The organism is Paenibacillus algorifonticola, from assembly GCF_050481745.1.
In the GTDB taxonomy this organism is placed as follows: domain Bacteria; phylum Bacillota; class Bacilli; order Paenibacillales; family Paenibacillaceae; genus Pristimantibacillus; species Pristimantibacillus algorifonticola_A.
Genome location: NZ_JBCNGR010000006.1, coordinates 634386 through 692056 on the forward strand (window position 1 = coordinate 634386; position 57671 = coordinate 692056).

48 protein-coding genes and 2 pseudogenes (2 of these 50 cut by a window edge) are annotated in these 57671 nt (G+C 49.5%); 36 read left to right on the forward strand and 14 right to left on the reverse strand.

The window, feature by feature from the left end; translation table 11 throughout:
• Positions 1-422, reverse strand: partial view of a TVP38/TMEM64 family protein gene (locus ABEW34_RS06255; protein ID WP_430156013.1) — the 5' portion only. 190 nt of this gene lie to the left of the window's left edge; only the first 422 of its 612 coding nucleotides appear in the window; it begins with the start codon at positions 420-422; its stop codon lies beyond the left edge, outside the window.
• A 179-nt stretch (positions 423-601) separates the two neighbouring features.
• Here ABEW34_RS06255 and ABEW34_RS06260 point away from each other — a divergent pair, with 179 nt between their 5' ends.
• A complete protein-coding gene (locus ABEW34_RS06260; protein ID WP_430156015.1) occupies positions 602-1777 on the forward strand; it encodes a PstS family phosphate ABC transporter substrate-binding protein in 1176 nt (391 codons plus the stop codon).
• A 425-nt stretch (positions 1778-2202) separates the two neighbouring features.
• Here the strand turns inward: ABEW34_RS06260 and ABEW34_RS06265 are convergent, their stop codons facing one another.
• On the reverse strand, positions 2203-3243 hold the full coding sequence (locus tag ABEW34_RS06265) for a LacI family DNA-binding transcriptional regulator (protein WP_430156018.1): 1041 nt from the start codon (positions 3241-3243) through the stop codon (positions 2203-2205).
• Between the two features lie 419 nt (positions 3244-3662).
• Between ABEW34_RS06265 and ABEW34_RS06270 the strand changes: the two genes are divergently transcribed.
• The 4 genes and pseudogenes from ABEW34_RS06270 to ABEW34_RS06285 form a co-directional block, all read left to right on the forward strand.
• Positions 3663-4973, forward strand: a complete 1311-nt coding sequence (locus ABEW34_RS06270) for a sugar ABC transporter substrate-binding protein (protein WP_430156020.1) — start codon at positions 3663-3665, stop codon at positions 4971-4973.
• 78 nt (positions 4974-5051) lie between these two features.
• Complete coding sequence (locus tag ABEW34_RS06275; RefSeq protein WP_430156022.1) at positions 5052-6365, forward strand: ABC transporter permease subunit; 1314 nt, start codon at positions 5052-5054, stop codon at positions 6363-6365.
• On the forward strand, positions 6362-7198 hold the full coding sequence (locus tag ABEW34_RS06280) for a sugar ABC transporter permease (RefSeq protein WP_430156025.1): 837 nt from the start codon (positions 6362-6364) through the stop codon (positions 7196-7198). Before ABEW34_RS06275 ends, ABEW34_RS06280 begins: the two co-directional genes overlap by 4 nt.
• A gap of 61 nt (positions 7199-7259) precedes the next feature.
• Positions 7260-7433 (forward strand): annotated as a pseudogene (locus ABEW34_RS06285) (hypothetical protein); the annotation flags it as partial.
• 149 nt (positions 7434-7582) lie between these two features.
• Here ABEW34_RS06285 and ABEW34_RS06290 read toward each other — a convergent pair.
• Positions 7583-9556, reverse strand: coding sequence for a glycoside hydrolase family 13 protein (locus tag ABEW34_RS06290; protein WP_430156028.1), 1974 nt, complete (start codon positions 9554-9556; stop codon positions 7583-7585).
• A 206-nt stretch (positions 9557-9762) separates the two neighbouring features.
• Entirely contained in the window at positions 9763-10707 is a 945-nt protein-coding gene (gene trxB / locus ABEW34_RS06295) for a thioredoxin-disulfide reductase (RefSeq protein WP_430156031.1), read from the reverse strand.
• Positions 10708-10850: 143 nt separating this feature from the next.
• Between trxB and ABEW34_RS06300 the strand changes: the two genes are divergently transcribed.
• The 9 genes from ABEW34_RS06300 to ABEW34_RS06340 all read left to right on the forward strand — a co-directional run bounded on the left by ABEW34_RS06300 (position 10851) and on the right by ABEW34_RS06340 (position 19736).
• On the forward strand, positions 10851-11525 hold the full coding sequence (locus tag ABEW34_RS06300; protein WP_430156034.1) for a response regulator transcription factor: 675 nt from the start codon (positions 10851-10853) through the stop codon (positions 11523-11525).
• Positions 11522-12973 carry an ATP-binding protein gene (locus ABEW34_RS06305; RefSeq protein ID WP_430156038.1) on the forward strand — a complete coding sequence of 484 codons (1452 nt, stop codon included), beginning with the start codon at positions 11522-11524 and terminating at the stop codon, positions 12971-12973. The genes ABEW34_RS06300 and ABEW34_RS06305 overlap by 4 nt, the downstream gene beginning before the upstream one ends.
• Before the next feature lie 78 nt (positions 12974-13051).
• The gene (galU, locus tag ABEW34_RS06310) at positions 13052-13927 is read left to right on the forward strand and encodes a UTP--glucose-1-phosphate uridylyltransferase GalU (RefSeq protein WP_430156041.1); all 876 of its coding nucleotides are present in this window, start codon (positions 13052-13054) and stop codon (positions 13925-13927) included.
• A gap of 136 nt (positions 13928-14063) precedes the next feature.
• Positions 14064-14474 carry a BlaI/MecI/CopY family transcriptional regulator gene (locus tag ABEW34_RS06315; RefSeq protein WP_430156044.1) on the forward strand — a complete coding sequence of 137 codons (411 nt, stop codon included), beginning with the start codon at positions 14064-14066 and terminating at the stop codon, positions 14472-14474.
• The gene (locus ABEW34_RS06320; protein WP_430156045.1) at positions 14458-15321 is read left to right on the forward strand and encodes a M56 family metallopeptidase; all 864 of its coding nucleotides are present in this window, start codon (positions 14458-14460) and stop codon (positions 15319-15321) included. Before ABEW34_RS06315 ends, ABEW34_RS06320 begins: the two co-directional genes overlap by 17 nt.
• A gap of 145 nt (positions 15322-15466) precedes the next feature.
• On the forward strand, positions 15467-16216 hold the full coding sequence (locus ABEW34_RS06325; RefSeq protein WP_430156048.1) for a YceI family protein: 750 nt from the start codon (positions 15467-15469) through the stop codon (positions 16214-16216).
• Positions 16217-16544: 328 nt separating this feature from the next.
• Positions 16545-17798 (forward strand): zinc ribbon domain-containing protein, encoded by a 1254-nt coding sequence (locus tag ABEW34_RS06330; RefSeq protein ID WP_430156051.1) that lies wholly within the window; start codon positions 16545-16547, stop codon positions 17796-17798.
• Between the two features lie 12 nt (positions 17799-17810).
• Complete coding sequence (locus tag ABEW34_RS06335) at positions 17811-18965, forward strand: S1C family serine protease (protein WP_430156054.1); 1155 nt, start codon at positions 17811-17813, stop codon at positions 18963-18965.
• A gap of 186 nt (positions 18966-19151) precedes the next feature.
• Positions 19152-19736 carry a VanZ family protein gene (locus tag ABEW34_RS06340; protein WP_430156056.1) on the forward strand — a complete coding sequence of 195 codons (585 nt, stop codon included), beginning with the start codon at positions 19152-19154 and terminating at the stop codon, positions 19734-19736.
• Positions 19737-19740: 4 nt separating this feature from the next.
• Here ABEW34_RS06340 and ABEW34_RS06345 read toward each other — a convergent pair whose 3' ends face one another.
• Both ABEW34_RS06345 and ABEW34_RS06350 read right to left on the reverse strand, forming a co-directional pair.
• Positions 19741-20529: a response regulator transcription factor gene (locus tag ABEW34_RS06345; protein WP_430156057.1), complete on the reverse strand. Its 789-nt coding sequence runs from the start codon at positions 20527-20529 to the stop codon at positions 19741-19743.
• The gene (locus ABEW34_RS06350) at positions 20501-22381 is read right to left on the reverse strand and encodes a sensor histidine kinase (protein WP_430156060.1); all 1881 of its coding nucleotides are present in this window, start codon (positions 22379-22381) and stop codon (positions 20501-20503) included. The genes ABEW34_RS06345 and ABEW34_RS06350 overlap by 29 nt, the downstream gene beginning before the upstream one ends.
• 279 nt (positions 22382-22660) lie before the next feature.
• Between ABEW34_RS06350 and ABEW34_RS06355 the strand changes: the two genes are divergently transcribed.
• The 3 genes from ABEW34_RS06355 to ABEW34_RS06365 all read left to right on the forward strand — a co-directional run bounded on the left by ABEW34_RS06355 (position 22661) and on the right by ABEW34_RS06365 (position 26312).
• Positions 22661-24310 carry a sugar ABC transporter substrate-binding protein gene (locus ABEW34_RS06355; protein WP_430156063.1) on the forward strand — a complete coding sequence of 550 codons (1650 nt, stop codon included), beginning with the start codon at positions 22661-22663 and terminating at the stop codon, positions 24308-24310.
• Positions 24311-24344: 34 nt separating this feature from the next.
• Positions 24345-25301 (forward strand): ABC transporter permease, encoded by a 957-nt coding sequence (locus ABEW34_RS06360; protein ID WP_430156066.1) that lies wholly within the window; start codon positions 24345-24347, stop codon positions 25299-25301.
• Between the two features lie 90 nt (positions 25302-25391).
• Entirely contained in the window at positions 25392-26312 is a 921-nt protein-coding gene (locus ABEW34_RS06365; protein ID WP_430156068.1) for a carbohydrate ABC transporter permease, read from the forward strand.
• Between the two features lie 102 nt (positions 26313-26414).
• On the opposite strand, the gene ABEW34_RS06370 is transcribed toward ABEW34_RS06365, so the two are convergent.
• Both ABEW34_RS06370 and ABEW34_RS06375 read right to left on the reverse strand, forming a co-directional pair.
• The gene (locus tag ABEW34_RS06370) at positions 26415-27185 is read right to left on the reverse strand and encodes a hypothetical protein (protein WP_430156071.1); all 771 of its coding nucleotides are present in this window, start codon (positions 27183-27185) and stop codon (positions 26415-26417) included.
• Between the two features lie 265 nt (positions 27186-27450).
• A complete protein-coding gene (locus tag ABEW34_RS06375; protein WP_056030892.1) occupies positions 27451-28062 on the reverse strand; it encodes a superoxide dismutase in 612 nt (203 codons plus the stop codon).
• A gap of 358 nt (positions 28063-28420) precedes the next feature.
• Between ABEW34_RS06375 and ABEW34_RS06380 the strand changes: the two genes are divergently transcribed.
• The 11 genes from ABEW34_RS06380 to ABEW34_RS06430 all read left to right on the forward strand — a co-directional run bounded on the left by ABEW34_RS06380 (position 28421) and on the right by ABEW34_RS06430 (position 41735).
• Positions 28421-28843 (forward strand): GNAT family N-acetyltransferase, encoded by a 423-nt coding sequence (locus ABEW34_RS06380; protein ID WP_046232160.1) that lies wholly within the window; start codon positions 28421-28423, stop codon positions 28841-28843.
• 234 nt (positions 28844-29077) lie between these two features.
• Positions 29078-29620 carry a DUF402 domain-containing protein gene (locus ABEW34_RS06385; protein WP_430156074.1) on the forward strand — a complete coding sequence of 181 codons (543 nt, stop codon included), beginning with the start codon at positions 29078-29080 and terminating at the stop codon, positions 29618-29620.
• A gap of 18 nt (positions 29621-29638) precedes the next feature.
• A complete protein-coding gene (gene lepB / locus ABEW34_RS06390; protein WP_430156077.1) occupies positions 29639-30241 on the forward strand; it encodes a signal peptidase I in 603 nt (200 codons plus the stop codon).
• A gap of 87 nt (positions 30242-30328) precedes the next feature.
• The gene (gene queG, locus ABEW34_RS06395; protein WP_430156079.1) at positions 30329-31495 is read left to right on the forward strand and encodes a tRNA epoxyqueuosine(34) reductase QueG; all 1167 of its coding nucleotides are present in this window, start codon (positions 30329-30331) and stop codon (positions 31493-31495) included.
• A gap of 145 nt (positions 31496-31640) precedes the next feature.
• Positions 31641-31880, forward strand: coding sequence for a YneF family protein (locus ABEW34_RS06400; RefSeq protein ID WP_430156082.1), 240 nt, complete (start codon positions 31641-31643; stop codon positions 31878-31880).
• 39 nt (positions 31881-31919) lie between these two features.
• Entirely contained in the window at positions 31920-32513 is a 594-nt protein-coding gene (folE, locus tag ABEW34_RS06405) for a GTP cyclohydrolase I FolE (RefSeq protein ID WP_430156084.1), read from the forward strand.
• Between the two features lie 221 nt (positions 32514-32734).
• Positions 32735-33061, forward strand: a complete 327-nt coding sequence (locus tag ABEW34_RS06410; protein WP_430156207.1) for a PadR family transcriptional regulator — start codon at positions 32735-32737, stop codon at positions 33059-33061.
• A gap of 51 nt (positions 33062-33112) precedes the next feature.
• Positions 33113-33511, forward strand: a complete 399-nt coding sequence (locus tag ABEW34_RS06415) for a hypothetical protein (RefSeq protein WP_430156086.1) — start codon at positions 33113-33115, stop codon at positions 33509-33511.
• A 441-nt stretch (positions 33512-33952) separates the two neighbouring features.
• Positions 33953-36526, forward strand: coding sequence for a glycoside hydrolase family 9 protein (locus tag ABEW34_RS06420; protein WP_430156210.1), 2574 nt, complete (start codon positions 33953-33955; stop codon positions 36524-36526).
• 44 nt (positions 36527-36570) lie between these two features.
• Positions 36571-39843, forward strand: coding sequence for a glycoside hydrolase family 48 protein (locus ABEW34_RS06425; RefSeq protein ID WP_430156088.1), 3273 nt, complete (start codon positions 36571-36573; stop codon positions 39841-39843).
• Positions 39844-40100: 257 nt separating this feature from the next.
• Positions 40101-41735, forward strand: coding sequence for a response regulator (locus tag ABEW34_RS06430; protein ID WP_430156091.1), 1635 nt, complete (start codon positions 40101-40103; stop codon positions 41733-41735).
• Positions 41736-41836: 101 nt separating this feature from the next.
• Here the strand turns inward: ABEW34_RS06430 and ABEW34_RS06435 are convergent, their stop codons facing one another.
• Positions 41837-42787 (reverse strand): alpha/beta hydrolase, encoded by a 951-nt coding sequence (locus ABEW34_RS06435; protein ID WP_235533052.1) that lies wholly within the window; start codon positions 42785-42787, stop codon positions 41837-41839.
• 342 nt (positions 42788-43129) lie between these two features.
• On the opposite strand from ABEW34_RS06435, the gene ABEW34_RS06440 reads away from it, so the two are divergent.
• Together ABEW34_RS06440 and ABEW34_RS06445 are read left to right on the forward strand one after the other, a co-directional pair.
• The gene (locus ABEW34_RS06440; RefSeq protein WP_430156094.1) at positions 43130-43876 is read left to right on the forward strand and encodes an IclR family transcriptional regulator; all 747 of its coding nucleotides are present in this window, start codon (positions 43130-43132) and stop codon (positions 43874-43876) included.
• Positions 43877-44479: 603 nt separating this feature from the next.
• A complete protein-coding gene (locus tag ABEW34_RS06445) occupies positions 44480-45190 on the forward strand; it encodes a DUF421 domain-containing protein (protein ID WP_430156095.1) in 711 nt (236 codons plus the stop codon).
• Positions 45191-45332: 142 nt separating this feature from the next.
• On the opposite strand, the gene acnA is transcribed toward ABEW34_RS06445, so the two are convergent.
• On the reverse strand, positions 45333-48044 hold the full coding sequence (gene acnA, locus ABEW34_RS06450; RefSeq protein ID WP_430156097.1) for an aconitate hydratase AcnA: 2712 nt from the start codon (positions 48042-48044) through the stop codon (positions 45333-45335).
• Between the two features lie 482 nt (positions 48045-48526).
• On the opposite strand from acnA, the gene ABEW34_RS06455 reads away from it, so the two are divergent.
• The 6 genes from ABEW34_RS06455 to ABEW34_RS06480 all read left to right on the forward strand — a co-directional run bounded on the left by ABEW34_RS06455 (position 48527) and on the right by ABEW34_RS06480 (position 54318).
• Entirely contained in the window at positions 48527-49864 is a 1338-nt protein-coding gene (locus tag ABEW34_RS06455; RefSeq protein ID WP_430156098.1) for an amidase domain-containing protein, read from the forward strand.
• A gap of 33 nt (positions 49865-49897) precedes the next feature.
• Positions 49898-51007, forward strand: a complete 1110-nt coding sequence (locus ABEW34_RS06460) for a D-alanine--D-alanine ligase (protein ID WP_430156101.1) — start codon at positions 49898-49900, stop codon at positions 51005-51007.
• Between the two features lie 41 nt (positions 51008-51048).
• The gene (locus tag ABEW34_RS06465; protein WP_046232147.1) at positions 51049-51366 is read left to right on the forward strand and encodes a hypothetical protein; all 318 of its coding nucleotides are present in this window, start codon (positions 51049-51051) and stop codon (positions 51364-51366) included.
• Between the two features lie 3 nt (positions 51367-51369).
• Positions 51370-52416: a UV DNA damage repair endonuclease UvsE gene (gene uvsE, locus ABEW34_RS06470; RefSeq protein WP_430156104.1), complete on the forward strand. Its 1047-nt coding sequence runs from the start codon at positions 51370-51372 to the stop codon at positions 52414-52416.
• 119 nt (positions 52417-52535) lie between these two features.
• On the forward strand, positions 52536-53357 hold the full coding sequence (locus ABEW34_RS06475) for a sulfite exporter TauE/SafE family protein (RefSeq protein ID WP_430156106.1): 822 nt from the start codon (positions 52536-52538) through the stop codon (positions 53355-53357).
• A gap of 106 nt (positions 53358-53463) precedes the next feature.
• Complete coding sequence (locus ABEW34_RS06480) at positions 53464-54318, forward strand: inositol monophosphatase family protein (RefSeq protein ID WP_430156108.1); 855 nt, start codon at positions 53464-53466, stop codon at positions 54316-54318.
• Positions 54319-54496: 178 nt separating this feature from the next.
• On the opposite strand, the pseudogene ABEW34_RS06485 reads toward ABEW34_RS06480, so the two are convergent.
• The 4 genes and pseudogenes from ABEW34_RS06485 to ABEW34_RS06500 form a co-directional block, all read right to left on the reverse strand.
• A pseudogene (locus ABEW34_RS06485) lies at positions 54497-55234 on the reverse strand (Rpn family recombination-promoting nuclease/putative transposase); the annotation flags it as partial.
• A gap of 244 nt (positions 55235-55478) precedes the next feature.
• Positions 55479-55811: a hypothetical protein gene (locus tag ABEW34_RS06490; protein WP_430156111.1), complete on the reverse strand. Its 333-nt coding sequence runs from the start codon at positions 55809-55811 to the stop codon at positions 55479-55481.
• Positions 55812-55922: 111 nt separating this feature from the next.
• Positions 55923-56864: a type I pantothenate kinase gene (coaA, locus tag ABEW34_RS06495; protein ID WP_430156112.1), complete on the reverse strand. Its 942-nt coding sequence runs from the start codon at positions 56862-56864 to the stop codon at positions 55923-55925.
• Positions 56865-56878: 14 nt separating this feature from the next.
• A protein-coding gene (locus ABEW34_RS06500) for a glutamate-1-semialdehyde 2,1-aminomutase (RefSeq protein WP_430156114.1) crosses the window boundary here: on the reverse strand, positions 56879-57671 show its 3' portion. It continues 518 nt past the right edge of the window; 793 of the gene's 1311 nt are visible here — the last part of the coding sequence; its start codon lies beyond the right edge, outside the window; it ends in the stop codon at positions 56879-56881.

The window sequence follows — 57671 nt, forward strand, 5'->3', positions numbered from 1 at the left end:
ACCGCGGGATAAATATTGACGACCATATGCGGAATGATTGGAATTAGACGCGCTGTCAAAATCGTCAGAAACGGCCGTTTTTCCATCGTGGCCTGAAGCTTGTCCAGTTGGCTGAATTTATGGAGGAAAGCTTGTCCTTGCTCACGGAAGAGATAGCGAGCCAGCAAAAATACGATGATGGCAGCAAGTGAAGCAGCCAGCCAGCTAATCAATGCGCCGAGCAGCGGTCCATACATAAACCCGAGTAGGGCAATCATGATCTTAAATGGCACGACAGGAACAAGCACGAGAAACAGAGCGACAAGAAAGACGATAAATACAGGTGGCGTGTCATTTTGCAGCCAATCGAGCAGATTGTTTTTGTATATAAAAACGGTGGCGAGCAGTAAACCATAAATAATGGCGGAAACCCATTTCAGCATAACTATCTCCTTTAGCATGTCCTTAGCGGTACTTCTTTAATCTTAGCGGTTTCATGCTGGCCGGTGCAACAAGGGATAGTATGCAAATGACAGTACCACATAAACTTGGTACTAGCTGAATGCTGGCCTTTCGCTAAAATAAGGGAAAAAGCCTATGGGCATAAAAGGGGAAGCATTCGTTGAAAGAGAGAGATTGGAGCACGATTATTTTAGCTACTATACTTATTAGCTTTCCGATTATGTTCTTCACTTGGATCATATATGCTATTGTGATGCTGTCAACAGGCACAAAATTATATGGGGTATTAATCATCACGACTTCTGCGCTTATAAGTATCTTTTATTTTCTAGCTTATATTGATGTGCTAAAGAAAAAAGTTTTCTGGTCATTGTGCGGTTCAACAATTTTAATCATTTCAATATCCTTTTTGTTCGGATGGCGTTATGAACAATACGTAGAGAAGCTGAAAATCATTGATGATCAGGCGGTAAATATGAGGGATTATGAGCCATTCCGAGAGGGAACGAAGGTGGTATCCCTGCTAGAGCCGGCATCACTCAAAATCCGCAGTCAGCTGCCGCATCTGGACGGCTCAACCGCCTTATATCCGATGTATGCGGCATTCGTTCAGGCTGTGTATAAGCAAAAGGAATATCCCTACTATGGGAAGGACAGCGAGGTTCAGGTGAACGGCACAGAGGATGCCTATAATCGTCTAATTAAAGGAGATGTCGACCTTATTTTTGCACCTGCACCGTCCAAGGAGCAGGAAGCGCAGGCGAAAGCGGCGGGTGTGGAGCTCGCGCTGACACCGATTGGCTATGAGGCATTTATCTTTTTCGTAAACAGCCGCAATGAGGTGCAGAACTTGACGCTGGAGCAGATTCAAGGCATTTATGCCGGAGAAGTGACGAACTGGAAGCAGGTTGGGGGAGAGAAGGGGAAAATCCGACCTTTCCAGCGCCGAGAAAACAGCGGCAGCCAGACGATGCTGCAAAAAATCATGAAGGAAAAGCAATTGATGGAGCCTGCGAAAGAGGATGTTAATTCCGGAATGGGCGATATCATTAAACAAACCGCAAACTACCGCAATTATAAAAATGCGATTGGCTTTTCATTCCTGTTCTACGCCACCGAAATGGTGCACGAGCAGCAAATCCATTTGCTGAAAATAAATGGCGTGGAGGCGAATCGCACGAACATTAGCAACGGTACATATCCGCTTACGGCGCCGTTTTATGCCATTACAGCAGGCAGTGACAACCCCAAAGTACAGCCTTTTATAAATTGGATTTTATCGCCGCAGGGCCAATATTTGATTGAGAAAACGGGGTACACGCCGCTTAAGTCTTAGGAAGTTTTTTGTTACGAACGGGTATTACTTGGGCGTGTATGCGAACATGAGCGAGCCAGATGATAGACTTTGGTGGACACAGCAGCCGCTCTTTCAACAGAATCACGGGTTCAGGATATTACGCGGACTCAGAAGCCGCTAATGCGCTGTCCATCCCTATTTTGACTGGTTTTTAGGGTGATAACGGATCTCCTGTCCGTATAAACCCTGAAATCGAATAAAAAGCCAGAATAGCGGAATCTCTGTCCTTCAAAAATAAAGTGTGCGCCCCAAGCTCAGCTATCAGCACTTAAATCATGATGAAACCTGCTTAATTTTTAATGGAATTAACCATTTTGGAAAAACTAGTTTCACTACGCATGTTCAAATAAGCTGGCTTCTGTTGCAACCATAAGACAGTGCCAGCTTCTGGTCATCATGCTTTTTTATCTTTCATTCAGCCCTTTTACAGGAACGTACATCGAGGATTCGCGGACGATCAACCGATGCGGAATAATGGTGCTGGACTGGTGAATCGGCTCGTCTTGGATGAGGCGGACAAGCTTCTGCGAGGCGGTGTAGCCAAGCTGATAAGTGCCGATATCGGTGGAGCTGATCGGAGGCGTGGCAAGCTCTGAGAGCGCGATATTGTTAAAGCTTACGATGCAGATGTCGTCCGGAACGGAATAGCCCAGTTCGGTAAGTCCACGCAGTACGCCGAAGGCGACTACATCATCAATGACGATGAGCGCGGTAGGCCGATCAGGCATTTCCATCAGAAAAGACATCGCTCGAAAACCGCTTTCCTGCAAAAATTCCCCCTCAACGACCCATTCCGAGTTCAGCTTCAACCCAGCGTTAGCTAAAGCTTGGCGATACCCCTCCATTCGGTCGTAAGAAACGGTCAAATTCCGCGGTCCACTGACAAAGCCGATTCGCTCATGACCCTGCAAAATCAAATGCTGGGCCGCATCATAAGCCGCCTGCACATTATTGTTGTTGACCGTTAAAATATGCGGATTCGAATCGTCTGTACGCCCAATCAGGACGCTCGGAAATCGCTGCTCATTCAAATATTGAATAAGCGGATCTTTCACGCGGGCGGATAAAAGAATGACGCCATCAACCCGGCGTCCAAGGACGAGCCGGGATACCGTTTCAATTTCATCATGCTCGCCTGTGGCGGTGGTAAGCAGCATGTCATAGCCGGCTCTGGTGGAATGGGTCAGTATGCCCCGCAGCAGCTCTCCGAAGAAAAAGTCCTGGAATAGCTCCTCCGCAGGCCTTGGCAGCATAATAGCCAGTGTATTGGTTGTTTTGGAGACGAGGCTTTTAGCCATTGCATTCGGATGATAGCCCATTTCCGCCATAATGCGTTTTACTTTATCTGCGGTTTCTTTACTGATGCGAGGGTGCTTGGAGACGACTCTTGAAACGGTCGAAGGAGACACGCCTGCCGCTTTTGCAATATCTTTTATCGTTACCATCGTTTAATCGGGCTCCTGTCACTTGAACTATGCAATCGTTTGAACACTACAGTTACATGTTAATGCAAGCGCTATCGAAAAGTAAATACGTCTGCATCACAAAAGTGGAAAAATGATGAAATTATAAGCAAATGGAAGGAAAATGTAGTGAACAAGCGAAACGAATGGATAATTCCAGTAATTTGAGCTGTGCAAACGTTTTAACAAACCTTTGTTCATATTGTATGATGTATTCATTAATCAAGCGCTTACATCGCAATTATCGAATAGAATCAAGCTATTATCCCGATTTTAAGCTGCTTGAATACTTTTCGCACGGTCATTTGTACAAACGTTTGCACAAAACAGAGGGAAACGTTTGAAGCATCGGTATCGGTAGGCGTGCAACAGAGGCAACACATTATGAAGGGGGATTTTTAATGATGAAAAAGTGGTTGGGAGTATTAATCGTCTGTGTGCTCGTATTTACTTTGGCGGCATGCGGCAATGCGGGAAAAGGCAGCAATAATGCAATTACGCCGGAAGCATCTTCGACGCCTGCAGAGTCTGGTGGCAATAATGCGGTCACTGAGGAAGAAGGCGAGCTGCTGCCGGAGGATGGAGCAAGTCTCATCATCTGGGAAGGCAAATCTCAGCGCAATTTTGTAGAAGCGTTGGCGCAAGAGTTTACAGAGCAATACGGCGTTCCAGTCAAGCTGGAGGAGGTCGAAAATCCCGATCAGGTGACGAAGTTGACGACGGATGGGCCGGCAGGGCTGGGAGCGGACATCGTTGTATTCCCGCATGATCAGATTGGGCGCGCCGCTTCTGCGGGTCTCGTGCTGCCCAATGATTGGTTCGGGGAAGAAACGGCAAGCGAAAATGACCCTAATGCGGTAAGCGCGGTAACTTTTGAGGACATCCTATATGGCTATCCCCGTTCTGTTGAAACGTATGCGCTGCTTTACAACAAGAAGCTCGTTACAACCCCTCCGAAAACGTTCGACGAGGTCATCGCTTTCAGCAAAACATTTAATGATCCGAAAAAAAATAAATATACGATTATGTGGGAGCTTCAGCAATTTTATTATGATTATGCTTTCCTTGCTACAACGGGGGGGTATATGTTCGGCAGCAATAATACAGATAAAGAGGACATTGGCCTAAACAGTGACGGTGCTGTCGAAGGCGCCAAGTTCCTTGCGTCGTTGAAGGAGAGCCTGCTGCCGCTCAATACAGGAGATATTACATTTGATATAAAAAAGGGACTGTTCATCGAGGGTTCCTTGGCGATGGATATTAATGGACCATGGTCACTTGCGGATTACAGGGCGGCCGGAATGGATATTGGCGTAGCGCCGCTGCCATCGATTGCTGGGAAGCCGATGAGCTCTTTCTCTGGCGTTCAAGGCTATTATGTAAACGCATTTACGAAATATCCGAATGCGTCGAAGCTGTTTGCGCGATTCCTGTCTACGAAAGAGTCGCAGCTTCGCAACTTTGAAATGAACGGCACGATTCCGGCAAATTTAGAAGCTGTTCAGGATCCGAAAATTCAAAACGATGAAATTACGAAAGCCTTCTATGAGCAATTTTCGCATTCTACGCCAATGCCAGCTATCCCGCAAATGGCAAGTGTATGGGGGCCGATTACCGCAGGCATCGCTGATATTTGGGATGGGGAAAAAGATGTGAAAGCGACTCTCGACAACTCGGTAGCGCAAATTAAAGATGCTATTGCCAATCAATAGAACGATAGCGACAGCTTGTTTTCACCCGCCGGAGGAGCAGCGGCGGGTGATTTTTATTCGGGAGGGAGCCGGAGCGCAATGAAGCAGCATCGCACAATTGCTGTACTATTATCGATCGTGCTGCAAGGTTTAGGACAAATTTATAACCGGCAGTGGTTAAAGGGCATTCTTTTTATGCTGATAGAAGTGGCGGGCTTCATCTATATTGCTCCACGACTCGGTGGGGCGATCTGGGGCCTTGTTACATTAGGAGAGAAGACGCAGAAATTCGTAAAGGTTGGCAAAGTGGCGCAAATGGTCAAGGGCGACCACTCGATTTTTTTAATATTGGACGGGTTGATTATTTTATTTCTCGTATTTGTGCTGCTGGGCGTGTACGTGTGGAACATCACGGATGCTTATCGGAGCGGCAAGCTGCGGGATGAGAAGAAGGCTGTAAACACGTTCAGGCAATCGTATGAGCATGCAACGACCTTTTATTTCCCTTATTTTATGCTTGCGCTTCCGGCGCTGGGCGTGCTTTTTTTCACGATTATGCCTATCGTATTTACAGTCATGCTCGCTTTTACAAACTATTCTGCTCCAGATCATATTCCGCCAGCGAAGCTTGTCGATTGGGTAGGCTTCAAGACGTTTGTCGATCTTGTGAAAATGAAGTCATGGAGCCACACGTTTGTTGGCGTGCTGATCTGGACGATTATTTGGGCCGTACTGGCGACGGTGACGACTTATTTTGGCGGAATTCTCGTTGCCCTGCTGATTGAGCAGAAGGGTATTCGCTTCAAGAAGCTGTGGCGCACGATTTTTATCATTCCGTATGCGATTCCGCAGCTGATTTCATTACTGGTCATGAAAAATTTATTTAACGGCCAATTCGGGCCAATAAATCAATATTTAGGCTACTTTGGGCTCGGCGGCCTGCCGTGGCTCACCGATCCTTTCTGGGCCAAGGTGACGGTCATTACCGTCAATATGTGGATTGGCATACCTGTCAGCATGGTGCTTATACTTGGCATTTTGACCTCGATTCCCCGTGATTTGTACGAGGCTGCTGATGTGGATGGGGCGTCGACGCTGCAAAAATTCCGCATTATTACGATGCCGTTTATTTTGTTTTCGACGATGCCGATCTTGATTATGCAGTTTGCAGGCAATATTAATAACTTTAATGTGATTTTCCTCCTGACGGGCGGCAATCCGGCGAAGGGCGATTATCAGTTTGCTGGTGCGACCGACCTGCTGATTACTTGGCTCTATAAACTGACGCTCGATAACAATAAATATAATGTGGCTTCGGCCGTTGGCATTATTATCTTTTTAATCGTGGCTATTTTCTCGATCTGGAATTTCCGGCGCTCGAAATCGTTTAAAGAGGAGGATATGATCCAATGAGAAAATGGAAAAATAATGCCCGTCTGACCTTGAGCTACGCGCTGCTGCTGTTGATTTCGGTAGTCGCGATCTATCCGGCGCTGTGGGTTGTTTTGTCTTCGCTGCGCCCGGGGGGCTCGCTGTACAGTGAACATTTTTGGCCTAGGCAATTTACGTTCGTTCATTATGCGGAGCTGTTTACCAGCAAGGCCTATCTATATGGTACGTGGTATTTGAATACGCTGAAAATTGCCGTCGTCACAATGATTTTATCGACGATACTCGTAACGCTCAGTATGTACGCCTTATCGCGTTTCCGCTTTCGCGGACGCAAGACAGCCTTGACAGTTATGCTCGTGCTAGGAATGTTTCCGAGCTTTATGAGCCTGATTGCGATCTATATTATATTGCTGCAATTAAATTTGCTTGATACGCATATGGCGCTTATTCTGGTCTATTCTGCTGGGGCTGCGCTGGGCGGGTTTATTGTAAAGGGCTTCTTTGACACGATTCCCCGCAGCTTGGATGAAGCGGCCAGAATCGACGGAGCCTCGCATTTGCAGGTGTTTGCGAAAATCATGCTGCCATTGTCAAAGCCAATGCTGACCTACGTGGCGCTGACCTCGTTTACTGGCGTATGGGGCGATTTTATTTTTGCAAGGCTGGTGCTGCGTACGAAAGAAAACTGGACAGTGGCCGTGGGAATGTGGGATTTGGTCAATTCGCTGCAAAATAGCAATTTCACGATGTTCGCTGCTGGCTCCGTGCTGATTGCGATACCGATTACGCTGCTCTTCATCTTTCTCCAGCGGTTTCTCGTACAAGGACTCACATCTGGCGCTTCGAAGGGGTAAGACGATGGGGATTAGAGCAGATGAAGGAAAGTACGCCAATGTAATTTGAAGGACAACTGCTAAGGAACGGGTGCTCGTGCTTATTAACTTGTCCAATGAGCAGCAGATTGCCAAGCTGCATGAGCAGGAATCGTTCGGCTTATTCGATAAGGTGATACGTGCAAGCCATAAAGAGGTGGAGATTCAAAAAGGGCTCATAAGCTTGCCGCCCTACAGTGTGATTATTGTAAAATGAGGCAATTGAACGGGGCTTGGTTTAAAGGCAGCCTCGCTTGAAGCGTAATAGCGCTTGTAACGAAACTGTGAAAAAGAAGAAAGACAGGCGGGTTTGCTGCCTGTCTTTTTTCTATTTAAGGTTAAAAATAAAGCTTCCGCCCGCTGCTATTACAGCTTTTGTTGCAGCAGCACCTCATAGCCATAGGCTGGCAGCTGCAGGGTGATGCTGCCGGACTCTGTATATCGTGTTTGTTCCGTATGATGAAGCAGAGACACCCACTCATAACGCCCGCTTAGTGCTTGGGCTCCTGTTGTGGCTTCTGCTGAAGCTCCTGCTGCAGGCAAATCGCCAATCCTGTTCGTTAATCCGTCGGCTAATCCGTCCGCTAATGGGCGGGCTAATATGCTGCTGGCCTTATCACTCCGCGTGCTGCCCGCCCTCAGGTCCAAGCTGCTTTCGTCTGCACTTGCGGCGACCTCTCGTGAAGCTTCCTCGACCGCGTTATCGTCTAAGCGAATGCTGACCTCAGCGGGCTCGGCCCCGGCATTCATCGCAATAACGATTCGCTCGTCGCCTGAACGGCGCTCATAAACGATAATGCGTCCTGTTTCATCGGCATGAATGAAGCGAATGTCCGCACCGCGCAGAGCAGCATGACTGCGCCGCAAAGCAATCGCTTGCTTAAAGAAATCCAGCAACGAAGCGTTCTGTCCCTCTGGCTCCCACACCATGCATTTGCGGCATTCGGGATCGCCTCCGCCATTCAAGCCGATTTCATCGCCATAATAAATGCAGGGAACGCCAGGATAGGTCAGCTTGAACAGGGTAGCCAGCTTCATCGCGCCAAGCTCGTCTCCGCAAACCGTCAATAGTCTTGGCGTATCGTGGCTGCCTAGCAAATTGAAGGCTGTTTCGGTTACCTGCTGCGGATAAGCAGCGAGCTGCGCGCCAAGCGCATTAGCGAAGGTGGAAGCATCCATGGTCTGATAAGCAAAAAAGTCGAGTACAGCATTCGTAAACGGGTAATTCATGACAGCATCGAATTGATCGCCTTGCAGCCACATAATCGAATCATGCCAAATTTCACCGAGGATGTAGGCTTCGGGGTTCGCTTTTTTCACAATGGCTCGGAACTCGCGCCAAAACTGATGATCCACCTCATTGGCGACATCGAGCCGCCAGCCGTCGATTCCGATTTCTTCAATCCAGTAGCGAGCGGCCTTAAACAGGTATTCCTTAACATCGGGATGCTCAGTATTGAGCTTTGGCATCAGCGGCTCGAAGGCGAACGTCTCGTAGGTGGGTATGCGGTCAACTACACGCAAAGGCCATTCCCGCACATGAAACCAATCAGCGTAAGGTGATGCCGCGCCGTGCTCAAGCGCATCTACAAATGGTGGGAATGTTCGTCCGGAATGATTGAAGACCGCATCAAGCAGCACGCGTATGCCCCGCTGATGGCACGCGTCCACTAGTTCCTTGAGCTTCTCATTCGTACCGAAATGCGCATCTACCTTCATATAATCCGCAGTATCGTATTTATGGTTAGTCGTAGCTTCAAATAAAGGATTGAAATAAATAGCGTTTATGCCAAGCTCGCCGAGGTAGTCCAGATGGTCTATGACCCCTTGAAGATCGCCTCCGAAAAAATTGCGTGGCGTCGGATCGCCGCCCCAAGCTTCGATCGCTTCGGGATTTAAAGCGGCATCGCCGTTTGCGAACCGTTCGGGGAAAATTTGATAAAATACGGCATCCTTCACCCATGCAGGAGGAGTAAACACATCAATGGGATTAATAAACGGATAATCAAAGAAGCTGTTCGAGTTTTCCGGCAGCGCTCCGTGAAAGCCCGTTTCCGTCATAATAAGCTGCTCCAAGCCGCTAGTCAGCTGGAAAGCGTATCGCAGCCTGCGAAAAGGCGGGATTACCGCAGCTTCCCAATAGTCAAACAAAGCGTCAGACGACAGCAGCGACATCTCAATCAGTTGCTGGGTTTCCTTCCAGGCATATTTGTCGCCAACGATGGCATGGACGTGGTCCATATCGCCTTTTTTGGTGCGCAGGCGGATATGCAGCGTCTTCCCGTCGTAGGCATACGCCCAGTTTTGCTTTGGCCGATGATAAATAGCTTCCAATAACATCTTTCCACTCTCCTCAAGTTTAATGGCTTAAACAATCAAGAAGAACGCAAAAAAGGTACAACCCGCACCTTTTCAGCGAGGTTGTACCTTCTCCATAATCGATCCGTATTCGATCGTAATGTGTTGGGTAGCATTGCCTTTATCTTCAGCTTTGATTATACATCTAAAAGGGAAATCATGCCATCATTTATTTAGGGAAAAAAAGCTTAAGCATGGACCGAAGCGGCATGAGCCTGGGCTTCCAGGAAACGCTCGGCGTCGAGCGCCGCCATACAGCCGCTCCCAGCTGCAGTAATCGCTTGGCGATACTGGCGATCCTGTACATCGCCACAGGCGAATACGCCAGGGATGTTCGTCTCGGCAGTTCCGGGCTTCACAATAATGTAGCCTTGATCATCGGTGTCGATTTGACCGCCTAGGAAGCCTGTGTTCGGCGTATGCCCGATCGTAATGAACACGCCGTCCGCCTCAATCAGCTCTTCTTCGCCTGTTTCATTGTTGCGGACTTTCAGGCCCTGAAGCCCGGTATCTCCGGCTGCCACCTCAAGCGGGGTGCGATCGAGGCTCCAGGAGATTTTGTCATTGTCGCGAGCGCGGTCTTGCATGATTTTCGAAGCGCGCAGCTCGGAGCGGCGGTTAACGACTGTTACTTCCGATGCGAAGCGAGTCAGGAACACCGATTCCTCCATGGCGGAGTCGCCGCCGCCGACAACGAGAATCTTTTTGCCGCGGAAAAAGAAACCATCGCAGGTTGCGCATGTGCTGACACCGCGTCCAATGTTCTCCTGCTCGCCGGGAATGCCGAGGTATTTCGCCGAAGCGCCAGTTGAAATAATGACCGATTCAGCTTGCAGCTCGCCGATTCCTTCCACATCTAGCGTATAAGGGCGTTTGCTGAAATCAACGCTTTTCACAGAGCCAGTGCGGAATGTAGCGCCGAAGCGCTGTGCTTGCTTGCGCATATTGGACATCAGCTCGCTGCCGAGAATGCCGTCAGGGAAGCCGGGAAAGTTTTCAATTTCGGTTGTTGTCGTCAGTTGGCCGCCTGGCTGCCAGCCTTCAATAACGAGTGGCTCCATGTTGGCGCGAGCCAAATAAATAGCAGCGGTTAGTCCCGCAGGTCCAGTACCGATAATAATGGTTTTATGCATAAATGATTGCCTCCATTCGATAGCCTCTGATCATAATTCTAGTTTAAAATTATTACAATTAACGGGTGCTGTCAAACATGTTCATCTTAAATTCATCTATATGTATTATGGTAGGGTAAAATCGAACAACAGGGGTGATCCGCATGCCGAAAATATTAGTCGTAGATGACGATCCAAACATTCGTGAGCTAGTCAGCATTTTGCTGCGCCGTGAAGGTTTTCAAATTATAGAAGCACAGGATGGACAAGATGCACTGGAGCGGCTGGAGACGGTGCTGCCGGATTTGGCCGTTATTGATGTCATGATGCCGCGCATGGACGGCTGGACTTTATGCGAAACGCTGCGCGCCTCGTATGATATGCCGCTGCTGCTGCTGACCGCTAAAGGCGAAACGGTGAATAAAGTAAAAGGCTTCGGCCTTGGGGCCGATGATTATATGGTTAAGCCATTCGAGCCGCTGGAGCTTGCGGTGCGCATTAAAGCTTTGCTCAAGCGCTACCGCATCGCGGCTTCACAGACCGTGGAGCTGGGTCAGCTGACGCTTAATTTGAGTGAATTTCATGTCACGATGGCTGGCAAGCGGATGCTGCTGCCGCCTAAAGAGTTTGAGCTGTTGTTCAAGCTGGCGAGCTACCCGGACAAAACCTTTTCAAGGGAGCAGTTAATTGAGCAAATATGGGGCATGAACTACGAAGGGGATGAGCGGACGGTGGATGTGCATATCAAACGGCTGCGTGAGCGCTTTACCGAGGAAGAAGCGGGCATTCGGATCGTCACGATTCGCGGCCTCGGCTACCGTATGGAGGAGCTAGAATGATTCGCAGCCTTTATGTTCGCGTGACCTTGACGTTTCTGGTCATTGTGGTCATCAGCATGGGCATCGCTTATTGGATGGCGGATCAAATTTTCACAAGGGATTTAAGCGGACAATTTCCTAACCAGCTGGATCGCTCGATTGTACGAATGGAACAGCTGTATGCCGCTTCCTCGCCAAAGTCCTTAAGCAGCTTCATTAAACAGGTTGCCGATATGCAAAACTTAGCGATTGTAGCCGTTAGCCGTGGTGGCGAAATGATTGAGGCGGGCAGGACCAGTGCGGAAATCACAAAGCTTCTAACTCCAGAGGTGATTGAAAATGTTTTTGCCGGTCAGGTGCAAATGCTGCCGAGCCAAGCTGAGGGCGAGACCAGCGGACCGTCCTCGCCACCAGCTTTAGGGCGCAAAGCTGTGCTTGGCGAAAGGGACTGGGCGTTCTTCGTTCGGCCCGACCGCGTCCCGGAAATTCGCAGCTTCCAGCGCAACACCTACACCATACTGATCACGCTGCTTGTCGTCGGCTGCATTCTAATTCCGATTGCCGCCCGTTATTTGGTCAAGCCGCTGAAAATGATGACCGAAGCGACGAAGCGCATCGCCACCGGAGATTTCTCTGTGCAGCTGCCCGTGCAGCGCCGGGATGAGCTCGGCAATTTGGCGGACAGCATCAATCGCATGACGGTAGGCTTGTCGCAGCTCGAGACGATGCGGCAGGATTTTGTATCCAACGTCTCCCACGAAATACAATCGCCGCTGACTTCAATCGGCGGGTTCGCCGAGGTGCTGCGCAGCGAGCAGCTGACCGATGAGGAACGCAATCGTTACGTCGGCATTATTAAGCAGGAGAGCAGCCGCTTGTCCCGGCTGAGCGAGAATTTGCTTAAGCTGGCTTCGCTGGACTCGAAGCAGCATCCCTTTGAGCCGCGTGCGATCAGGCTGGACCGCCAGCTGCGCGACGTTGTGCTTTCATGCGAGCCGCAGTGGATGGCGAAGCGGCTCACGGTTGAGCTGCTCATGGAGGAGACAATCATCGTCGCGGATGAGGATCAGCTGAGCCAGGTTTGGAACAATCTGCTGGCGAACAGCATGAAGTTTACACCGGATAATGGGCATATCCGCATTACACTTTCCGAGGAAAACGGCTGCGCAGTCGTGCGTATTGCCGATAACGGCAGCGGCATATCCCCCGCTGATCAAGAGCGGGTATTCGAGCGCTTTTATAAAGTGGATACGGCGCGTGACCGGATGAAAGGCGGCAGCGGGCTGGGGCTGTCGATTGTGAAGAAAATCGTCGATATTCATGAAGGTTTAATTGAAATTGAATCCAGCATCTTAGTCGGCGGGGGCAAAGGGACACCATCCGGCACAACGATTCGGGTCATGCTGCCGCTTCATTCGGCATTGCTGCAAGCGGCTCCGGCCAGCAGCGGTGAAAATGACGTTGGCTAGCTGGAAACAGGAGCCAAGACAAGGTATGATGAGGAGAGCTCTACACGAATAATTAGCGAAAGATGGAGGCGGCGAAGTATGGGACAAAAGGTACGCAAAGCGATTATCCCGGCAGGCGGGCTTGGCACAAGGTTTTTGCCAGCAACGAAGGCGCAGCCTAAAGAAATGCTGCCGATAATAGATAAACCAGCGATTCAATATATTGTAGAAGAAGCGGTGCAGTCGGGCATCGACAGCATCGTCATTGTGAGCGGCCGCCATAAACGGGCGATTGAGGACCATTTTGACAAGTCGGTTGAGCTTGAAGGCGAACTGGAGGAACGCGGCAACGAGGAAATGCTCAAAGTTGTGAAAGAAATTTCGCAGCTGGCCGACATTTATTATGTTCGCCAGAAGGAGCCGCTTGGTCTCGGACACGCGGTGCTGTGCGCGCAGCGTTTTATTGGCGACGAGCCATTTGCGGTGCTGCTCGGAGACGATATTTTGACGTCTGAGCCGCCATGCCTGAAGCAAATGATTGCTCGTTACGAGCAGTATTCATCCTCTGTCGTGGCTCTTATGGAAGTGCCATGGAATCAGACGCACAAGTATGGCATTGCCGATATTCGGGACGAGGCGGGACATATCCGTGAGCTGATAGAGAAGCCGCTGCCGGGGCAGGCGCCGTCGAATTGGGCCGTTGTAGGACGCTATGTGCTGGAGCCGGCTATTTTTGAACTCTTGTCAAAGGCCGAGCCAGGCAAAGGCGGAGAAATTCAATTAACGGACAGCCTGCAAAGGTTGAACGAGCTGTCGCCGATAATGGGGCATCGCTTTACGGGCAAACGCCATGATGTTGGAGATAAGCTGGGCTTTGTCCAGGCGACGATTGATTTTGCGCTGGAGCGCGAAGATTTGCGGGAAGACGTCCGCCGCTATGTGCTGGAACGCCTGGCTGCCTATACGCATAGCTAGTCTGCATGAGGCGAAGATGTATTTTTGTGTCATTTCAGTAAATTAATTTCCTGCTCATCTTTTTTTAAGGTTATTTTCATAAACCGGTTTTATAATAACACTACATTAAGTAGTTATAGCAAGGTGTGAGGCATTCTTGGGAACAAGTGACATTCAGACAAAAGGGCTGGAGCGGTTTTTTGGCCCGCTGGAGGCAAGGATTATGACTATCTTGTGGTCGCAGCCTGATAGCTACATCAAGGATGTGCAGCATAAGCTCGAACAGGACAAGCCATTAAATTTCAATACGGTTATGACCGTCATGAATCGGCTTGTAGACAAGGGGCTGCTCGTGAAATCATCAGGCAAGCCTTCGAAATATGCGCCTGTGCATACGCAAGAGCAGTTTCTGAGCATACAGTCCCGGGAGCTTCTTGAAGATCTTGGCCCACTCGTCGTCAATTATATGTTCGATGCGATGGAAGAGGTTGATGATGAACTGCTGGATAAGCTGGAGCAAAAAATCAAATCGCTTAAAGAGGGCAGGCGCCATGAGCTGGAGTCTTAGGTCGAAATGGATTTTTGGCTTGTGCCTGATGCTGATGGGGTTCACCCTGCTGCAAATGGGCATGTATGCGACGCATACGCTGTTCGGCTGGGAGAAGGCAGCGTTTAATGTATTTGAAATTTGCGAGAGCCTCATTAAGAGGTACAGCTTGCTGCTCCTTAACTACATGATGAAGCTTGCCGTTTTTGGGACGTTCGTGCATCTGCTGTACGTTACGGTAAAGCATTGGCTCGGCGTACGGGCTGCAAACCGTAAAATGAGCGTTTTACAGCATGGCGGTTTATCGGATGAACTGAATGCGCGTTATTTTGCAGGCAGCAAAGCGATCATGGTCGTTTCGCATCCAGAACCGATTGCGCTGACGCTTGGTTTTATTCGTCCCAAAATCATTTTATCTACTGGGCTTCTCGGTCTGCTTGATAAGGAAGAGCTTGAGGCGGTCATCGAGCATGAGCACTTTCATTACCGAAATCGCGATCCGCTGATGATTTTGATTTTGCAGGTAGGGGCAACGGTGCTGTGGTACATGCCGATTCTTCGCTTTGGAGTGGAGCAGTATAAAACGACCCGTGAGCTATTAGCGGACCATTTCGCCCTGCAGCGGCGGGTGAGCGAGCATAGCCTCGGCAGCGCACTGCTCAAGCTTGTGAAATACAGCCGTGGGGAACGGAGCAGCCGGACCTTTGTCCATGCTTCTTTCGCCGACCATTCGATAAATTATCGATTAATGAGGCTGCTGAATCCCGAGTCGCAAGAGCTAAGCATGCGTTTTCCCGTGGTGGCCTTGGTATTATCCATACTGACCTTCGGATCGATTTCCGTCATGTATCTTCCTATTATGCTGTAGAAGCTCAAGCTTGACGCGATACTAACCTTTCAAAATGCAAGCTTTATGCGAAGCGCATAGCTCCCTTCTGGGGAAGGCGCGCTTCGCCTTTATATAACTTTCAACACTACATAACGTAGTTTTAAAATCAAAGGAGGATTTTACAATGAAGAAGAAAAATGTGGTTATTGGTGCTGTCGTTGCGGTTGTTTTGCTAGGTGGAGCAGGTGCATATGCGATGTATGATTCGTTTACGGGCAACAACAAGGAAATCAAAAGTGTTATAGGCACGGAAGCGGCCGCGACAAACAGTGCAGCAGGTACGACTGGCACAGGTTCTGGCTCTACTAATAGTGCAAGTGGTACAGAGACGGCTGCTGCTGGCGCTGTAGCGGATGTAAACGGAGCATGGACCATTGATTCCACTTCCAATGTGTATTTCTCGGTTACGACTTCCCGTGAGACGGTAAACTTCGAAGTAAATGGCGTAACGGGAACATGGAATGTAGATACGGCAGATGCGGCAGCTAATGCGGCGGATGCAAGCCTCGATATGAACGTACTGGATTCTGGCAATAGCCAGCGCGACGGGCATGTGAAGGGAGAAGATTTTCTCAATGTGACCAACTTCCCGAGCTCTACGTTCAAGGCGACATCATTTGAGGCGCTGCCAACGGAAGTGAAGGACGGCGAAACGTTCCCGCTTATCATGACTGGCGACTTGACGATTAAAGGGATTACGAAGGAAGTTACTTTTACAGGACAAGCGGCATACAGCGGCGGCAAGCTGAACGTGGAGAGCGAGACGGTTGTCACGTTTGAGGAATTCGGCATGCAGAACCCACATAACGTCGTGATGGATACCGAAAATAACGTTACCGTGCAGCTGCGCCTTAATCTATCGCAAAACGCCTGACACGCGATTGGCGAGCCGCCAAACGGTATCTTCTTTAAGCAAGAGCAGGGCTTAGGCCTTGCTCTTGCTTTTTTTATGGAGAAGGAAACGTAAACCTATAGTAATAAGGTAATTATCTTATTTTGGCTAAATCAAAAGGAATGTTATGATAGGCTAGAGCTGATGAGGGTGAAGGGAGCAGGCATGCTCGCCTAATTCAACAATAAGTTTAATAAGCTTATTAAATTTTTTGAATTTCCCATCATTTAAAAATGGAGATCATTTACTATTTCATATAGAATAGAGGGAAGAACGATTAAAGCTTGATTGCGTCAGGAGATGAGCACAGGTGCATTGCCAACATTGCGGAAATAAATACGAGCCTAGTGCCGTTTACTGCAGCAAATGCGGGAAACCGCTGCTTCGGGACGCGCAGGCAAATGAGCAGACGCAGGCCATTGTCATTCAAGAGCATGAATTATTCATACGGGAGGCAAGCGCCTCATTAGTGCCAGAGCAAGCGCCAGTACGAAACAGAAGAACCCGTGCCGGGGCTGGGCGTAAGTTTATAATTGCGCTCGTGCCTGTTGTTGTGTTCATTTCGACATCTGCCGGGGTGTTTTCTTATTACATATATGAAAGCGATTTGAATGATCATGTTGCCGAATGGCACGAGCAAGCTAAGCAGAAAGCTTGGGGAGGCAAATATCACGAAGCGATGGTCCAGCTTGAGAAGGCAGCGAAGGTGCGTCCAGCCTACGGTGCTCTTCAGGAGGATATGGATATTATCAACGAGGCGGTTGCGATCGAGAATAAAATCAACCTCCTTGCCAGTGAACTGGACAATGGATCCTTGACGGAGGCCGGACCGTTAGTGAAGCAGCTGAATACGCTGCTTGCAGGCCGGGAGGAGCAGATTTTCTCTCCGCTGCGCGAGGCGTTTGCTGATTTAAATGTTAGAATGGTCGTTGTACAGGTGCAAAATGAGCTGGACCAGATAAATTCGCTCGATGCTTTGGCGGTGAAGCTTAATACCGTTAATGGTTTAGGCGGCGAAGAAGCGGTAGCTGTGCGCAAGCAGATTGTGGACAAAATCGCGATTGTATGCCAACAGCAGACGAAGGAGCTGCTTCAGAAAAAAAGCTTCTCCGAGGCGATCGCCATGGTACAGAAGGGAATGGCCTATGCCCCGGAGGATACAAACTTGACAAAGCTGCTTGAAAGCATTCATGCGGAGAAGCAGGCTTTTGAGCAGGCGGAGCAGGAAAGAATTGAGCGGGCGATGCAGAAAGCGGCGGAAGAGGATTTGCTTAACCAAACGGCGGCCGTGGAAGTGGTGAAGGTGGATACGAGCTTTGATGACACGGGCAGCTTCAAAATCCACGCCTTGCTCAAAAATGCTGCCACCCGGCCGATTTATTCCGTTGAAATTCAATATTCGGTGCGCGGCAAGGATAAACAGATTTTGAAGAAGGGCACGTCTATCGCCATGCCTAACTATATAGAGCCTAACGAATCCTTTACTTTCGACGCAACTGTGGAAGGCATTGAAGAGACCGATGCTACTGTCGTCATCGATCATGTCACATGGTATTTGGACTAGGAGAAGATATTCATGAGAAAAGGAACTTGGCTTAGCCTTATAATGTCCGTTGCTTTTCTGCTTTTCGGAGCTGGCGCGGTCGTATTTATCCGTTCCGAAATTCCCAAGCAGCTTAGTGGCAAGCCGCTGCTCGCGGTGTCAGAAACGCGCTCGGAGAAAACAGGCAAGCCGCTTAAAGATGTCATTTATGAAACGCAGAAGCTGGTCGTCATGATTGAAAGCGGCAATGGCAAGCAGGGATCAGGCTTTTTATACAATAATCAAGGTGACTTGATCACCAATGCGCATGTCGTATCCGGCGTTCATAAGGTGAAAATCCACACATCTGATGCGCGGGAGCTTGATGGCGAAGTAATTGGCATCAGCACGGAGACGGATGTCGCGGTTGTCCGCGTCCCTGGACTGGTTGGCGAGAAGCCGCTTAAGATGGTTCGCAATAAAAAAGCGGAAATCGGCGATGAAGTGATGGCGATCGGCAGTCCGCTTGGTTTTCAAAATACAGTAACGACAGGCATCATTAGCGGCTTGGGCCGTAATTTTACGATTGAACCGTATTCGTATAAGGATTTGTATCAAATTTCTGCGCCCATTGCGCCAGGAAACAGCGGTGGCCCGCTGGTCAGAAGAGAGACAGGCGAAGTGCTCGGCATTAATTCGGCAGGCATTGAGCAAGGTTCGATCGGGTTCAGCATTCCAATTGTCAATGTGCTGGCAACGGTGGAAGCATGGTCGACGAAGCCAATGGAGGTGCTGCCTGAGCAGGAGGGCACGAATAGTACGGGCATGGCAAAGCAGGAAGCGACGATGAGTGAATATGCCAGCTACCTGGTTACTCATTTTTACGACAGCTTGAACAATGCCGATTATGTTTATGCCTATTCCTTGCTGGGCGGCAGCTGGAAAGAGGGCACAAGCTATGACGCATTTCGGGAAGGCTATATGCCAACGCGCAATGTCGTCATCGACGATATGCATGTCACGGTCAACAACGATCAGCAAGCGACTGTGACGGCGATTATTTCGGTAGATGAACGGGTAAGCGGCAAAAACAAGCTGAGCAAATATCAGGTGATTTACGAGGTTGGTTATGAGAACGATCAGCTCAAGCTGATAACCGGCAGAGGCAAGGTCATTGAGCAGGCCGCACATGAGAAAGAACAACATTAACGCTAATAGATGATGGATGGGATCTTAGCGGACAAGGAACAGTGACGAATTAACCTTTTGGGAAATTACTAAAGGTGATGTAGATTCCTTTTAACGGAATCTACATCACCTTTACATTTTCATTTTCAAATTTTTTTTGTGTGTATAACTAAAAAGTATTGATATTTTTATATATGGAGGGAAATAATGATAAATGAAAATAATATATATCTTAAAGTAACCGCAATATTGGTTTTAATTATTTCGCTTTTATATTTAAAATTCAATAAAAAATCCTCGTTTGCTTATATGACTTTGTTTTTAATTTTCTATGTCTACATGATTAATGTTTTTAAATTGACGCTTCTGCCTATACCTATTGATCCGAGGGCTATTGCGGCGATGAAAGGAGAGACTGTTCAATTTTTTTACAATCTGAACTATATTCCTTTTAGAGCGTTTGATAAAAATATGCTGCTGAATATTATACTTTTAGTCCCCTATGGATTTTTTATTCGATATTTGACTCGCAAAGGAAATATTTTGATTCACGCTGTTTTTTGGGGATTGTTTTTTGAAGCAGCACAAACATTGATTTCATTAGCAACAAATTTTAATTATAGGACGATAGATATTGATGATGCTATTGCGAACTTCTTAGGTGTTTTATTAGGTTACGCTATTCATCTTATATTTAGTGTAATCTCATATAAGGTTCTGAATAAAATTTCGAATAAAAATAGCTTTTTAGAGCATATTTTTCAGGTATCCAAATTAATATTACGGAAATGACACGCTAAAGCTGGTTTTTTCGAAAATGGGAAGGGGTGCAGCCGGTAATCTTCTTGAACTGCTGCACAAAATAGTCCGGATCTGGATAGCCGACGCCAGCAGCGATGTCGGCTATTTTGCTGCTTGTTGTGGCGAGCAGCAGCTGCGCTTTATCCACGCGAATTTGATGGACGTAATCGTTGAAATAAATACCGGTTGCTTTGCGGAATAATTGCCCGAGATAGAAGGGATGGAGATAGGTTTTGCCGGCAATTTCCTTCATCGTCACCTGCTCCTGATAATGCGAGGCTACATACTCTTTGACAAAAGCGATAGGATCATCCGAAGACATCCCTGTCTCAATCCCTATCTCAATCCCTATCTCAATCCCTAACTCCGGTTCCACAGCACCATCCGAGCTGGCATTTGTGCTGGGCAAAGCCTTGAGCAGCCGTTTTTTCACCCGCAGCAGAGCGCCAATCAGCTGCTCCTCCTCCACTGGCTTCAAAATATAATCAACAGCGCCGCAGATAAGGGCCGTCTTCACATATTCAAATTCATCATAGCCAGAAATGACGATAAAGCAGGTATCCATGCGCCCCGTTACGTCCTTCATAAGCTCCAGCCCCGTAATGCCGGGCAGACGAATGTCGGTAATAACGAGCGCGGGCTGCTCGCGTTCGATTAATTCGAGCGCCTGCCGTCCATTTTCCGCATCGCCGCATAGATTAAAGCCGTACTTTTCCCAATAAATGATTCTTTTCAGCCCTTCACGCATCCGCGGCTCATCTTCCACGATCAATGTTTTCAACATCGATGATTCTCCTCTCAACTACAGATTCATCCTTAGCGAAGGCAGCGGGAATTTGCAGCTCAATCGTTGTGCCTTCTCCATAACGGGAATCAAGAGTAAAGCTGAACGCCTTCCCAAAATGCCACTTGAGCCGGTCATATACATTTTTCAGCCCCACATGCTTGCCCTGCTGATGCTGCACGCCGGAGTGCTCCAGTCGGGCAAGCCAATGTCTGAGCTTCTCCTCTTCCATGCCAATGCCATTATCCGACACACGAATGACTACGCGAGTGCTGTGAAGCTTAGCCGATACGGTAATGCTGCCGGGCTGCTCGGAATATTCAATGCCATGAATGCAGGCATTTTCGACGAGCGGAAGGATGCTCATTTTCGGCAGGGGCAGCTCCAGCACTTCATCATCAATATCGAGCTGATAGGAGAGACGGTGGCCGAAGCGGAAATGCTGAATGTCCAAATAGTCGGTGACGAATGCCATCTCCTCTTGAAGCGGAATCATATCCTCGCCCCAGCTCAGCGATCGGCGGAAGCCGCGGCCGAGCAGCTTAATGACGGATGCCGTTTCCTCTTCGCCCTTAATGACGCAATTCATTCGAATGGCATCAAGCGTATTAAACAAATAATGCGGATTAATTTGGCTTAGCAGAGCATTAAACTGCGCCTGTCTCCGGTCCAGCTCCGCCACGTACACATCTTGGATGAGGCCGTTGATCTGCTGGGTCATTCGGTTAAATTCCTCGGTCAGCTGCCCGATTTCATCGGATGCCGGTTTGGCCTGCAGCACTTCAAAGCGCTGGTTTTTCACTCGTTTAATGCCGCCTAGCAGCATGCCCAGCCTAATATTGAGCGACCTGGCTATGAGCAAAATAATAATGCTCGGAAACAGCAGATTCACGCACGTCAAATAAATAATAAATTTGCGCGAATCAAGCAGGCTTTGATTGACAACCTCATTAGGGTAAATGCCAACCATCTCCCAGTCTTTCAGATAATCAATGCCTTCAAACGGGCTGACGATGGTTGTTTTGTCCTGCTGAGAGTCGCCATAAATGAACGCTGGTGGCTCTGCTTCCGATGAATAAATGACATCGCCCTGAGGATTAAGCAAATAAATTTCACCGGGAAACGAATGATCAAACAATGTGTTTTCCAAATAATGCGGCAAAATATCTACTCTGAGAATTTTATGGTAGCTGGAATAGGCTTTGTAAAAATCAAGCTCGCGGATCACGCTCAAATAGGGAGCGCCGCATTCAGCCGAATCGCTTCCCGTGCCTGTCTCCTCGCTGGCTGCTAACGAAGCAGCTGTTGCTTCAGTTTGCCTGCAAGTCGCGGTCGGCGTGTTCGTATAAAGCAGCCATTTCCGGCTACGCGCCTGGTCGGTAGTTGCTTGATACCAGCCCTCCTGCTTCGTCTGCAAGTCTATGTATTGCAGGAGGCCCGAGTGGATCAGGCTGTCGTTGTCAGTAAACAAATACGCGTTATAAAATTGTTTATTCAGTGGCACGAAGCGGTTAATCGAGTTGTTCAACACCTCACCATAGGCTGCAATAACTTCGCTTTCGCTCGTATAAGTGCGATCCAATGCGCTATAGAGGACGCCATCATTATAGATGACCGAGGAGAAGCTGATGACGCCCTCCAGCATTTTGCGAAAGTTATCCTTGTTTCTTTCAAGCGATTGCCGAAGATCCTGGACCTTCTCCGTTCTGACATTGCCTGCGGTGATCGTATAGAAAAACGTATTCGTCAGCATGACCGGAATAAAAACAGCGGCAAAATATAAAATCATCAGCTTGTTTCGCAGCCGCAAGTCGTTCCAGCGGAAGGGACGGAGGTTTTGCATCATTTTCATTGCGTGCTGCTCCTTTGGCTAAAAGCTAACAAAACCATTTTGTTAGTATAATAGTGTTAATTAAAAGCTAATTAAGCGTTTTCATTAGTAAAATTAACACTTATTTGTTGAAAAAGCTACCCTGAATTAATGAATTATGGAAATTGCCTAGCCTATGTCTGAAGCGATAGCTGTCAATCTCATTAGATTTGCAGGGTATGATGTTAAGGTTTTTCGGGTACCTGGGCAGCTGCCTGTTTGATACAGTTAATTTATATTAAAGGGAGGGTGGCAACGATCTTGAGTAAAAAAATAGCGCTTACATGGATCGCGGGGGTATCTTTGGCCTTGTCGATGATAGTAGGAGGATGCAGCACGGAGAGTACGAATACGGCTGCTGGCACCAGCAAAAATAACAGCGGCGAGGAACTGACCACATTCAGCTATTTCATCTTTGATCCCGGCGACAATGTTCCCGAGCATACAAAAATTGGCGACATGATTGAACAGAAAACAGGAGTAAAGATCAAATATGAGCGGCTTGTCGGCGAGAAGGAGCAGAAGGTAGGCGTAATGATCGCCGGAGGAGATTATCCTGACCTCATCAATACGGATCAGACGGTTAAATTCGAGGATGCGAATGCGCTTATTCCGCTGGAGGATTTAATTGAGCAGCATGCCCCGAACATTAAACGCATCTATGAGCCCTATTGGGAACGGCTGAAAACAGCAGATGGACATATTTATGCGCTGCCGCAGGTTGCGCCTACGGGGACGCCGATTAAGGGCATTAGCGCAGCCTTCTGGATACAGAAGGAAGTGCTCAAGGACGCAGGCTATCCGAAAATTACGACGTTCGACCAATATGTCGATGTTTTGCGTGCTTATTATAAAAAATACCCGCAAATCGATGGCGCGGATACGATTCCTTTTGAAATTTTGACCTATGACAACCGCAATTTTACGTTGACGACTGCGATGCAATTTTTGGCCGGAGGTCCTAATGATTCTCGGGCTATTGTTGACCCGGTGGCAAACAAGCTGGCCTTTTATCAGACGGATGAAAACATTACGAAGCGCTATTACGCCAAGCTGCATGAGATGTACCGGGAAGGCATGATCGACAAGGAAGCCTTTGTAATGAACTATGAGCAGTATTTGGCTAAGCTGTCCAGCGGGAGGGTGCTGGGGATGTTTGACCAGAAGTGGCAGTTTCAGACGGCGCTTGACTCTTTAAAGCAGCAGGGCAAGGCGAACCGGATGTTTGTGCCGCTCCAGCTTACCTTTGATGACAGCATTCAGCCGGATTATTTGGATGTGCCTTCGATGAATTACAATATGGGCTTCTCGATTACGATAAATGCGAAGGACCCTGTAGCAGCGATCAAATATGCCGATTACATGGCAAGCGAAGAAGGGCAATTGCTGCGCAACTGGGGTGTGGCGGGCGAAGACTATACGGTCAGCGACACCGGGCGGTTTTATCGCAATCAGGAGCAGCGGGACTTTTTTGCCGATCCGAAAAACGGCTTGAAAACAACCGGCAACATCCTCTGGTACTGGCCAGGCTCGTCGGGCACGATGGCTGACGGCAACAGCTACCAGCAGTATCAGCAGCCGGAAGAGATTGCCGCCGGATATGATGAAATGGACAAGGAGCTGCTGAAGGCTTACGGCGCAACGACTTACGAGGAGCTGTTCGACGGCCCGAATCTGAACCGCAAATATTTCCCGCTCTGGAGCATTGAGCTGACGGAGAAAAACAAAGTATTCAACCAGAAGCTTAACGATATTAATAAAAAATATCCACCGCAAATGGTCGTTGCCAAAAACGCCGATGACTTCGAAAAATATTGGAATGAATATGTCGCTACCATAGAGAAGCTGGACGTTCAAGGCTGGCTCGATGAGCTGACGACGAAGGTGAAGGACCGCCAAGAGAATTGGTAAGAAGCACGCGGCGAGGAGGGAGAGAGAGCATGCCATGTCAGTAACGGTTGAGCGTGTGAAAGAGCATGCCGGAATCAAAAAAAGCCCACGCAAGTGGAGCAAGCTGCGCAGCCAGAAGGCGCTAATGGTCATGTCTATTCCTTTTGTGGTGTACGTCATTATATTTGCTTACGTACCGCTGTATGGCTGGATGATGGCTTTTCAAAATTATAAGCTTGGATCGGCGATGCTGGATAACGAATGGGTGGGGCTGGCCAACTTTCGCGAATTGTTTCAAGATGAGAATTTTATCCGCGTCATACGCAATACGCTCGCGATGAGCTTGATTAATCTTGTGTTCGGTTTCGTCAGCTCGATCGGTCTGGCGCTAATGCTCAATGAGGTGCGCAAAATCATGTTCAAGCGCGTCGTCCAGACGGTCAGCTACCTGCCGCATTTTTTATCGTGGGTTGTGGCCGCGAACTTGATTATGAACGTGCTTTCCATAGATGGGGCCGTCAACAAACTGTTAGTGAGCCTGCATATGATTAAGGAGCCGATCATGTGGCTTTCCGAGCAGCACTATTTTTGGTGGATTATTGGCGCCTCTAATGTGTGGAAGGAGATCGGCTGGAGTGCCATTATTTATTTGGCGGCGATGACGACGATTGATCCTTCGCTTTATGAGGCGGCAAGCATCGATGGGGCGGGACGGTTTCGAAAAATAAAGCATATTACGCTGCCAGGCATTCGCAGCATCATCGTTATTCTGCTTATTATGAATATTGGGCATATTTTGGATGCGGGCTTTGAACAGCAATATTTGCTGCAAACGCCTATGGTGGTGGATTATTCCGAGACGATCGATATATTCGTATTAAAATACGGCATTAATTTGTCGCGGTTCTCGTTTGCAACCGCCGCCGGCATTTTCAAGACGGTTATCAGCGTCGTGCTGCTGCTGGCCGCGAATCGCATGGCGAAGCGGATGGGGCAGGAGAGGCTGTTTTAGTCGGAGAAGCAGTGAGCCTTTGCCGCCCGGTCATGGAGGGCAAAAGCCTGTTTTACACTCATGCTAGGCGATAGGGAACAGGAGGAAACGATGACAACGACGACACTCAGCAGGTCGAAGAGGTTGGCAGCTGACTTGCTTTTTGACCTATGCAATACCGTATTTCTGCTAGCACTGCTCGTGCTTACGCTTTATCCGGTTTTGAACACGCTCGCCGTTTCCTTTAATCAGGCGCAGGATACGGTTCGGGACAGCACCTTTCTGTGGCCGCGCGAGTTCACGACGCTTAATTACAGCACGCTGTTTCAGGATGGGCTCATCTATCATGCATTCTTTATTTCCGTTGCCCGGACGCTGCTCGGTACAGTAAGCAGTGTGTTCTGCACAGCGATGCTGGCCTATACATTAAGCCGCAAGGATTATGTGCTGCGGGGGCCGATTTCTTTCATCTTCATTTTTACGATGTATTTCAGCGGTGGCTTGATTCCAACCTATATGCTCATTAAAAACCTCCATCTGTACGGGACGTTTTGGGTGTATGTCATCCCGGGACTTATTGGCGCGTTCAACCTTATTGTCATGCGCTCCTTTATGGAAGGCTTGCCTGAGAGCCTGGTAGAATCTGCGCAAATCGATGGGGCGACGCATTTCTCGATCTTTATGCGGATCATATTGCCGCTCAGCCTGCCCGTTATTGCTACGATTGCGCTGTTTGTCGCGGTGGGACAGTGGAATAGCTGGTTTGATACTTTTTTATATAATTCCTCAAATATTAACTTAAGTACGCTGCAATATGAGCTGATGAAAAAGCTGCAATCCGCCAATATGAGCGTAGGAGGCACAGCAGAGTCAGCCTTCGCCAGCAGCAAAAATATTCAGGCGAACATCGTAACGCCAGCTTCGATTCGAGCTGCAATTACAGTCGTAGCCACCGTACCGATCATTATCGTATACCCGTTTTTGCAAAAATATTTTGTAACTGGGCTGACGCTCGGCGGCGTTAAGGAATAGAGGAAAGCTTGTCCATTTGTTGCAGCGGGAGCTGAAGCTGATCAGGAATTGAAAAGAGCGAGCCTACGTTATTCGTAGGCCCGCTCTTTTTTATCAACTATTCTAGGACTGCTGCGTGACATCGGAAATGTCAGCTAAATCCTCATCGCTCTGGCGGCCAGAAGGGGAGTAAATCAGTTCCAGAGCTACGGCGTCATTGCGCTGAAGCGGGAAGCTCAGCAGCGTGGATGGGATAACTCTGCCATTCAGGCGCAGCAGATAGCTGATATTGCCACCGATTGGAATGCCGCTGATCGAAGTAATTTGTCCATTGAAGCCAAAACGGACGACTCCGGTTTCCAGCAGCGCCTGATAAATCGTCATGCCGATGCGGTGGATAACTCGGTACGCTTGAGTAACGTTAGGAAACGCCCGTCCTCCGTTAATAACGACCGTTACCGTCCCTTGTGGTCCCGGCGGGAATGGAATAGGAATCGGCAGCGGAATCGGGAATGGGAACGGCGGGAACGGTCCCGGCCCCGGAGGGAAAGGCCCTGGTCCTGGCGGGAAAGGTCCCGGCCCTGGAGGGAAAGGCCCTGGCCCCGGCGGGAACGGTCCTGGCCCCGGCGGGAACGGTCCTGGCCCTGGAGGGAACGGTCCCGGCCCTGGAGGGAACGGTCCTGGCCCCGGAGGGAAAGGTCCTGGCCCCGGAGGGAACGGCCCTGGTCCCGGCGGGAACGGCCCTGGTCCCGGCCCTGGCGGGAATAAGCCCGGGCCTCCGGGCATCAGCATGCGCGGGCCGCCGCAGCCGCAGTCTTGCCCTGCGCGGGAAGAAGGAGATGGCGGGATATAAATCTGCACTTGCCCATTGGTGTAACCGTAAGTATCGTTCATGCGATAGGTCAGACTCCTTTGCACGTCGAGTTAGGCGTTTAACTATCCTTCTTCATGTTATGCGGCGAATGCCTATTCTTGTGCATGGTTTTACACGAAAGCTGGAAAACAACCAAGCGTAAACGGCTTTCACCGTCCTCTGGCGGCAAAACTCCCGTTTCGCGGGTGAAATATAAGCCCATTATAAGGAGCGAAATTATAATCGGCTTATATTAAAAAAAGCGGAGCCTCCATATGGAGACTCCGCTTTAAACGGCAAGCTGTCTTATTTAACAGCTGCTTCGTAACGTTTGCCAACTTCAGCCCAGTTTACAACGTTCCAGAACGCTGCAATGTAATCAGGGCGTTTGTTTTGGTAGTTCAGGTAGTAAGCATGCTCCCAAACGTCCAGACCAAGAAGCGGCGTTTCGCCTTCCATGATCGGGCTGTCTTGGTTCGGCAGGCTTGCAACTTTAAGCTTGCCGTCTTTCACGGAAAGCCATGCCCAGCCGCTTCCGAAACGGGTAGCAGCAGCTTTTGCAAAGTCAGCTTTGAAAGTATCGAAGCCGCCCAGCTCGCTGTCAATCGCAGCAGCCAGTGCGCCAGTTGGAGCGCCGCCTGCGTCAGGACCGATTGTTTCCCAGAACAGGCTGTGGTTAGCATGCCCACCGCCATTGTTGCGAACCGCAGTGCGAATCGCTTCAGGTACGCTAGCCAAATCAGCAATCAAATCTTCAATAGATTTGCCTTGCAGCTCAGGAGCGGATTCCAAAGCAGCGTTCAGGTTTGTTACATAAGCATTGTGGTGACGGTCGTGATGGATTTCCATCGTCAGAGCGTCGATGTGGGGCTCAAGGGCGTTATTAGCATACGGAAGTGCTGGTAATTGATGTGCCATAATATAAACAGCCTCCTAAAATTAGAATATGTAAATTACTCTTCTTATTATCCCTTATCCAAACACATAAATCAACATTGATGTTTCAAAAGTCGAATTTTAATAGATAAGGTAGACTTAAGTAGCATGTCATATAGTTAAAGTAATTATGCATAAGCGGGAGAAAAACCAATCAAATGCTCGAAAAAAGGCCAAAACTTTATGTAAGCGCTTAATTTAAAGCGTTTTCAGTCATAATTCGCTAAATTCTTAGATTTTTTTAAACAAATTTTAAAATTTTGTGAAGGAAAACGATAGAAGATGTAGTATAATGATTAAATTGCAGCACAATGACATGGTATAGAGGTGTGTATCGATAATGAATGTTCGTTCCTTCCAATTATCAGATTACAGGTTGCTAACGGCTCTTCTTGCGGATGTATTAACTGAAGAATGTTATGAGCAAACAATGGAAGCATTTGCACGTCAATTGTCATGGGATAGCGAGCTAGTACTCGTTGCTCTCTATGAGTCGGAAGTTGTAGGTGTCATTATCGGTACGATTGATAATAACACGGGCTACTATTATCGTGTTGCGGTCCATGCGGACCATCAGCGTCAAGGAATTGGCAAAGCACTTATTGAGTCATTGCGTCTAAGATTCCAACAGCGCCAAGTAAAGAAAATTTTAATTACAGCTGATGAGCACAATGAAGCCGTTTTACCGCTTTATGAATCGCTGGGCTATGTGTCCAAAGATTTTTTCCGCTCTTTTCAACAGCTAAGTATTATAGCAGGTTAGGACAAGCCTCTGGCTGTCCAATAACCGTTTGCAGGGCATATCTGCATCGCCATTGCTTTTGGCGGTGGGATATGCTTTTCTATTTAATATATAAGAATTTATAAATTTCACACCTGTATATACGCTAATATTTCTCGGACTGAGACGCGCCGCCAGAGGATGGCGACATCCGTTTCACCTTGTTAAGAGGGCTGTTTAAGCACTGCGCTTAGCGTCTGCAAGAAGGAGAACAACATGGATCCCTATCAGCATTGCGTCATCAGGAGCTCCAAGCACGATGGCAGCATCCACCGCATTTGGCAGCATAATTGGCTTATTCCGGCACATCTGCTCACTCCGCAGCATGCTGAACTTGGTTTTAAGGTGATGATCAACTTTGAGACACCTATTGTGGAGGCCAGCGGCAAGGTTTGGATGAGCCAGGTGCCTGCGGTTTCTTTTTTTCTGCCCGGACAGTGGTATAATGTGGTTGCGCTGCTTGAGAAAGGCGGTATTCGCTATTACTGCAATCTCGCTTCTTCATTTGCTTGGAACGGCGCGCTGCTCACCTATATCGATTACGATTTGGATGTCATTCGACTGCCGGATGGCAGCCGCCAAGTGGTGGACGAGGATGAATTCGAGCTGCATAAAGCGAAGTACGACTACCCGCGAGATGTGCAGGAGCATGTGCTGCAAGGGCTAGGTGAGCTGCTTTTGCGGATGGACGAGCATGCTGCTCCTTTTGATGACGAAGTGATTATCGCTTATTATGAAGCATGGCGCACAAGCTTATAGGGCGGAGGCGGTTAAGGAATGGATAGATTTTCATTTGACGGCGGCAGCAGCGGCGAAGCTGAAGGACAGGAGCAGCTTGGAGCGCTTAAGCGCCCGGGCTGGTCAAAGGAGCTTTGGGAATGGGTGAAAACCGTTGGCATATCGTTCATTCTCGTTACAATGCTGCATCTGTTTGTGTTTAATCTTTCGACCGTAGAGGGACATTCCATGGAGCCTACCTTGCAGGAGAAGGAATGGCTGTTTGTAAATAAATTCGTTTATTTGATCGGTACGCCCAAAATCGGCGATGTCGTTATTTTGGAGGACCCGTCTGCGTTTGGCAAAGAGCAGGAACTGCTGGTAAAACGCGTCGTGGGCTTGCCGGGGGACCGAATTGAAATTTCGGACAAGCATTTGTATCGCAATGGCGAGCTTGTGGACGAACCGTATATTGATACGGAAATGGAGGATTTGGACATGATGCCGCTAACCGTTGAGGCAGGCAGTTATTATGTGATGGGCGACAACCGTCATGCGCGGGCGAGCAAGGACAGCCGGATGTTTGGAACGGTTCCTATTGCATCGATTGAGGGCAAGGCGCAGTTTATCGTATGGCCTTACAAACAAATAAAGCCGTTATAGATTTAATTAAAACGGTTATAGAACCAGGCATAGTGAATGGAGAACGGCGAATCAAACATCAGGCTTAAGCTTTGGGGAGGTGAAGGGATGGAGGAATGGGCGTATTACGCTGCATTGAAAAAAGAAATGAAAGCCGCCGCGCGCAGCCTCGGCATCGACAAAATTGGCGTTGCTTCTGCTGATCCGTTCACCACCTTGAAGCAGCGGCTTATTTCGCACCGTGAGCTTGGCTACGAGTCCGGTTTCGAAGAGCCGGACCTTGACAAGCGCACCAATCCGGCGCTGCTGTTTGACCAGCCTCAATCGATCATTGCCATCGCGATTGCCTATCCCTCCAAACTCCATCAGCCTCCTAAATCGGAGCCGGGAGCGAGAAGGGGCATTTTGTCCCGCTCAGCTTGGGGCGAGGATTATCATAAGGTGCTGAGGAACAGGCTTGGGCGGCTTGAAGCTTGGCTCGCAGAGCGCGTACCGGGCTTTCGGGCTGAAAGCATGGTCGATACTGGAGCTTTATCCGATCGGGCCGTTGCCGAGCGCGCGGGACTAGGCTGGAGCGCCAAAAACTGTTCAATATTGTCCGAGGATCTTGGCTCGTGGATCTACCTTGGCGAAATGATTACGAATTTGCCGCTGGAGCCGGATGAGTCAGTGACCGATGGCTGCGGCGAATGCACCAAATGTATTGACGCTTGCCCGACGGATGCGCTCGTGGGCCCAGGCCAGCTTCATTCGAGCCGCTGCATTTCGTTTATTACGCAGACGAAAGGTTTTGTAGAAGACGGCTACATGCGAAAAATCGGCAACCGCCTGTACGGCTGCGATACATGCCAGACAGTGTGTCCGGTAAACCGGGGCAAAAACTGGACGCATCAGCCAGAGCTTCAGCCGGATCATGAGCTGGTTAAGCCGCTGCTTACCCCACTGCTGACGATTGGCAATAAAGAATTTCAACGTCTATATGCGAGCAGCTCTTCTGCTTGGAGGGGCAAAAAGCCCATTCAGCGCAATGCTGTTATTGCGCTGGGCAATTTTAAAGATCCCAGTGCAGTTCCGGACCTCATTCAAGTGCTGCGCCAGGATGTCCGTCCGGTTATGCGGGGAACGGCGGCATGGTCGCTGGGCCGCATTGGCGGCGCAGAGGCAGAGGAAGCGATTCGGCAGGCATTGCTGCAGGAGGCGGATGATGACGCGCGGCGCTATATGGAGCAGGCGCTGCATTCGCTAGCAGAAGGAGCCGATACGGTCCCTCATTGATCCAGCCGCCGCCTGCGTTTGGCGGCTGCTGGAATAGGGTAAGCCGTTTGCGCTTCCAGCGTTTGCGAATGTCAAGCTTACATGCTATTATAGGGGTCATTATAGACAAGCTTAAGTCAGGAAAGGGTCAGGTGAATTACTTTTTATGTGGGAATACATTATTCCGATTGTGACATTAATCGTGGGGGCAGTCGGTGGATTTTTCATCGGCGTATTCTACTTGCGCAAACAGCTAGAGAAAATGCAAAGCGATCCAGAAATGATTCAAAAGATGGCGAAGCAAATGGGCTATAATCTGAACAAGCAGCAGATGACGCGTGCCCAGAACATGATGAAAAACCAGAACCAGAATATGAACAAAAATCAGAAGATGCCGCGCAGATAACGGTATAAGCTTCTGGTTAGCCGAAAGAGGGTGGTCCGCATGGCGGGAAAGAAAGATTACGTCAACTCTAAAGTCATTCAGAACCGGGAGCAGATTGAATTTCATGTGAAGGAAATTTTGAAGCTTGTTGGCGAGAATGTGGAAAGGGAAGGGCTGCTGGAGACGCCTGCACGCGTCACCCGCATGTATGAAGAGATTTTCGCAGGTTATGAGGTTGATCCGAGCGAGGTGCTAGGCGTTACGTTCGATGAACAGCATGAAGAGCTGGTTATTGTAAAAGATATTATCTATTACAGCCAGTGCGAGCATCATATGGCGCCATTTTTCGGCAAAGCACATATTGGATACATTCCAAGCGGCAAGATTGCTGGCCTCAGCAAGCTGGCTCGCCTAGTAGAAGCCGTTACAAGGCGCTTGCAAGTACAGGAGCGGATAACGAGCCAAATCGCGGATATTTTAGACAAGGAATTGCAGCCGCATGGCGTTATGGTCGTCGTTGAAGGCGAGCATTTGTGCATGTGCTCCCGCGGGGTGAAGAAGCCCGGCAGCATGACGGTGACGTCGGCGGTACGCGGAGAGTTCCGTTCCAATCCGGCGCTGCGTTCCGAATTTTTAGCTTTGCTCAGGTCCTAATTTTTTCGTAGTAGCGATTGGGTAACCAAAAACCGCTCCACAGGCCAGTGTGCATCATGCACCAGCTTGTGGAGCGGTTTTTTTGATCGAAAAATGTTGGGCTTGCAAAAAATGGGGAACCATTATAAGATTAATTCACTAACTTGCAATACAAGTTAGTTTATTTTTAATCTGCTACCTTGCTTTGCAATATAGTGGAATGGCTGCGAAATGGGGGTTTTATCGTGTCTAGTCAATTGGTTAGAGGGGTACTGGAAGGATGTCTGCTGGCTGTTATAGCTGAGGAAGAGACATATGGGTATGAAATTATGGAGAAGCTTGCCGTAAATGGCTTCGTATTTGCTAAGGAAGGCAGCATATATCCACTTTTGCTTCGATTGGAGAAAGAGCAGATTATAACGAGTACGCAGCGGCCCTCTGCATCGGGGCCAAATCGCAAATATTATCGTCTGACCCTGGAAGGGGAGCAGCAGCTTGAGCTGTTTCGGGGCAAATGGAAAGAGCTAAGTGTCGCAGTAAACCAAATTTTAGGAAATGATGGTGTTTAGGATGCTGAATCCACGAAATGAAACGTTATTAAACGAAATGAAGTTTTACGTTTGCCTAAGCCAACAAAGCGGGAGCAGCTTGAAACGTATGCTCTCTTGATTCCTTTATTGCTTTTATGGCGTTTTATACTGGGCTTTACTGGGGAATTGATTATTCCGTTATATGAAACCATCGCTTATATCATTTTATCCTCTGCATTGGCTGGTGGGCTGTTGATCGCGCTAAGAAAGGGAGCTTTCATGCCGAAGCGCCATTCCGTTTGGATTACTTACGCAATAAGTCTGGTTACTCTGGGAGCGTATTTTGGATTCTTTGTGTTTGCTAATCGTCTTCTACCCGCTCAGCCGCGGCTCGTGTTTCATGGGGGTTATGCTTATGGGATGGCCTCGGTCAGCTTGATCATTATTTTGATTTCCTTGTTTGGGCCGCTATTGAAAAAGAAGAAATAGAGCGTGCTTGCAATAATCCTCAAGTTCGCATATAGATCTGGAAGGACACACTCCATAAGACTCGAATATTTTCGCTGGCTAGGCGAAAGGCATTCGGGTCTTTTTTTGTTTTTTTAGGTATCCCAAGTGGTGGGCTGAAGCTGCTCCTAGATACTGGAACCATTTATACTATTATCCTTAAAAAAGGAAGGCCCTAAGTAGGGGTTGTACGAAAAAAATGTCAAAAAAGTCATTAAAGTGACAGTAAAGAAGTCATTTAAAGCACTAGTGCCACCTGAAATTGATCCTATAAAATGGTATTAGACCCTCGTATTAGTTTATACAGTGGGGAGGGCGACGGAATAGAAGCGGAAGGAGGAGAGAACAGAGACAAGGCCAATACGAAGCAAGTGGCAGTGAAATTGATGAGAGGAGTTGTTGGTTTTGAGTAAAAACCGCAAAATGCGGATCAAATGGGTGCTCGTTCAGGCGCTTGCAATCGCACTGCTACTTGGAAGCGTGCCATTGCAGCCAATCTCGAGCGTCCAGGCGGCAGGCAATTATAATTATGCAGAGGCATTGCAGAAAGCGATTTATTTTTATGAGACTCAGCGTTCAGGAGCGCTTCCGGACACGAACCGTGTCGAATGGCGTGGCGATTCCGGTATGCTCGACGGAGCCGATCATGGCGTCGATTTAACAGGGGGCTGGTATGATGCTGGGGATCATGTGAAATTTGGGCTTCCGATGGCTTTTTCAGCTACTATGCTGGCATGGTCGGTTTATGAATATAAGGAAGGCTATGAGCAGGCTGGCCAGTTGAACGAGATTTTGGACAATTTGAAGTGGGCTACCGATTATTTTGTGAGAGCGCATACAGCGCCTAATGAGCTTTGGGGGCAGGTTGGAGCTGGCAATGCCGATCATGCTTGGTGGGGACCAGCAGAAGTGATGCAGATGGCGCGTCCTTCTTTTAAAATCACGGAAACCTGCCGTGGCTCGGACCTGGCAGGAGAGACGGCGGCGGCACTCGCTTCCTCATCTATCGTGTTTAAGCAATCAGATCCGGCTTATTCTGCGCTTCTGCTCCAGCACGCGAAGGAGCTTTACAGCTTTGCAGACACATACCGGGGCAAATACTCAGATTGTATTACTGATGTTGCTTCTTTCTACAATTCGTGGAGCGGATATAAAGATGAGCTGACTTGGGCAGCAACTTGGCTGTATCTGGCAACAGAGGATAACGCTTATTTGAATAAAGCCATTCAATCCGCTTATGACTGGGATACAGACAGCTCAAGCAACACTTGGGCTTACAAATGGACAATCGGCTGGGATGACAAGCGTTATGGCGCGCAATTGCTGCTCGCCCGGATTACGTCTGAGCTTGGCAGACCAGAGGCGAGTGACTTTATCGCATCGACTGAGCGCAATTTGAACTATTGGACCGTTGGAACAAACGGATCGCGAATTACGTATTCGCCGGGCGGCCTGGCATGGCTGGATTCATGGGGCTCCCTGCGTTATGCGGCGAATGCTTCTTTCCTGGCATTTGTATATTCGGATTTTGTAGCGGACCCAGTCAAAAAAGCGCGCTATAACGATTTTGCCGTTAGCCAGATTAAATATATGCTCGGCGATAATCCGCGTAACAGCAGCTACGTGGTCGGATATGGCGTCAACGCACCGGAGCACCCGCATCATCGTACGTCACACGGCTCATGGACGGACAGCTTAAGCAACCCGACCTCGCACCGCCATACGCTTTATGGCGCACTGGTAGGCGGACCGAATGCATCGGATCAATATACGGATTCCATCAATGACTATGTGAGCAATGAAGTAGCAACGGACTACAATGCAGGCTTTACGGCTTCACTTGCTAAAATGAATTTGCTGTACGGTGCTGGCCAGCAGCCGCTTGCGAACTTCCCTCCGGCCGAAACGAAGGCCGATGAAATGTTTGTAGAAGCGCAAGTGAATCAGTCCAGCTCTAATTTTACTGAAATTAAAGCTTTCTTGAATAATCAATCGGCATGGCCCGCCCGTATGGGAGATAAATTGTCCTTCCGCTACTTCATTGATTTAAGTGAGGTTTATGCGGCTGGCTACACCGCAGCAAATGTAACTGTCACTGCCAACTATAATCAAGGCGCAGTCGTTAGCCTGAAGCCATTTGACGAGGCAAATCACATTTATTATGTGCTGGCGGACTTTACAGGCACGAAAATCTACCCTGGCGGCCAACCGCATTTCCGCAAGGAAATCCAGTTCCGTATTTCCGGTCCTCAAGGGGCATGGAATCCGGCCAATGACTATTCTTACGCAGGGCTTACATCCAGTCAAACGGTGAAGACGGCGAAAATCCCGGTATACGATGCAGGAACGCTCGTATTTGGGCAAGCGCCTGATGGAGGCGGCGTAACTCCAACACCGACACCGACGCCGACACCAACGCCACCAACACCAACACCAACACCAACACCAACACCAACACCAACACCAACACCAACACCAACACCAACACCGACACCAACGCCAACACCAAGTCCGACTCCACAGCCGACGCAGACTCCGGCAGGCGGCTTGAAGGTACAGTACCGAGCGGCTGATACGAATGCCACGAACAATGCGATGATGCCGCAGTTTGAAATTTTCAACAACGGTTCAAGCGCTGTAGCTATGAATACGCTTAAGCTTCGTTACTACTTCACAGCTGATGGAACGCAGTCGCATCAGTTCTGGAGCGATTATGCGCAGATCGGCAGCAGCAATGTGCAGGCGACCTTCGTTACGATGAGCACGCCGACTACGACGGCAGATACGTATTTGGAGCTCACCTTTACGACAGCTGCAGGCTCGATCAGCGCAGGGGGCAGCAGCGGTCAAATTCAAGGCCGTATTTCCAAAACAGACTGGTCGAATTTAAACGAAGCGAATGACTATTCCTTCGATGCAACAACAACATCATTCGTCGATTGGAGCAAGGTGACGCTTTACCAGAATGGAACGCTCGTATGGGGAATCGAACCTTAGTATTAGACGTTTGCGGCTATTCCAAATTAGGGAGGTAAGAACATATGAAACCGATTTTTACGTTGAAAGCTTCGAAAAAAGTAACAGGACTCGTCCTATCAACAACGCTGCTCGTCACGCTGTCCACCGGACTTTGGGGCTCTACGCCCAAAGTATCCGTGGCTGCTGCTGCGGCAGTCAGCATTGAGGAGTCACGCTTCCTGCAAATGTACGACCAGATCAAAAATCCGGCGAACGGTTATTTTTCACCGGAAGGCATTCCTTATCACTCCATTGAGACGCTGATTAGTGAAGCGCCGGATTACGGTCATATGAGTACTTCCGAGGCTTACAGCTACTGGCTATGGCTGGAGACGCTGTATGGCCACTATACGCAGGATTGGAGCCATCTGGAAGCAGCCTGGGACAACATGGAGAAGTATATCATTCCGGTCAATGAAGGAGACGGCAAGGAAGAGCAGCCGACGATGAGCTTTTACAATCCGAACAGCCCAGCGACGTATGCAGATGAAAAGCCGTTCCCTGATCAATATCCGGTGCAGCTTTCCGGCAAATATGCCGCGGGCAAAGATCCGCTGGATGCCGAGCTGAAAGCGACGTACGGCAACAATCAAACGTATTTGATGCATTGGCTGATCGACGTTGACAATTGGTACAATTATGGGAATCTTCTGAACCCAACACATACATCTACGTACGTTAATACGTTCCAGCGCGGCGAGCAGGAGTCGGTGTGGGAGGCGATCCCGCATCCGTCTCAGGACAATCAGACTTTCGGCAAAACAGGCGAAGGCTTCATGTCCCTCTTCACGAAGGAAAATCAGGCGCCTGCAAAGCAGTGGCGTTACACGAATGCGACGGATGCGGACGGCCGCGCCGTACAAGTGATGTATTGGGCGAAGGAGCTTGGCTACAACAATACCGCTTACTTGAATAAAGCGAAAAAGATGGGCGATTATCTCCGTTACGGCATGTATGATAAATACTTTCAAAAAATTGGAAGCGCAAGCGGCGGTGCGCCAACTCCAGGAACGGGTAAGGATTCAAGCTCGTATTTGATGGCATGGTATACATCGTGGGGCGGCGGCTTGGAACAAGGCGCTGGAAATTGGGCTTGGCGTATCGGCGCAAGTCACGCGCATCAGGCTTACCAAAACCCGGTTGCCGCATATGCACTGTCATCTCAGGATGGCGGACTTATCCCATCGTCTGCAACAGCGCAGACGGACTGGAACGCATCGCTTAAACGCCAGCTTGAATTTTATACGTGGCTGCAATCGTCTGAAGGCGCAATGGGCGGTGGCGCAACGAACAGCTGGAATGGCCAATATTCCGCTTATCCGGCAGGCGTGAGCAAATTCTACGGTATGGCTTATGATGAAGCTCCGGTTTATCATGATCCGGATTCGAACACTTGGTTTGGCTTCCAAGTATGGCCGCTTGAGCGCGTAGCTGAGCTGTATTATATTTTGGCTGAAAATGGCGACCTTAGCTCGGAAAACTTCCAAATGGCGAAAACCGTTATCGAGAAGTGGGTTGATTGGACGCTGGATTATGTATTCGTCGATGAGCGTCCAGTAACTGACGCTGACGGCTACTATTTGAATGCGCAAGGCCAGCGTATACTAGGCGGCAGCAATGTGAACGTAGCAACTGTAGCTGCACCAGGCGAGTTCTGGATTCCGGGAGGCCAAGAGTGGAATGGCCAGCCGGATACATGGAATGGCTTTAGCTCCTACACAGGCAACCCGACCTACCATGCGACTACGATCAATCCGAGCCAGGACGTTGGCGCGCTCGGCACTTACGTTAAAGCACTCGCGTTCTTCGCAGCGGGTACGCAGGCTGAGACGGGAAGCCTGACGCCGCTGGCAGCCGAAGCGAAGGAAATGGCCGCGAAGCTTCTTGACACGGCTTGGACTTATAACGATGGCGTTGGTATCGTTACAGAAGAGCAACGCGCGGATTACAACCGCTTCTTCACTAAGGAAATTTACTTCCCAGGCGGCTGGACGGGTACGTTTGGCCAAGGCAACGCGCTTCCAGGCAGCGGTGCCGTAGCCTCCGATCCGGCGAAAGGCGGCAATGGCGTCTATATCGGCTATGCTGATTTGCGTCCGCTGATCCAGCAGGATCCGCAATGGTCGTATTTGTCCAATCTGTACAACACGTCGTGGAACAATACGACGCAAACATGGGATAATGGCGTACCGACGTTTAAATACCACCGTTTCTGGTCGCAGGTAGATATTGCAACGGCTTATGCTGAGTATGATCGTTTGCTGGGCACACCGGCAGCTCCAACCGTTCCTGGCGCTCCGGCGACACTGACAGGAACAGCTGGCAATGCGCAGGCCAGCCTGAGCTGGAGCACGACGCCTGGCGCAACGAGTTATAACGTGAAACGCGCTGCAACAACGGGCGGGCCATACACGACGGTAGCGACGGCGGTTAGCGGCACAAGCTACAGCGATACGAGTGTCACGAATGGCACGACCTACTATTATGTGGTCAGCGCTGTCAATGCAGTAGGCGAATCTGTTAACTCAGCACAGGTGACGGTAACGCCTCAGGCACCAGGCTCCGTAGTACCTGGAGCATTCACCTTGACGGGAACCGCGGGCAATGCGTCAGCGGCACTTTCCTGGACAGCAGCAAGTGGGGCGGACTTCTATAATGTCGAGCGTTCCTCGGGAGGAGGGGCTTTTGCCCCAGTAGCAACTGGCCTGACAACAACGGCTTACACGGATGCTACTGCCGTGAATGGCACCAATTATACGTACCGAATTGTTGCTGAAAATGCTGCTGGCACAACGCTTTCCAATACGGTAGCCGTAACGCCTGTCGCGCCTCCAGTTGGCGGCAATCTCAAAGTCCAGTATAGAGCGGCAGATACGAATGCAACGAATAATGCGATGATGGCTCACTTTAATATTTTGAACGATGGCACGACTGCGGTAGACTTGAGCACACTGAAAATCCGCTACTACTTCACGGCGGATGGCACGCAGCAGCACAGCTTCTGGAGTGACTATGCACAAGTGGGCAGCAGCAATGTGCAGGCCTCCTTCGTGACCATGAGCTCGCCGACTGCAACAGCTGATACGTATGTGGAAATCAGCTTCACAGCTGCAGCAGGCTCCATTGCAGCGGGCGGCACGAGCGGCCAAATCCAGACGCGTGTCTCCAAAAATGATTGGTCCAATTTGAACGAGGCCAATGACTACTCCTTCGATGCGACCAAAACTTCGCTCGTCGATTGGAATAAAGTGACGCTTTACCAAAACGGCACGCTTGTATGGGGTATTGAGCCTTAGAAAATACAGCGGCGGCCAAGCAAATAGCTGTAGGAAGGGAAGAGGAGTCGTGCTGGGTGAAAATGCCTTGCGCGGCCCTCTTTTCTTTATGGGAACACCGTCTCGGGCGATCGAGAAAATATTGTGTTAATATCCATAATTTGATAAGATTAAATTGGAAAACTTTTGGAAGGAAGCGATGCAATTCATGGATAGACGGCTTGTGCGAAGCAGGCCGCTGCAATAAATATTTCAAAGCGCAAAGGAGGGTGTTTATCATGTATCGCCTTCTCGTGGTAGATGATGAAGCTTATGCTTTGAAAAGTATCATGGAGACGGTAAATTGGAGATCGCTCGGAATAAGCGAAGTGTATGGAGCGATGGATGTAGAAGAGGCGCGAATCATCTTTTGCGACCAGCGGATTGATGTTGTCATCTGCGATATCGAAATGCCGGGTGAAAATGGACTGGAGCTGCTCGAATGGCTGAACCAGGAGCAATTTTCGGCCAGCGTCATTTTTGTTACGGGGCATGACCGCTTCGAATATGTCCAGGCGGCGCTGCGTGCCGGCTGCTTCGATTATATGCTCAAGCCTGTCAGGCATGAGCTGCTGCTGGAAACGGTAGCACGCTCGCTGCGCAAGCTGGAGCAGGATCGGGAGCACAATTTGCTGAAACGGCGAATGGGCAAGTTTGAGAAGGTGCTGCGTCATCACAAGCAGGAGCTGGTCGAGCGCTTCTGGAACGATGTGCTTTATCCTGCGGGGAAAACGCCTAATAATGAAGCGCTGCTTAGCCAACTGTCATTGATGGAGCCGGATGCAGCGGATAGCGGCGAGTTTATGCTGGTGCTCGTCAGCATCTCCGGCTGGAAAGCGCGTTTTGGCATCAAGGATGAAGAAATATTGGAGTACGCGGTCATGAACCGTGCAGAGGAAACCGTATTGGAAAATTGGCCAGGCGCTGTGCTCAAGAGCCGCAATGGCGAGCTGTTCATCGTCGTCTACCATGCGCAGGAGCAAGGGAGAAGCATTGCCGAGCTGCGCAGGCGATGCATGGGGCTGGTCGAAGATTGCGGGGTTTATTTTTACAGCCGGGTGAAATGCTATATCAGCTTGCCAGGAGCACTATGTACGCTCGGGAGCCGCAGCGCCTCCTTGCTTAAACTTGAGCGGGAGTGCGCGGGGGACATGAAGGACGTATGGGTTGAGGGCGAGCAAGCGCACCAGATGCCGGAGCAGCTGTTTGGCCGCAAGGATTGGCCGGCGGAAATTGCCTTGCTGCTGCAGAAGGGCCGCCATGCGGAGCTGTATCAGGCTGTCGATGAATGGTTCGCATCTTACGACAAGGAAATTCCACCTTCCAAAGAAGATTTGAAAGCGCTCTATTATCATTTGCTGTCATCTCTCTATCAATCCTTTAATCAAAGCGGCATCTCAATTGGGTACGTTATTGACGTGATCAGCGTCAAAAGGGAAGGAAGTGCGCCATGCACGAAGTCGCTTGCCCATTTGCGTCTGTGGACGAGGCAGGTCATTGAGATGGCCATTGAGCATGCGGCAAATCAGAAGGAGAGCGAGCCGACTATAGTAGAGCAAATCGAGCAATACGTAAAGTCGCGAATGTCCGAGGAGGTCAGTCGGGAGGAAATCGCTTCGCTGCTGCATTTTAACCCTGCGTATTTATCCCGTTTGTTCAAAAAGGAGACAGGCTCGTCGCTTACGGATTATATCGTAAGCCAGCGTATGGAATACGCGAAGAAGCTGCTCAGCCAATCGGATCTGAAGGTGAGCGATGTGGCGGAAATTACGGGCTATAGCAATTTTTCTTATTTTTCACGGCTGTTCAAGAAGCAGGAAGGCTATTCGCCGATTGAGTTTCGCAAGCGCTACAAAGGGGAAGCGGGAATTTGAGCTGTGGTGACGGTTCAACGTAGAAGTCATGCATAACAAATGCCCCGCTGCTGGAATAGCTCCAGTGTGCGGGGCATTTGTTATGCGGCTTGCGGCTGGATTTAGGCGCTGGCTGCTGCCGGATCAGCTTGATCAGCAAGCACCTGCTGATTGACTTGGCTGAGGAAAAGCGCAGCGCGCTGAATGTATTCGCTCGGATGCTCGCGGAACAGCATTTCATGCTGTCCTTGCTGCACGATCCACGAGCGGGACAATGGATTCGTCTGTTTGTCTGCAATATGCTCAGCCGTCGTATATGGCGACTTCACATCCTGCGTGCCATGTATAATATAAATCGGAATATCGTAGCTCGTATTCATCATTTGCTCGGCTGGCACGGAATCGATGCCTACCCCTGTCCAGAGCGGGAGCAGTGCCCCGATCAATGCTTCAGACGGAAAACGCGGCAGACTCACAACCTGACTGACATTGTTGAACAGCGAATCAGCGCTTGGCACGAACAGGCTGTCAAGAATCATGCCGTTAATATCCTTGGATTGCAGCGCAGCTTGCATGGCGGTCCCGGCCCCCATGGAGAAGCCCCAGACGATCACTTCCTTAGAGCCTTGCTCCTTCACATATTGAACGGCGGCGAGCAATTGCTGGGACTCTTCCAAACCGCCAGTTGCTGCCGTTTTGTCAGTAGCAGAGGCGTATCCATAATCAAAAAGCATAACATTATAATGAAGGCCATTAAGCAGCTTCGTTAAATCATACATCGGTACCCACGTTTCTTCGCGATTAGCGCCGTAGCCATGGCTGAACACGATCGTGCGTGCAGCTGGCTCGCTGTTCGAATCATCGCTGTAGGCAGGCACGTACCAGCCGCTGACGTTGGTTTTGCCGCTGATGCTTGGAATGAGCACGTCCTCGTAATCAAGCCCGATGGCAGCCTTCGGATTGGAAGTCAGCGGAGCGACGTAGGGATAGGCGAGCATCCAGGCCACATAGGCATGGAAGATAACGACAACGATCATGCAAAGAGCTAGCAGTGAGGCAATAAGAGCAACCAATGCGTGCAACCTCCTGGTTTTTGCGCTCGGGCGTGGCAGTTGGAGCTTATCCAGAGAAGGAAAGGGATGCAGTCCTTGGGGGAAGGTTCCCTCCATTGAAACAGATGTCATCATAGTTGTGCTCATACCCTTCTCCTCCTCTCGAACCATGTAAACGCTTCTCATTTCTAGTACTTTAATCGTATGCGGAGGGGGAGTGCCTGTCAATTGATGTCGACGTATTGTTAAGGTGTTGTAATGCTTTTGTAATCAAGCGAACTTTTCTTTACGATTAAGCCTTTCATGAGTTATACTGTGTGAGAATGAGTTTCACTTAATGAAACGAGGGAGGTGTGGCACATCATGGCGGAGGAAGGGAAATCAACCGTACGCGCAGTCGAACGAGCGCTGGATATTTTGTTATGTTTTACAGCGGGAAAGGATCTGGTTATGACGGAAATCGCCGAGCGGACAGGGCTCCATAAGAGCACGGTCCATCGGATGCTGGCCACCCTTGAAGATAAAGGCTTTATAGAGCGTGACCTGGTGACGGAGCGCTACCGGCTGGGCATGCGGGTATGGGAGCTGTCCGCACATTTATCCCGGACGGATGATCCAGCGGTCATTTGGCAGCCGGAGATGGAGCGTCTGCGCGATAAGCTGGGCGAGACCGTCAGCATTTACGTGCGCGATGGCTCGGAGCGGATTCGCATTCAGGCGGTGCAGAGCAATCAGCCCGTGCGCCGGGTAGCGCCAATCGGAGCGAGGCTGCCGCTTTACGCAGGGGCATCAAGCAAGGTACTGATCGCTTATGCCGATCCGCTCGTGCGGGAAGAGATTTTCGGCGATCCATCATGGCTGTTTACGATTGATCTCGATCAATATAAGATGCAGCTTGCAGACATTACGGAGCAGGGCTATGCGACGAGCTTTGAGGAGCGGGAGCCTGGCGCAGCGGCGTTTTCCGCGCCGATATTTGGACGGGAAGGCAAGCTTGTCGCCGCCTTATCCGTATCCGGCCCGGCAAGCCGCATGACGATGGAAAAAATGCGCGATGCCGCTCCGATTTTGCTGGAAGCGTCCAAGCGGATGAGCACAATGATGAAGTAGCGTTCAGCAAGGCAGCTGCATGCTTGCATGCTGAACGGATGAATAGAAAAGCAGCGCCCGCTTCACTTGAGGAAAAATGAAGCGGGCGCTGCTTTTTTTTGCCGTTCGGATGTCGAAAGAAAATAAAATGTTGGACTGATAACGTCCCATTAAGCTTACGGGCAGAATAGATGAAACACTGCAACCAGCATGTGAGTCTTTACGTCTCATAACTAAATGGAAAATGACGGGGTGGATTCAATTAATAAAAAGATTGTTTTATTTGCATTTTTTTTCTTGTGTTCCTGCTTGGTTGCAGTAAAGAAACAACTGAACAGAATAATGTTAAACATATTGAATGCCTTAGGCCATTTGGTTGGAATATTGAGGAAAAAATTAGCGAAAGAACTCAGGAGACAAATGGCTTTCTACCTGCAACAAACGTAGGTATTAAATAAATAGCGTGTTCTCCTTTATTACGCTTACGGGAGACGTTAGTTCAGAAACAGCGACATTCCGGGACTTTTTTTCTCGTCCTTGGCTGTCGCTGTTTTGATTTGTAGGGTTAGTCTAAAATGTTATTTTCTGATTACATAGGAAATGATAAGGGGAGGAGGTTTGGAAATGACGTATGTGGAAATTTTGATCCGGACAATTCTTGCAGTGGGACTGCTGCTGCTCATTCCCCGGATTCTCGGCAAGCAGACTCTTTCGAATATGACGTTTAACGATTTTGTAACCAGCATTACACTGGGCTCCCTGGCGGCGAATTTGGCGTTCAATGCCACCCTGAAACCCACATACATCGTGCTGTCGCTGGTTGTGATTACAGTTATGTCTTTCCTGCTTTCTCTGATCGCTCTCAAAAGCCGAAAGATGCGCAGCTGGATCTCGGGTTCCCCTACCGTGCTGATAGAAAACGGCAAAGTCATGGAGACCAACATGCGTAAAATTCGCTATACCTTGGATTCGCTGAACCAAGCGCTAAGGGAAAGGGGCGTTTTCAATATTGAAGAGGTGGAGTACGCCTTGCTCGAAGACAATGGCAGAATCTCTATACTGAAAAAGGATGCATACCGGCTTATCACCAAGCAGGATATGGGGCTTTCGCTGCAAGCGCAGGCTTTTCCGGTGGAGCTGATTATGGACGGCATGGTGATGGAGGCTAATCTGAAGCTGCACGGGCTGACCCGAGAGTGGCTGGAAAAAGCGTTGGGGCAGAAGCATAGGGGAAAAACGCTGGCCGATGTGTTCTACGCCGTAAAAGGCACGCGGCAACAACTCATCTTCGATTTCTACGAGGATGGCATTAAACAACCGCTGGATCAGGAGTAGAAAAGAGACACAGGGCAGTCAGTGAATGGGGAACGAGCAAGATAATTACCCTTGCCCATAAAACGAAAAGCAGCGATTTTCCCGTTATTGGAGAATCGCTGCTTTTCTTAATTTCTGCGAATCAAGCTAAAATTTATGCTTATTACATGTTAGCAATCATTTGACGAAGCACGGTTTGCAAAATACCGCCATTACGGTAGTAGTCTACATCAACCATGGAGTCCAGACGAACGATAGCTTGGAATTCAAATGCTGTGCCGTCTTCACGGGTTGCCGTTACGGTAACCGTCTCGCCCGCTGTCACATCATTGGAAAGTCCAGTAATATCAAACGTTTCGCGGCCTGTAATACCAAGCGTTTTCCAGCCGTGGCCTTCTTGGAATTGCAGTGGCAGAACGCCCATGCCTACCAGGTTGGAACGGTGAATACGCTCGAAGCTTTCAGCAATAACGGCTTTTACGCCGAGCAGGAATGTACCTTTTGCCGCCCAGTCACGGGAGCTTCCTGTGCCGTATTCTTTACCAGCGATAACGACAAGGTTTTTGCCGGATTTTTGATACTTCATGGAAGCATCGTAGATCGACATGACTTCGTCAGTAGGCAGGTAAGTCGTTACGCCGCCCTCAGTGCCCGGAGCCACTTGGTTACGGATACGGATGTTGGCGAATGTACCGCGCATCATCACTTCGTGGTTACCACGACGCGAGCCGTACGAGTTGAAATCTTCTCTTTTTACGCCATTTTCGATCAAATATTCGCCGCCCGGGCTATCTGCTTTAATGTTGCCGGCAGGGGAGATATGGTCAGTTGTAACCGAGTCGCCCATAAGCGCAAGCACATTTGCAGAATGGATGTCGGCAATGTCGTTAAGCTCCGTACCAAGATTTTCAAAGAACGGTGGATTTTGAATGTAAGTGGATTTTGGATCCCACTCGTAGCTTTCGCCTTCTGGTACGTCGATTGCATTCCAACGATCATTTTGCGTAAATACATTTTCATATTTATCACGGAACATTTGCGGATTAAGCGCAGCCGCAGTTGCTTCCTGAATTTCTTTCGAAGTTGGCCAAATATCTTTCAGGTAAACCGGGTTGTTGTCTTTGTCATAGCCGATTGCATCTTTGGAAAGGTCAATGTTAACCGTTCCTGCAAGCGCATATGCAACAACAAGCGGAGGAGAAGCCAAGTAGTTCGCTTTCACCTGAGCATGAACACGGCCTTCAAAGTTACGGTTACCGGACAATACAGCCGCTACCGTCATGTCGTTGTCAACAATGGCTTGGCCTACTTCATCAGGAAGCGGACCGGAGTTGCCGATACAAGTTGCGCAGCCGTAACCAGCCACGTGGAAACCAAGTGCTTCAAGCGGCTCCAGCAGGTTCGCTTTCTTCAAATATTCCGTAACGACGAGTGAGCCCGGCGTCAGGGAGCTTTTTACATAAGCAGGCTTGGTTAGTCCGAGAGCTACCGCTTTCTTCGCCACAAGGCCCGCACCCAGCATAACGCTTGGGTTGGAGGTGTTCGTACAGCTTGTGATAGCTGCGATAACAACGGCGCCAGTACCCATTTTGCTTGCTTGGCCGTTCGGGTGCTTCACGTCAACGAGCTGCTCGATCTTCTCGTCCGTCATGCCGTATCCGCCTTTATCGATCGGCGTGCGGATGATGTTGTTGAACTCTTCTTTCATTGCTGTCAGCTCAACGCGGTCTTGAGGGCGCTTAGGACCAGCAAGGGATGGAACGACTGTCGACATATCAAGCTCAATCACATCGGAGAAGACAGGATCTGGCGTCTCATCTGTGCGGAACATGTCTTGTGCTTTGTAGTATGCTTCAACTAGAGCGATTTGCTCTTCTGTACGGCCAGTTGCACGCATGAAGTTAAGCGTTTCGCTGTCGACTGGGAAGAAGCCCACTGTTGCGCCATACTCAGGAGCCATGTTGGCAACTGTTGCACGGTCAGCAAGGCTGATGTTGGACAGGCCTGGACCGAAATACTCGACGAATTTGCCGACAACGCCTTTTTTACGAAGAATTTGCGTAACGGTCAGGGCAAGGTCAGTCGCCGTAGCGCCTTCTGCCAAGCTGCCAGTCAATTTGAAACCGATAACTTCAGGTGTTACAAAATAAAGCGGTTGGCCCAGCATACCTGCCTCAGCCTCGATACCGCCAACGCCCCAGCCGACTACGCCAAGACCATTGATCATTGTTGTATGGGAATCCGTACCAACGAGGGAATCCGGGAAAACAACCGTTTCGCCATCGATGACTTTTGTAGCAGCTACAGATGCAAGGTACTCAAGGTTAACTTGGTGAACGATACCTGTTCCCGGCGGTACAGCGCGGAAGTTATCGAACGCCGTTTGGGCCCAGCGCAGGAAGCGGTAACGCTCTTCATTGCGCTCAAATTCTACTTTGGTATTGTATTCAAGCGCATCCTTATTGCCGAATGCATCCACCATGATCGAGTGATCGATTACGAGGTCAACCGGTACGAGCGGATTGATTTTTTTAGGGTCGCCACCTGCACGTTTAACCGTATCACGCATAGCTGCCAGATCGACTACGACGGGAACGCCGGTGAAATCCTGCAAAACGATACGAGCAGGAATAAACGGAATTTCTTTGTCCTCGCGTCCATCTGCCCATGTTGTCAGTTGTTTAACATGCTCAGGCGTAATAGCACGGCCGTCGAATTGGCGTACAGCAGCCTCGAGCAATACTTTGATGGAGTAAGGAAGCTTGGAAATTTTTCCAAGGCCTTGTTCCTCTAGGCCGGACAAACGGTAATACGCAAAGGATTTGCCGTTTACGTCAAGCGAGGTGCGAACAGAGTAATGATTTTGATGAGACATGGTTCAAGTTCCTCCTTAGATGGTTTTACTTTTGAAAAAGAAAAGGAAACATTTTTCAAAATATAGGAAGGTATATGATTTTTTCATACATTCTCTATATTTCTACGCGAAACGGTAGCTTTGCCACCAAAGGATGGCTTCAACCGTTTACGCTCGGGGTGTGTTTCGCTCTGTGAAACACGATTTCAAATTTGCTATGCTTCTAGTATATCGCTAAATAGGGGATCTCGTAAAGTCCAATTGTACCCGCTTTCTCGAATATTGGCGCCCATTTTAGGCATTTAGGCTGATGGACGAATGTAACCTTCATCCGCAAGGCTTGTTTTATCCTAATAATGGATTATTATGCGGGCTTTTGGCTAGAGCTTCATGTTTGGTGGAATGTGAACATATAAATAAAAGGATTAGGCGCTCCGCACCCTTGCCTGGCGTCCGCCGCAGCACGTGCGGATTAAAAGCTTGCTTTTTAGGAGGGAAAGCCGATGTCCTTGCGATCAGACAAACAAACGGCAGGCCGCCGTGCAGGCAAGCAGGAGCGGCAGCCGCTGCTGAACCTGTCCGCTTTTCAGCCGCAGTCCACCCAGCGGCACGCGCAGCAGCACGCACAAGAGGGAACGACGAAAGGCGGAGCTCAGCAGCAGAAGCAGCAGAAGCAGCAAAAGCAGCAAAACCAGCAAAACCAGCAAAAGCCGGAGCCAGCCGCTGCTGAGCATTCGCGAATGGCTGCGTCTTCCATGACCTCATTCATGCGCTCAGGCGACTCGACGCCGCTGCTTGGAGAGGAAGCGCAAGGCTGGAAGCCTGCCGTGCATCAGTATGTAAGCCTGTACAATCAGGCGGAAACCGAGCAGCATGCAGCAGCGGTAGATGGTTTCGTCGCGGATAAGGATCATTGCGGCAGGCTCCGCGGACGGCTGAACCGGCTGCGCGAGCGGGATCTGCTGCGTGGCGTCCTGCCTTCGCGCAGCGAGACGAAGGCGGAACTGGTCAGGGTGCAGGAGTCTGGTACCGAAGCGTCCGTGCTCATTCGGCTGCATATTAAGCGGCAGATTGAGCATAGAGGATTGCGTTATATAGAAGAGCGGAAAGAAGTGGAGCGGCTATGGCTGGCTGCTGCGGGCGAACGCTGGCACATCGTTCGCATTGAGCCGATCATTGCGGAACGTCGTCCGCGCTTCGAGCATGCTTTTCAGGATCAAAATTCGGTTGGAGAGGAAGAGCAGCAGCAGCAGGAAGAAGAACGTTTCCGTCTTCGCTCGGTGCCGTACTTGAATTATGCCCTGTTTGCAGCGTTCCAGCCCCAAAGCAACCGCGCGCTGTACCGGCGCGATTTGGCCGCCGCTTACGCCGATCGATGGTGGAATGAACCGAACCCTGCATATGAGGAGTTCGAGGTCAATTGTACAAATTACATCTCCCAGTCGGTCTTTGCAGGCAATGCTCCGATGAATTATACTGGTAACAGGGGCAGCGGCTGGTGGTACAAAGGCCGTAACGGAGGCAGGGAATGGTGGAGCTACAGCTGGTCGGTGTCGAATGCGCTGACGAACTACTTATCCACTCCCCGGCAGTCAGGACTTCGAGCCAGAGTCGTTGACTCGGCTGAAGAGCTCCAGCTTGGCGATGTTATCACTTATGACTGGAACGGCGACAACCGTTTTCAGCACAGCACGATTGTAACGGCTTTCGATGCAGCGGGTATGCCGCTTGTTAATGCGAATACTGTACCCAGCCGCCATCGCTACTGGGACTATCGCGATTCTTATGCCTGGACGGAACAGACCAGGTACCGTTTTTTTCATATTGAAGATGGGCTATAAGTTATTATTTATTATTTTACCGGAGGATATGCGATGGGGACGAAAGTAAACGTAGCACTTGTTTATGGAGGAAAATCAGGCGAGCATGAAGTTTCGCTGCAGACAGCGTTCGCAGTATTGGGAGAATTTGATTACGATAAATACGCAATTACCCCCTTCTATATTACTAAGCAGGGCGAGTGGAGAGTGGGCGGCAAGCTAGGCAGCAAGCCGCAAACCGCCAGCGAGCTGCGTCTTGCAGCAGGCGATGCTGGGGCAGGCTTCCCGCTTGCTCCGCTGTTTGCCGCTTTAGATACATCAGGTGGAGCAGTGGGAGCAGCAGCTATTGATGTCGTATTTCCACTGCTGCATGGCACATTTGGCGAGGATGGCACGATTCAAGGCTTGTTCGAAATGGCTAACATTCCGTACGTCGGCGCAGGCGTGCTGGCATCGGCAGTAGGCATGGACAAGGTGACGATGAAGAAGGTATTTGCGCAAGAAGGGCTGCCGCAATGCGTGTTCCGCTACTTCAACCGTACGCAGTGGGAGAAGGACGCTGCCTTTTTTGTAATGGAATGTGAAGTGGCTCTCGGCTACCCATGCTTCGTTAAACCAGCCAATCTGGGCTCCAGTGTCGGCATTTCCAAGGCGCGAAACCGCGAAGAGCTGATGTCGGCAATCGACTACGCTTTCAAGTATGACCGCAAAGTGATCGTTGAAGAATTTGTCGATGGGAGAGAAATCGAAGTCGCGGTGCTTGGCAATGATGAGCCTAAAGCATCTGTGCCGGGCGAGGTTATTGCTTCTAATGAATTTTACGACTATAAGGCAAAATATGTGGATGGCAAATCGGTCATGCAAATTCCAGCCGAGCTTTCGGAGGAAATTTCAGAGTCGGTCAGGGAAATGGCGATTCGCGCCTTTTTGTCCATTGATGGATCGGGCCTTTCCCGCGTCGATTTCTTCATGCGCAGGTCGGACGGCCAGCTGCTTATTAATGAGGTTAATACGCTGCCGGGCTTTACGCCTTTCAGCATGTACCCGCTTATGTGGAAAGAAACAGGAATGCCTTACCGTGAGCTGCTGGATAAGCTAATTGAGCTTGCCTTGAGACGGCATGGCGAGAAGCAAAAAATCAATTTCGGCGTTAGCGAAGCGTAATAAAAGCAAGAGAAATTCACTCTAGAGAAAGGAGGGAGATCATGGGATTTTCAACCGAGTTTAATTCTGTATGCAAATTCAAGTCAGAGCAGGAGCTTCATGAATTGCTTGAATACGGCAAGGGCAAGATGGTAAAGAGCGGATTTCGCGTATACCCTACCGGCCAGAAGGTCATTGCATATACGACGAACAATGAGGCCATTGCCATAGTCCGCATCCTCGCTTCGATCGCTGAAATTAATTTTCAAGGCGAAGAAGTGACTGAAGTGGAGATGGAGCTTGTGAGAAAGCTGACAGAGGAAGAGGCCAAAGTGCAGACTGCACTAGCTTACGAAATGTTTTTTGGCGAGCGTGAATAGCGGATGCTGGTTAGATTCGGGTTCGTAGCCATGAGTATGCTGCTGGAAAATGCTTCGCCATCGCGGACGATGACGTTTGCAAATTTTACGAAGCTTGCTGACCGCGAAGCGGCTCTGCGCAAGCTGGAGCGGATCGCCGAGGACAATTTGCGCAGTACGCTGCGGATTTTGAAGCATGCCAAGGCAAGCGATATTCAGATGTATCGATTTTCCTCGAAGCTGATTCCGCTGGCTACCCATCAGGGTGTAGCCGATTGGGATGCATATCCGGCGCTGCGTGAAGCTTTTCGTGAAATTGGTGATTTTGTGAAAAAAAATCGGATGAGGGTTTCGTTTCACCCCGACCATTTTTGCGTATTCAGCACACCAAGGCCCGAGGTGCTGGAAAGCTCGAAACGGGACATGGAATATCATGTCCGCATGCTAGAGGCGATGGGACTGCCGGAATCAGTCAAGTGCAACATACATATTGGCGGTGCATATGGTGACAAGATGGTCGCAGGTGCACGCTTTATCCGGCAGTTTCAGGCGCTCCCGGAGCGCTATAGGCACCGCGTAACGCTGGAGAACGACGATAAGACGTTTAATGCAGTGGAGACGCTGGAGGCGGCTCAGGCCGTGGAAGTGCCAATGGTGCTCGATGTGCATCACCATCAAGTGAATGATGGCGGCGTCTCCTTGGACAAGCTGTGCAGCAGCCTTTGGCCGCAAATCACTGAAACGTGGCTGCTTGAAGAGCAGCGGCTCAATAGCGAAGCGGCAGAGGCTGTGGACGGTGCGGAAGCAATTAGCCTGCCGCCCAAAATCCATTTTTCCAGTCCAAAGGAAGGTCCGAATCCGCGCAGCCATGCCGACTATTTGAATGCGGGCGAGCTGCTGCTGTTTTTGCGGAAGGTGGCGGCGGTGACGCCGCAGCTTGACTGCATGCTCGAAGCGAAGCTTAAGGATAAGGCGCTGCTGGCGCTTATGGATGACTTCCGCATATTAGCGGCTAGAGGCGAAGGCGTTCGGATTGTGGACGGCGGCAGTATTGAGGTAACCGAGCTATAGAATTGCAAAAGCATGCAGCACCGTCAGCTATCGTTGACGGTGCTTTCTACTAGGAATGAAAAGTGTTGGTGTGGGGGAATATGTAACGCATCATGATTGAACAGAAGGCGGTGATACCCTTGCTTGAATGGATTGCACTCGTATTATTAGGGATGGCAGCAGCGATGTTCGGAAGCATTGTCGGTCTGGGCGGCGGCATTATTATAGTGCCCGCACTTATGTATTTGGGGCCTTCGCTTATGGGAGCGCCAATCGACCATGGCACAGCAGTAGGCACATCGCTTACGATGCTTATTGTAACGGCGCTTGCCTCAACGCTATCCTACGCGAAGCGCAAAATCGTCGATTACCGCAGCGCCTGGCTGCTGTTTACAACTAGCGGTCCGGCCGCGATGCTGGGTGCGGCTATGACAGGGCTTTTGAAAGGCGCCGCCTTTAATTTGTCCTTTGGCATTTTTATGCTGCTTATATCTGCGTTATTGATTGTGCGAAATTATTTGAAACCGCTTGCGCGGGAGTGGCCGGTGCAGCGGACGATGGTGGATGCAGCTGGCGAGCAGCATACGTATGGCTATGCCATTTGGCCGATGCTTGTTATTGGGTTTGGTGTAGGGATCATTTCCGGCTTGTTTGGCATTGGCGGTGGCTCCTTGTTCGTACCGCTAATGGTGCTGTTGTTTCGTTTTCCGCCGCATGCGGCAACCGCTACGTCGATGTTTGTCATTTTTTTATCCTCGATATTGGGCAGTGCCACGCATGTATGGTTGGGGGAAATCAACTGGTGGATTTTGCTGGCGCTTATTCCGGGCGCATGGGTTGGCGGAAAGCTTGGGGCCTATGTTGCGAGCAAGATGAGCGGCAACGGACTGTTGTGGCTGCTAAGGGTTACCCTGCTCGTTCTGGCCTGCCAATTGGTCTATGAAGGTATTAGGCAGCTGTAGCCATTTTTAGAATCTAGCAAAAAGACAGGAACGCATATTGATTTATAAGCGTAATAATAGATAATGTTAATAGTTAAACTTATTAAAGAGAGTTGGGTGATGCACCGTGAGTGATCAGCGTGAACCTTCAGTTGTAAGCGGCAAAAGCTTCACTGCGGTTGCGATCAATTGCGCGGCCAAAGCGGGCGAATGGATCAAGACGAAACTGGGAAATTATAATAGACTGGATACGAAATATTCTTCGCATGATTTAGTAACCGAAGTGGATAAGGGCTCGGAGCAGCTCATTAAAAAGCTGGTTCTGACTCATTTTCCCCATCATTCGTTTTTGGGAGAAGAAGGGGTCGAGCCTGGACCAGAGGCTTCAGCCCAGGCACTTGCCGATCAGAGCGAGGCGGAATATTTATGGATTGTTGATCCGATTGATGGAACAACGAACTTCGTTCATGGCTTTCCTTTTTTCGTCGTATCGATTGCGCTTGCTTATAAAGGAGAGGTCATCGTTGGGGTCGTGTATGACCCGATGAAGGACGAGCTGTTCCTTGCCGAGAAGGGCAAAGGCGCCTATGTATCCGGCAAGCGGATGCAGGTGTCGAAGGAAGCAACGCTCAGCAGCAGCCTGATCGCGACGGGCTTCCCGGCAGATCATCTTTATGCGCTGCCGCTGAATTTGAAAGGCATTCAGGCGCTTGCGCCGCAGGTGCGCAATCTTCGCTCGTCAGGTTCGGCTGCGCTCCATATGGCATATGTTGCAGCAGGTCGCCTGACTGGCTTCTGGGAAATCGGGCTGAACAGCTGGGATTTGGCGGCAGGCTCGCTGCTTGTACAGGAGTCAGGCGGTACCGTTACAGATACCCAGGGCAAAGGCTATCACTTGGGAGTCCGAAATGTGGCGGCTTCAAATGGGCTTATGCATGAGCCGTTTTTGAAGGCATTGGCGGATGCTGAGGCAGTAGAGTAGCAGTTGATCGAATGGACGGCTTGATTTGATTATTCATTAGTTAAATTAATGAGCAGCAAAGAAGCAGCCTACACTAGGCTGCTTCTTTGCTGCTATGATAATGGAACTCTAATGCACGACCAATGGTTTAATTGGGTTACATAGTCGAAGGCAAAAAAACTTCGAGTATGCAATCGGATTATCCTTGTTTCGTAAGCGCAATAATTTCAGCTTCTGACAAACCGGAGGCTTCAGCGATAATGGGAATTTCAATGCCCAGTGCTAGAAGTTTTTGGGCAACTTCTAGCGCTTTTTTTTGCTCTCCTTGAAGGACTCCGCGAGCCTCTCCCCGAGCCTCCCCTTCGGCAAGAGCTCCCTCAATCATGGATGCTTCATCATGAAGGAATTTCTGCCTGTCTTCATATAATCTGCGAGCTTCAGCATCTTGGCTAAGAAACTCTAATGTAGTCATCGCCTTTTTTAATACCGGTTCATTCACCGTTAACACCTCCCAATTGAGTTTATGCGTCCCCTTAAGGAATAGCAGCCAATTGACTAGCCCGCCATGTTCAACGGGTACTGCATGATCATCCAGCTTTGGCAGCTCTATGAAATGCAGCTCGATATCGTCTATAAATGGGATGCCGCTCCGCTCTTCCCGAAGATGAAATACACTATGATATTGATCATTGGGCAAAAACGAATAATTCAATATATTTATGGTTACGCATTTTCTCAGCAGCTTATAGGACTGGCCTTCCTGTAATTGTCCACTATACAGCTTACTCCAATAAAACATGGTCCGCTTTTCTGTATCATATTTATTAAACAGTTGCATTTCCACATTAATCAGTTCGCCTTCTGCTGTCCTCGCACGTATATCTAAGATGGATTGCTTATCCCGTGGAGAGTCCTTGTCCGTATAAGGATTAAGCAACTCAGCCATTAGCATTCAACTCCATTTATGATAAGTATATCACGATGCTGGATGCTTAAACATACCGGGAAGAATGAGAAAAATAGCTACAATGAAAAGCTCGATGGATCTATTAAGCTTAATATTGCTTTCTATATGTACCTACCTCCTCCTCATTTTCACTTCTTTTTATTTCTAACTTAAAGGACTGATTGCACTGACTTGCCATGAGCTTACTCAAAAAATTGCCTATTCATTTGTTCAACTAGAGCTCGAACCACTCCAGCATGCCGTCATATCGGTGAGCTTTTGTCTCCAGCTCCATCTGTTTCAACCAGTCTGCAGCAAGCTCGGTACGGATATGAAACAGGCAGTAAACATAAGGCTCACCATCGGTAATATCTTCGATTCCAATTGCTGTTTCTACCGACAGCTGCAAGGCTAATGGCCAGGAAGGATCATCCTGAAGCAGGGTGAAGCCATTATCATATCGCTCAATTCTGTATGGATCCGATACATGAATAGCATCAGCCAGACGTTCCACAAGCTCAGGCAGGTTCGAAGGATTTGTGGTCTTTATGCCATATTCCCAGCCCATAATGATGCCTCCTCTTTGTTCAAAAATAGAAAACAAAGCTGTCCTCTTATCAGAGAGGGCAGCTTTGTTGTATCAGCCATTCATCCAAAAGGGGCTGGCAGCTGTGCTGGGCTATTTCCGCAACTGAATTTGCTGAATGCGGTGCTGGGCATCCTTTTGCAGTATCAGCATAGCCCGGCGTTTTGTCGGCAAAATATTATCGTACAAATTGACGGCATTGATTTCCTTCCAGATTGTTGCTGCCGTCTCCACAGCTTCTTCATCAGTGAGACTGGCATAGCGATGGAAATAGGAGTCCTTGTTCTTAAAGGCGGTATGCCGCAGCATCAAAAATCGTTCGACATACCAGCGCTCTATGAACGTTTCTGGCGCATCGACAAAAATCGAGAAGTCGAAAAAATCGCTTACAAAAGAGTGCGCTTCTTTGCTAACCTGCAAAACGTTAATTCCTTCGACAATCAGCACATCCGGCTGTTCGACAAACTGATATTGCCCGGGAATAATGTCATAGGTCAGATGAGAATAGATTGGCGCTTTCACGCGGGGATTTCCTGATTTAATTTGCCCCATAAAGTCCATCAGCGTCTTGACGGCATAGCTTTCAGGAAATCCTTTGCGCTTCATTAGCCCACGTTCCTCCAGTACCCGTTTGGGATAGAGGAAGCCGTCTGTCGTAACGAGATCGACCTTGCGGCCATTCCCATGCCTGGATAGCATCCGCTGCAGCAGCCGTGCCGTCGTGCTTTTACCTACTGCTACGCTGCCTGCAATGCCGAGAACAAACGGCACTTTAGGCGCCTCCATATGCAAAAATGCAGCCGAAGCCTGCTTTAGCCGCTCAGCGGCTTCGATATGCAGGTTCAGCAAATGGGTAAGCGGCAAATAAATCGCCTCAACCTCTTCAAGCGACACTTGGTCATTGAGGCCCTTCAGCTCATTCAGTTCATCCTCCGTGAGCGGCAGAGGGGTATGATCACGGAGCGCAGACCAAGCGGCGCGGTCAAATTCCAAATATGGATGCATCAACATGTCCCTTTCTATTACAGAAGGCATCGGGCTGACCTCTCCTAAAGCTTACTGAAAGCGTGCTCCGCCGCTTCAATGGTCGCATTAATATCTTCATCGGTATGGGCGATGGTCAGAAACCACGCTTCATATTTGGATGGGGCTAAATTAATGCCCTGATCCAGCATCAACTTAAAGAAGCGGCCAAACAGCTCACCGTCCGTATTCTGCGCTTCATCATAATTCGTAACGGGATGATTGCAAAAATGAGCCGAAAACGATCCGCGAATTTGGTTAATCGTAAGCGCGAAGCCATGTTTGTCTGCTGCTGCCTTCAGTCCTCCTGCAAGCTGACCAGCAAGGCGATCCATACGCTCATAAATGCCAGGCGTCTTCAAAACTTCGAGACAGGCGATGCCTGCGGAAATGGAGGCAGGGTTGCCCGCCATCGTTCCAGCCTGATAAGCAGGGCCGAGCGGTGCGACTTGCTCCATGATGCTGCGGCGTCCGCCGTACGCGCCAATGGGGAGTCCGCCCCCGATAATTTTACCAAGCGCTGTAAGGTCCGGCTCAATGGCAGCTTGATCAGGGAAGGCAGCGAACGTTTGCGAGGAACCGTAATGGAAGCGGAAGGCGCTAATGACCTCGTCATAAATGACAAGCGCTCCAGCCTCACGCGTCAAAGCGCACAGCTGTTCCAAATAACCTTCATGCGGCATCACCATGCCGAAGTTTCCGACAATTGGCTCTACCATAACGGCAGCCGTCTCGTGGCCGAAGCGTTCAAGCGCCTGCTTCAAGGCAGGAATATCATTGAATGGCACCGTAATGACTTCTTGGGCAATGCTAGTCGGT

Coding starts and splice junctions, on each gene's coding strand:
- ABEW34_RS06265 (WP_430156018.1), bottom strand. CDS start 3,243: ATGGTAACGATAAAAGATATTGCAAAAGCGGCAGGCGTGTCTCCTTCG.
- ABEW34_RS06270 (WP_430156020.1), top strand. CDS start 3,663: ATGATGAAAAAGTGGTTGGGAGTATTAATCGTCTGTGTGCTCGTATTT.
- ABEW34_RS06275 (WP_430156022.1), top strand. CDS start 5,052: ATGAAGCAGCATCGCACAATTGCTGTACTATTATCGATCGTGCTGCAA.
- ABEW34_RS06280 (WP_430156025.1), top strand. CDS start 6,362: ATGAGAAAATGGAAAAATAATGCCCGTCTGACCTTGAGCTACGCGCTG.
- ABEW34_RS06290 (WP_430156028.1), bottom strand. CDS start 9,556: ATGTTATTGGAAGCTATTTATCATCGGCCAAAGCAAAACTGGGCGTAT.
- trxB (WP_430156031.1), bottom strand. CDS start 10,707: ATGCATAAAACCATTATTATCGGTACTGGACCTGCGGGACTAACCGCT.
- ABEW34_RS06300 (WP_430156034.1), top strand. CDS start 10,851: ATGCCGAAAATATTAGTCGTAGATGACGATCCAAACATTCGTGAGCTA.
- ABEW34_RS06305 (WP_430156038.1), top strand. CDS start 11,522: ATGATTCGCAGCCTTTATGTTCGCGTGACCTTGACGTTTCTGGTCATT.
- galU (WP_430156041.1), top strand. CDS start 13,052: ATGGGACAAAAGGTACGCAAAGCGATTATCCCGGCAGGCGGGCTTGGC.
- ABEW34_RS06320 (WP_430156045.1), top strand. CDS start 14,458: ATGAGCTGGAGTCTTAGGTCGAAATGGATTTTTGGCTTGTGCCTGATG.
- ABEW34_RS06325 (WP_430156048.1), top strand. CDS start 15,467: ATGAAGAAGAAAAATGTGGTTATTGGTGCTGTCGTTGCGGTTGTTTTG.
- ABEW34_RS06335 (WP_430156054.1), top strand. CDS start 17,811: ATGAGAAAAGGAACTTGGCTTAGCCTTATAATGTCCGTTGCTTTTCTG.
- ABEW34_RS06340 (WP_430156056.1), top strand. CDS start 19,152: ATGATAAATGAAAATAATATATATCTTAAAGTAACCGCAATATTGGTT.
- ABEW34_RS06345 (WP_430156057.1), bottom strand. CDS start 20,529: ATGTTGAAAACATTGATCGTGGAAGATGAGCCGCGGATGCGTGAAGGG.
- ABEW34_RS06350 (WP_430156060.1), bottom strand. CDS start 22,381: ATGAAAATGATGCAAAACCTCCGTCCCTTCCGCTGGAACGACTTGCGG.
- ABEW34_RS06360 (WP_430156066.1), top strand. CDS start 24,345: ATGTCAGTAACGGTTGAGCGTGTGAAAGAGCATGCCGGAATCAAAAAA.
- ABEW34_RS06365 (WP_430156068.1), top strand. CDS start 25,392: ATGACAACGACGACACTCAGCAGGTCGAAGAGGTTGGCAGCTGACTTG.
- ABEW34_RS06370 (WP_430156071.1), bottom strand. CDS start 27,185: ATGAACGATACTTACGGTTACACCAATGGGCAAGTGCAGATTTATATC.
- ABEW34_RS06375 (WP_056030892.1), bottom strand. CDS start 28,062: ATGGCACATCAATTACCAGCACTTCCGTATGCTAATAACGCCCTTGAG.
- ABEW34_RS06380 (WP_046232160.1), top strand. CDS start 28,421: ATGAATGTTCGTTCCTTCCAATTATCAGATTACAGGTTGCTAACGGCT.
- ABEW34_RS06385 (WP_430156074.1), top strand. CDS start 29,078: ATGGATCCCTATCAGCATTGCGTCATCAGGAGCTCCAAGCACGATGGC.
- lepB (WP_430156077.1), top strand. CDS start 29,639: ATGGATAGATTTTCATTTGACGGCGGCAGCAGCGGCGAAGCTGAAGGA.
- queG (WP_430156079.1), top strand. CDS start 30,329: ATGGAGGAATGGGCGTATTACGCTGCATTGAAAAAAGAAATGAAAGCC.
- ABEW34_RS06400 (WP_430156082.1), top strand. CDS start 31,641: ATGTGGGAATACATTATTCCGATTGTGACATTAATCGTGGGGGCAGTC.
- folE (WP_430156084.1), top strand. CDS start 31,920: ATGGCGGGAAAGAAAGATTACGTCAACTCTAAAGTCATTCAGAACCGG.
- ABEW34_RS06420 (WP_430156210.1), top strand. CDS start 33,953: ATGCGGATCAAATGGGTGCTCGTTCAGGCGCTTGCAATCGCACTGCTA.
- ABEW34_RS06425 (WP_430156088.1), top strand. CDS start 36,571: ATGAAACCGATTTTTACGTTGAAAGCTTCGAAAAAAGTAACAGGACTC.
- ABEW34_RS06430 (WP_430156091.1), top strand. CDS start 40,101: ATGTATCGCCTTCTCGTGGTAGATGATGAAGCTTATGCTTTGAAAAGT.
- ABEW34_RS06440 (WP_430156094.1), top strand. CDS start 43,130: ATGGCGGAGGAAGGGAAATCAACCGTACGCGCAGTCGAACGAGCGCTG.
- ABEW34_RS06445 (WP_430156095.1), top strand. CDS start 44,480: ATGACGTATGTGGAAATTTTGATCCGGACAATTCTTGCAGTGGGACTG.
- acnA (WP_430156097.1), bottom strand. CDS start 48,044: ATGTCTCATCAAAATCATTACTCTGTTCGCACCTCGCTTGACGTAAAC.
- ABEW34_RS06455 (WP_430156098.1), top strand. CDS start 48,527: ATGTCCTTGCGATCAGACAAACAAACGGCAGGCCGCCGTGCAGGCAAG.
- ABEW34_RS06460 (WP_430156101.1), top strand. CDS start 49,898: ATGGGGACGAAAGTAAACGTAGCACTTGTTTATGGAGGAAAATCAGGC.
- ABEW34_RS06465 (WP_046232147.1), top strand. CDS start 51,049: ATGGGATTTTCAACCGAGTTTAATTCTGTATGCAAATTCAAGTCAGAG.
- uvsE (WP_430156104.1), top strand. CDS start 51,370: ATGCTGGTTAGATTCGGGTTCGTAGCCATGAGTATGCTGCTGGAAAAT.
- ABEW34_RS06490 (WP_430156111.1), bottom strand. CDS start 55,811: ATGGGCTGGGAATATGGCATAAAGACCACAAATCCTTCGAACCTGCCT.
- coaA (WP_430156112.1), bottom strand. CDS start 56,864: ATGCCTTCTGTAATAGAAAGGGACATGTTGATGCATCCATATTTGGAA.